Origin of the sequence: Weissella sp. MSCH1 (assembly GCF_045799135.1) — a bacterium.
Taxonomy (GTDB): domain Bacteria; phylum Bacillota; class Bacilli; order Lactobacillales; family Lactobacillaceae; genus Weissella.
In genome coordinates, this window is record NZ_JBJMBA010000045.1 from 1 (window position 1) to 57,671 (window position 57,671).

57 protein-coding genes and 1 riboswitch (1 of these 58 running past the window's edge) are annotated in these 57,671 nt (G+C 44.3%); of the genes, 19 read left to right on the forward strand and 38 right to left on the reverse strand.

Annotated elements, in window-relative coordinates:
* Window positions 1-149: 149 nt before the first annotated feature.
* Window positions 150-575, reverse strand: coding sequence for a DUF2507 domain-containing protein (locus ACJ28U_RS09555; protein WP_407619098.1), 426 nt, complete (start codon window positions 573-575; stop codon window positions 150-152).
* A 112-nt stretch (window positions 576-687) separates the two neighbouring features.
* Between ACJ28U_RS09555 and ACJ28U_RS09560 the strand changes: the two genes are divergently transcribed.
* Together ACJ28U_RS09560 and ACJ28U_RS09565 are read left to right on the forward strand one after the other, a co-directional pair.
* Entirely contained in the window at window positions 688-1,614 is a 927-nt protein-coding gene (locus ACJ28U_RS09560) for an ADP-ribosylglycohydrolase family protein (RefSeq protein ID WP_407619099.1), read from the forward strand.
* Window positions 1,615-1,676: 62 nt separating this feature from the next.
* Entirely contained in the window at window positions 1,677-2,624 is a 948-nt protein-coding gene (locus ACJ28U_RS09565; protein WP_407619100.1) for an AEC family transporter, read from the forward strand.
* Between the two features lie 45 nt (window positions 2,625-2,669).
* Here ACJ28U_RS09565 and ACJ28U_RS09570 read toward each other — a convergent pair whose 3' ends face one another.
* Window positions 2,670-4,031 (reverse strand): gluconate:H+ symporter, encoded by a 1,362-nt coding sequence (locus tag ACJ28U_RS09570; RefSeq protein ID WP_407619101.1) that lies wholly within the window; start codon window positions 4,029-4,031, stop codon window positions 2,670-2,672.
* A gap of 181 nt (window positions 4,032-4,212) precedes the next feature.
* Here ACJ28U_RS09570 and ACJ28U_RS09575 point away from each other — a divergent pair, with 181 nt between their 5' ends.
* Together ACJ28U_RS09575 and ACJ28U_RS09580 are read left to right on the forward strand one after the other, a co-directional pair.
* On the forward strand, window positions 4,213-4,845 hold the full coding sequence (locus ACJ28U_RS09575; protein ID WP_407619102.1) for a hypothetical protein: 633 nt from the start codon (window positions 4,213-4,215) through the stop codon (window positions 4,843-4,845).
* Window positions 4,845-5,324: a hypothetical protein gene (locus ACJ28U_RS09580; protein WP_407619103.1), complete on the forward strand. Its 480-nt coding sequence runs from the start codon at window positions 4,845-4,847 to the stop codon at window positions 5,322-5,324. Before ACJ28U_RS09575 ends, ACJ28U_RS09580 begins: the two co-directional genes overlap by 1 nt.
* 50 nt (window positions 5,325-5,374) lie before the next feature.
* On the opposite strand, the gene ACJ28U_RS09585 is transcribed toward ACJ28U_RS09580, so the two are convergent.
* Entirely contained in the window at window positions 5,375-5,689 is a 315-nt protein-coding gene (locus ACJ28U_RS09585) for a CHY zinc finger protein (protein WP_407619104.1), read from the reverse strand.
* Between the two features lie 268 nt (window positions 5,690-5,957).
* On the opposite strand from ACJ28U_RS09585, the gene ACJ28U_RS09590 reads away from it, so the two are divergent.
* From ACJ28U_RS09590 to ACJ28U_RS09625, 8 genes are all read left to right on the forward strand, one after another.
* Complete coding sequence (locus ACJ28U_RS09590) at window positions 5,958-7,328, forward strand: FAD-dependent oxidoreductase (protein WP_407619105.1); 1,371 nt, start codon at window positions 5,958-5,960, stop codon at window positions 7,326-7,328.
* 211 nt (window positions 7,329-7,539) lie between these two features.
* The gene (locus ACJ28U_RS09595; protein WP_407619106.1) at window positions 7,540-8,133 is read left to right on the forward strand and encodes a 5' nucleotidase, NT5C type; all 594 of its coding nucleotides are present in this window, start codon (window positions 7,540-7,542) and stop codon (window positions 8,131-8,133) included.
* A gap of 153 nt (window positions 8,134-8,286) precedes the next feature.
* On the forward strand, window positions 8,287-9,057 hold the full coding sequence (locus ACJ28U_RS09600) for a DeoR/GlpR family DNA-binding transcription regulator (protein ID WP_407619107.1): 771 nt from the start codon (window positions 8,287-8,289) through the stop codon (window positions 9,055-9,057).
* Entirely contained in the window at window positions 9,054-9,968 is a 915-nt protein-coding gene (gene pfkB, locus ACJ28U_RS09605; RefSeq protein ID WP_407619108.1) for a 1-phosphofructokinase, read from the forward strand. The genes ACJ28U_RS09600 and pfkB overlap by 4 nt, the downstream gene beginning before the upstream one ends.
* 18 nt (window positions 9,969-9,986) lie before the next feature.
* Window positions 9,987-11,924 carry a fructose-specific PTS transporter subunit EIIC gene (locus ACJ28U_RS09610; RefSeq protein WP_407619109.1) on the forward strand — a complete coding sequence of 646 codons (1,938 nt, stop codon included), beginning with the start codon at window positions 9,987-9,989 and terminating at the stop codon, window positions 11,922-11,924.
* Between the two features lie 20 nt (window positions 11,925-11,944).
* Window positions 11,945-12,895, forward strand: a complete 951-nt coding sequence (locus ACJ28U_RS09615) for a Gfo/Idh/MocA family protein (RefSeq protein ID WP_407619110.1) — start codon at window positions 11,945-11,947, stop codon at window positions 12,893-12,895.
* Window positions 12,896-12,974: 79 nt separating this feature from the next.
* The gene (locus tag ACJ28U_RS09620; RefSeq protein WP_407619111.1) at window positions 12,975-13,949 is read left to right on the forward strand and encodes a LacI family DNA-binding transcriptional regulator; all 975 of its coding nucleotides are present in this window, start codon (window positions 12,975-12,977) and stop codon (window positions 13,947-13,949) included.
* A gap of 80 nt (window positions 13,950-14,029) precedes the next feature.
* Complete coding sequence (locus ACJ28U_RS09625; RefSeq protein ID WP_407619112.1) at window positions 14,030-14,983, forward strand: NADP-dependent oxidoreductase; 954 nt, start codon at window positions 14,030-14,032, stop codon at window positions 14,981-14,983.
* A 243-nt stretch (window positions 14,984-15,226) separates the two neighbouring features.
* Here the strand turns inward: ACJ28U_RS09625 and ACJ28U_RS09630 are convergent, their stop codons facing one another.
* Window positions 15,227-16,258, reverse strand: a complete 1,032-nt coding sequence (locus tag ACJ28U_RS09630; RefSeq protein ID WP_108730390.1) for an inorganic phosphate transporter — start codon at window positions 16,256-16,258, stop codon at window positions 15,227-15,229.
* 219 nt (window positions 16,259-16,477) lie between these two features.
* Between ACJ28U_RS09630 and ACJ28U_RS09635 the strand changes: the two genes are divergently transcribed.
* Window positions 16,478-17,107, forward strand: coding sequence for a DUF4767 domain-containing protein (locus ACJ28U_RS09635; protein WP_407619113.1), 630 nt, complete (start codon window positions 16,478-16,480; stop codon window positions 17,105-17,107).
* Between the two features lie 47 nt (window positions 17,108-17,154).
* Here ACJ28U_RS09635 and ACJ28U_RS09640 read toward each other — a convergent pair whose 3' ends face one another.
* The 7 genes from ACJ28U_RS09640 to ACJ28U_RS09670 all read right to left on the reverse strand — a co-directional run bounded on the left by ACJ28U_RS09640 (window position 17,155) and on the right by ACJ28U_RS09670 (window position 24,917).
* Complete coding sequence (locus tag ACJ28U_RS09640; RefSeq protein ID WP_407619114.1) at window positions 17,155-18,096, reverse strand: hypothetical protein; 942 nt, start codon at window positions 18,094-18,096, stop codon at window positions 17,155-17,157.
* Window positions 18,097-18,336: 240 nt separating this feature from the next.
* On the reverse strand, window positions 18,337-19,800 hold the full coding sequence (locus tag ACJ28U_RS09645) for a 6-phospho-beta-glucosidase (RefSeq protein WP_407619115.1): 1,464 nt from the start codon (window positions 19,798-19,800) through the stop codon (window positions 18,337-18,339).
* A gap of 157 nt (window positions 19,801-19,957) precedes the next feature.
* Window positions 19,958-20,989 (reverse strand): phosphohydrolase, encoded by a 1,032-nt coding sequence (locus ACJ28U_RS09650; RefSeq protein WP_407619116.1) that lies wholly within the window; start codon window positions 20,987-20,989, stop codon window positions 19,958-19,960.
* A gap of 384 nt (window positions 20,990-21,373) precedes the next feature.
* Window positions 21,374-21,925, reverse strand: a complete 552-nt coding sequence (locus ACJ28U_RS09655; RefSeq protein WP_407619117.1) for a GNAT family N-acetyltransferase — start codon at window positions 21,923-21,925, stop codon at window positions 21,374-21,376.
* 67 nt (window positions 21,926-21,992) lie between these two features.
* Complete coding sequence (locus ACJ28U_RS09660; protein WP_407619118.1) at window positions 21,993-23,099, reverse strand: SLC13 family permease; 1,107 nt, start codon at window positions 23,097-23,099, stop codon at window positions 21,993-21,995.
* Between the two features lie 76 nt (window positions 23,100-23,175).
* Complete coding sequence (locus ACJ28U_RS09665; RefSeq protein ID WP_407619119.1) at window positions 23,176-24,504, reverse strand: APC family permease; 1,329 nt, start codon at window positions 24,502-24,504, stop codon at window positions 23,176-23,178.
* 143 nt (window positions 24,505-24,647) lie between these two features.
* Window positions 24,648-24,917 carry a hypothetical protein gene (locus ACJ28U_RS09670; RefSeq protein ID WP_010373576.1) on the reverse strand — a complete coding sequence of 90 codons (270 nt, stop codon included), beginning with the start codon at window positions 24,915-24,917 and terminating at the stop codon, window positions 24,648-24,650.
* A 244-nt stretch (window positions 24,918-25,161) separates the two neighbouring features.
* Here ACJ28U_RS09670 and lepA point away from each other — a divergent pair, with 244 nt between their 5' ends.
* On the forward strand, window positions 25,162-26,943 hold the full coding sequence (lepA, locus tag ACJ28U_RS09675) for a translation elongation factor 4 (protein WP_010373578.1): 1,782 nt from the start codon (window positions 25,162-25,164) through the stop codon (window positions 26,941-26,943).
* A 75-nt stretch (window positions 26,944-27,018) separates the two neighbouring features.
* On the opposite strand, the gene ACJ28U_RS09680 is transcribed toward lepA, so the two are convergent.
* Complete coding sequence (locus ACJ28U_RS09680) at window positions 27,019-28,419, reverse strand: sugar porter family MFS transporter (RefSeq protein ID WP_407619120.1); 1,401 nt, start codon at window positions 28,417-28,419, stop codon at window positions 27,019-27,021.
* Window positions 28,420-28,628: 209 nt separating this feature from the next.
* Between ACJ28U_RS09680 and ACJ28U_RS09685 the strand changes: the two genes are divergently transcribed.
* Entirely contained in the window at window positions 28,629-29,249 is a 621-nt protein-coding gene (locus tag ACJ28U_RS09685; RefSeq protein WP_407619121.1) for a helix-turn-helix domain-containing protein, read from the forward strand.
* Between the two features lie 69 nt (window positions 29,250-29,318).
* Here ACJ28U_RS09685 and ACJ28U_RS09690 read toward each other — a convergent pair whose 3' ends face one another.
* The 5 genes from ACJ28U_RS09690 to ACJ28U_RS09710 form a co-directional block, all read right to left on the reverse strand.
* Window positions 29,319-30,269: a beta-galactosidase small subunit gene (locus ACJ28U_RS09690; protein WP_407619122.1), complete on the reverse strand. Its 951-nt coding sequence runs from the start codon at window positions 30,267-30,269 to the stop codon at window positions 29,319-29,321.
* Window positions 30,250-32,145 carry a glycoside hydrolase family 2 protein gene (locus ACJ28U_RS09695; RefSeq protein ID WP_407619123.1) on the reverse strand — a complete coding sequence of 632 codons (1,896 nt, stop codon included), beginning with the start codon at window positions 32,143-32,145 and terminating at the stop codon, window positions 30,250-30,252. Before ACJ28U_RS09695 ends, ACJ28U_RS09690 begins: the two co-directional genes overlap by 20 nt.
* A 168-nt stretch (window positions 32,146-32,313) precedes the next feature.
* On the reverse strand, window positions 32,314-34,431 hold the full coding sequence (locus tag ACJ28U_RS09700) for an AAA family ATPase (protein ID WP_407619124.1): 2,118 nt from the start codon (window positions 34,429-34,431) through the stop codon (window positions 32,314-32,316).
* 281 nt (window positions 34,432-34,712) lie between these two features.
* The gene (locus ACJ28U_RS09705) at window positions 34,713-35,450 is read right to left on the reverse strand and encodes a 3-oxoacyl-ACP reductase (protein ID WP_407619125.1); all 738 of its coding nucleotides are present in this window, start codon (window positions 35,448-35,450) and stop codon (window positions 34,713-34,715) included.
* Window positions 35,451-35,948, reverse strand: a complete 498-nt coding sequence (locus ACJ28U_RS09710; RefSeq protein WP_407619126.1) for a QueT transporter family protein — start codon at window positions 35,946-35,948, stop codon at window positions 35,451-35,453.
* A gap of 5 nt (window positions 35,949-35,953) precedes the next feature.
* Window positions 35,954-35,998, reverse strand: a riboswitch (PreQ1 riboswitch).
* 115 nt (window positions 35,999-36,113) lie between these two features.
* On the opposite strand from ACJ28U_RS09710, the gene ACJ28U_RS09715 reads away from it, so the two are divergent.
* Together ACJ28U_RS09715 and ACJ28U_RS09720 are read left to right on the forward strand one after the other, a co-directional pair.
* Complete coding sequence (locus ACJ28U_RS09715) at window positions 36,114-36,581, forward strand: hypothetical protein (protein WP_043711859.1); 468 nt, start codon at window positions 36,114-36,116, stop codon at window positions 36,579-36,581.
* Window positions 36,582-36,699: 118 nt separating this feature from the next.
* Window positions 36,700-38,307, forward strand: coding sequence for an APC family permease (locus tag ACJ28U_RS09720; RefSeq protein ID WP_407619127.1), 1,608 nt, complete (start codon window positions 36,700-36,702; stop codon window positions 38,305-38,307).
* A gap of 52 nt (window positions 38,308-38,359) precedes the next feature.
* Here ACJ28U_RS09720 and ACJ28U_RS09725 read toward each other — a convergent pair whose 3' ends face one another.
* On the reverse strand, window positions 38,360-39,094 hold the full coding sequence (locus ACJ28U_RS09725; protein ID WP_407619128.1) for an SDR family NAD(P)-dependent oxidoreductase: 735 nt from the start codon (window positions 39,092-39,094) through the stop codon (window positions 38,360-38,362).
* An 81-nt stretch (window positions 39,095-39,175) separates the two neighbouring features.
* Window positions 39,176-40,054 carry a LysR family transcriptional regulator gene (locus ACJ28U_RS09730; RefSeq protein WP_407619129.1) on the reverse strand — a complete coding sequence of 293 codons (879 nt, stop codon included), beginning with the start codon at window positions 40,052-40,054 and terminating at the stop codon, window positions 39,176-39,178.
* 127 nt (window positions 40,055-40,181) lie between these two features.
* Between ACJ28U_RS09730 and ACJ28U_RS09735 the strand changes: the two genes are divergently transcribed.
* Together ACJ28U_RS09735 and ACJ28U_RS09740 are read left to right on the forward strand one after the other, a co-directional pair.
* Window positions 40,182-41,807: a malolactic enzyme gene (locus ACJ28U_RS09735; RefSeq protein WP_407619130.1), complete on the forward strand. Its 1,626-nt coding sequence runs from the start codon at window positions 40,182-40,184 to the stop codon at window positions 41,805-41,807.
* 22 nt (window positions 41,808-41,829) lie between these two features.
* Window positions 41,830-42,783, forward strand: a complete 954-nt coding sequence (locus ACJ28U_RS09740) for an AEC family transporter (RefSeq protein WP_407619131.1) — start codon at window positions 41,830-41,832, stop codon at window positions 42,781-42,783.
* Window positions 42,784-43,023: 240 nt separating this feature from the next.
* Here the strand turns inward: ACJ28U_RS09740 and ACJ28U_RS09745 are convergent, their stop codons facing one another.
* The 19 genes from ACJ28U_RS09745 to ACJ28U_RS09835 form a co-directional block, all read right to left on the reverse strand.
* Complete coding sequence (locus ACJ28U_RS09745; protein ID WP_010371616.1) at window positions 43,024-44,355, reverse strand: NAD(P)/FAD-dependent oxidoreductase; 1,332 nt, start codon at window positions 44,353-44,355, stop codon at window positions 43,024-43,026.
* 169 nt (window positions 44,356-44,524) lie between these two features.
* Entirely contained in the window at window positions 44,525-45,097 is a 573-nt protein-coding gene (locus ACJ28U_RS09750; RefSeq protein ID WP_407619132.1) for a TetR/AcrR family transcriptional regulator, read from the reverse strand.
* 31 nt (window positions 45,098-45,128) lie between these two features.
* Window positions 45,129-45,632: a VanZ family protein gene (locus tag ACJ28U_RS09755; RefSeq protein WP_407619133.1), complete on the reverse strand. Its 504-nt coding sequence runs from the start codon at window positions 45,630-45,632 to the stop codon at window positions 45,129-45,131.
* Window positions 45,633-45,681: 49 nt separating this feature from the next.
* A complete protein-coding gene (locus tag ACJ28U_RS09760; protein ID WP_407619134.1) occupies window positions 45,682-46,362 on the reverse strand; it encodes an ABC transporter ATP-binding protein in 681 nt (226 codons plus the stop codon).
* 2 nt (window positions 46,363-46,364) lie between these two features.
* Complete coding sequence (locus ACJ28U_RS09765) at window positions 46,365-47,420, reverse strand: FtsX-like permease family protein (protein WP_407619135.1); 1,056 nt, start codon at window positions 47,418-47,420, stop codon at window positions 46,365-46,367.
* A gap of 136 nt (window positions 47,421-47,556) precedes the next feature.
* The gene (locus ACJ28U_RS09770; RefSeq protein ID WP_407619136.1) at window positions 47,557-48,522 is read right to left on the reverse strand and encodes a matrixin family metalloprotease; all 966 of its coding nucleotides are present in this window, start codon (window positions 48,520-48,522) and stop codon (window positions 47,557-47,559) included.
* A gap of 159 nt (window positions 48,523-48,681) precedes the next feature.
* Entirely contained in the window at window positions 48,682-49,875 is a 1,194-nt protein-coding gene (locus ACJ28U_RS09775; RefSeq protein WP_407619137.1) for a class I SAM-dependent methyltransferase, read from the reverse strand.
* Between the two features lie 133 nt (window positions 49,876-50,008).
* Window positions 50,009-50,368: a VOC family protein gene (locus tag ACJ28U_RS09780; protein WP_407619138.1), complete on the reverse strand. Its 360-nt coding sequence runs from the start codon at window positions 50,366-50,368 to the stop codon at window positions 50,009-50,011.
* Between the two features lie 108 nt (window positions 50,369-50,476).
* Window positions 50,477-50,746, reverse strand: a complete 270-nt coding sequence (gene rpsN, locus ACJ28U_RS09785; protein WP_010371640.1) for a 30S ribosomal protein S14 — start codon at window positions 50,744-50,746, stop codon at window positions 50,477-50,479.
* Between the two features lie 2 nt (window positions 50,747-50,748).
* Window positions 50,749-50,898, reverse strand: coding sequence for a 50S ribosomal protein L33 (rpmG, locus tag ACJ28U_RS09790; protein WP_002827335.1), 150 nt, complete (start codon window positions 50,896-50,898; stop codon window positions 50,749-50,751).
* A 300-nt stretch (window positions 50,899-51,198) separates the two neighbouring features.
* Window positions 51,199-51,567, reverse strand: coding sequence for an iron-sulfur cluster biosynthesis family protein (locus tag ACJ28U_RS09795; protein WP_010371650.1), 369 nt, complete (start codon window positions 51,565-51,567; stop codon window positions 51,199-51,201).
* 142 nt (window positions 51,568-51,709) lie between these two features.
* A complete protein-coding gene (locus ACJ28U_RS09800; RefSeq protein ID WP_407619139.1) occupies window positions 51,710-52,342 on the reverse strand; it encodes a hypothetical protein in 633 nt (210 codons plus the stop codon).
* A gap of 92 nt (window positions 52,343-52,434) precedes the next feature.
* Window positions 52,435-52,614, reverse strand: a complete 180-nt coding sequence (locus ACJ28U_RS09805; RefSeq protein WP_407619140.1) for a hypothetical protein — start codon at window positions 52,612-52,614, stop codon at window positions 52,435-52,437.
* 50 nt (window positions 52,615-52,664) lie between these two features.
* Window positions 52,665-53,858 (reverse strand): acetate/propionate family kinase, encoded by a 1,194-nt coding sequence (locus ACJ28U_RS09810; RefSeq protein ID WP_010371658.1) that lies wholly within the window; start codon window positions 53,856-53,858, stop codon window positions 52,665-52,667.
* A gap of 167 nt (window positions 53,859-54,025) precedes the next feature.
* Window positions 54,026-55,258, reverse strand: a complete 1,233-nt coding sequence (gene pepT / locus ACJ28U_RS09815) for a peptidase T (RefSeq protein ID WP_407619141.1) — start codon at window positions 55,256-55,258, stop codon at window positions 54,026-54,028.
* 21 nt (window positions 55,259-55,279) lie between these two features.
* Window positions 55,280-56,077 (reverse strand): Nif3-like dinuclear metal center hexameric protein, encoded by a 798-nt coding sequence (locus ACJ28U_RS09820; protein WP_407619142.1) that lies wholly within the window; start codon window positions 56,075-56,077, stop codon window positions 55,280-55,282.
* Entirely contained in the window at window positions 56,074-56,766 is a 693-nt protein-coding gene (locus ACJ28U_RS09825) for a tRNA (adenine(22)-N(1))-methyltransferase (RefSeq protein WP_407619143.1), read from the reverse strand. Before ACJ28U_RS09825 ends, ACJ28U_RS09820 begins: the two co-directional genes overlap by 4 nt.
* A gap of 93 nt (window positions 56,767-56,859) precedes the next feature.
* Complete coding sequence (locus ACJ28U_RS09830; RefSeq protein ID WP_407619144.1) at window positions 56,860-57,279, reverse strand: Hsp20/alpha crystallin family protein; 420 nt, start codon at window positions 57,277-57,279, stop codon at window positions 56,860-56,862.
* Between the two features lie 157 nt (window positions 57,280-57,436).
* Window positions 57,437-57,671: the end of a tetratricopeptide repeat protein gene (locus tag ACJ28U_RS09835; RefSeq protein ID WP_106443900.1), read on the reverse strand. It continues 1,049 nt past the right edge of the window; the window shows 235 of its 1,284 coding nt (coding positions 1,050-1,284); its start codon lies off the right edge, out of view; its stop codon occupies window positions 57,437-57,439.

A 57,671-nucleotide genomic window follows, 5' to 3' on the forward strand; every position in this document is an offset into this window, starting at 1 on the left:
GGGATATCCTTTCGAGGGTATTTTGGGCAGACTGGTTGCAGCTGGTCTGTCCTTTTTTATTTTTACACCCAAAAACCAAAAAAGGTACCAACAACCAATCGCGTGAGCGAGTGGTCATCAGTACCAAATATTTTAGAGCCTCTTTTTTGCTAGGGTTGCAATGTGCCGGGGTTTTCCGTCATTACCGTAATCACAACAGTCTGCTTATTTGCTTCCCATTGTGCCTCGGCACCTGTGCCAAGCTGTTGCTGCGTTTGTTGGGCTAGAAAACCAGCTTCCAACGCGAAACTTGCATGATTGTTTTCATCAAAACGGGTACTGACCACAGGGCCATCTAACCGCCAGACTTGTTCCGTTGGCTTCTTTGACGTCAATGTTAAGAATCCAAATCCAGCATCCATGAAAAACGTTTCGAGTGCCATGACACCTGTTAAGTCAACATCACGGGCAAGGGCCTTACCGGCCCAATAAATAATTTCTGATTCATCGTCTTGCAACAATTCTGGTAGCAAGCGGTCACGCAATAGCGTCAATGCGAATAAATTCATTTCCGTCGTTTGTCCTGATTCCGACATAACGCACTCCTTTTATTACAGTTTCATAAACTAATTATAGTGTATTCTAGCCATATTTGCCAATAATTTACATTAGTGTTACAATAAAATTCTTGAAAGGATGGATTGTGGCATGACTTTACCTGATAATCCGTTAATAAATAGCACGTTGGGATTAATCAATGGTGACCTTTTTGCACAAAAAATCATCATGGGCGACAGTTCACAATGGAGCAGCGATTCATCGCTAACGTTAGCAACTATCGATAGCTTATCTAACGGCTACATTTTAACCGACATCATGACCCAGTTTACATACTGGTATACAACTGGCGCTTATACCGCGGATGGCGCACCCCAGCATGCTGGCGACGTCACCCGTATGGCCATTGAAAATTTCCGTCAAACCCAAGATCCATTTACGTCGGGCGGGCGAGATGAAAGTGATAACGCGAACGGTGCATTACTTCGAATTACACCCGTCGTGTTATACCTACAAGCAACGTACGGGGAAGATTTCATTAAAGATGACCCTGCTATGTTAACGTTGCACCAAGTGGGTGGCTTGACACACAACCATCCACGTTCATTAATTGCGATTGGCTTATACGCCATGTTACTAAACGGCCTATTGAGTGGTATGAGTTTACCAGCGGCCTTTGACTTCGCAATTAGTAATTCCTATGAATATTACGCAAAACATGCGGTCTTCGCAGATGAGTTGGTCGCTTTTGAAGCATTAAACACACCTGATTTTGAAAATATGCCAATCGAATCTTTGCATGCATCAGGTTATGTCGTCGACACATTGGCTGCGACAATATGGGTGTTATTGAACAGTCAAAACTACGAGGACGCGTTAACGATCGCTGCTGGTTTACCGGGTGAACCGACTCGGATTATGCCGTTAGTTGGTGCAGTTGCCGGCTTGATGTATCATCAAGCGCAATTGCCCACAACGTGGCTAAACGCACATGAATTAACGATTGTTACACGAGTGCTTGAAAAAGCAGAGCAAAGCGGTCGCTTTGCTTGCCCAGACACACACCCAGTCGAATAGGTGATTAAACCAGAGCCTGATTCAGGACTCTGGTTTTCTTGTTTAGAAAGGAACGTTTTATAATGGCAATTATGTGGCACAGTATATCCGGTGTTTTAATGATTCTTGGTTTGGTAGGTACCGGATACGCCCTACTAAAAATGCATATTTTCAACGATGATGATGAGCGCTTAAGTAAGTTTTTATCTGGATTTGTCACTAAAATTGCCATACCTGCTTATCTGATTGTTAGCATTCCGGAAGACTTTACACCGCAAACACTACTAGCAATCGGGCCAAAATTAGTCTTACCGATTGCAAGCATGTTAGCATTATTCGCTCTGTCATTTTTAATCGCGAAATTAATCAAGGTAAGTCCACACCATAAAGGATTATTCCAATCATTGTTTTTCAATTCAAATACCGTCACGGTGGGATTACCGGTTAACATGGCACTATTCGGTAAAGATAGTTTGCCATACGTCTTGGTCTACTATATGGCTAATACCATCGTCTTTTGGACATTAGGCGTTTATATGATTGAACGAGACACGGCAACCGGTCGAAAATTTAGTCTCCGTAAAACCCTGAAGGGGATTTTTACACCGCCGATGATTGCCCTAATCATCGCCGTGATTTTAGTCCTGGCACGCATTCAATTACCAACCTTTATTCGGACCGATTTAACTGATCTGGGTAATACAAACGTTCCGTTATCACTAATTTTCATTGGTTTTTCCATTGCTAAAGCTCAAAAAACCGACTTAATCCCTGATCGGGAAAATTTGACACTTGCCTTAGGACGCTTTGTCCTGGCACCTAGCGTCATGGCCTTAATGATGATGCCCTTTGAGCTCCCTAAATTGCTTAAAGCGGTCTTTATCATTCAATCCGCTATGCCAACGATGACAAATGCAGCTGTCATGGCGCGCGAATTAAACGGAGATTTTAGATTTGCGTCTATTTCAATCACACAAACAACCTTATTGATGTTAGTCGTTATTCCAATTTTAATGATTTTAGTCAGTTAAACAAAAGAAACGCCCTGTCTCAAACACGAGACGGGGCGTTTTCTGTTAGATAAACATATTTAAAATCAAGACGATAATCAAACCAACCACCGCAATCAACGATTCTAGGACCGTCCAAATTTTAAGTGTTTGCTTAACGTCGAGGTCAAAGTATTCTTTAAACATCCAGAAGCCAGCATCGTTAACGTGTGACGCTGCAAGAGAACCGGCACCAATAACCAAGACCATAAGGGCAGGATCAACACCCGCTTGATGCATCAACGGTTGGACCAAGCCAGCAGCAGTAAGCGCAGCAACCGTGGCTGAACCAAGCGCCACACGTAGGATAACCGTAATCACCCATGCTAGGATCAATGGCGAGATGTTAACGTGGGCGAAGAGGGTCGCTACTTGATCTGAAATACCACCATCAATCAAGATTTGCTTGAAAGCGGCACCACCGCCAATAATCAACAACAACATGGCAATTGACTTAACTGACTCTTCAATCGTGGCGGCCATTTCTTTAACCGTCTTATGTTGATGCCATCCCATTGACCACAGTGCAAATAGCAGGGAAATAATCATCGCACCAACTGGATTACCAATCATTGTCACAAACGCATCCAAGCCTTTAACTTTTGCAGCGTTAAAAGGTTGCCCATTATTCACGATGATCGAGTAGATGGTCGTAATTCCCATCAAAATAACTGGGAACAATGATGTTAACAACGATAGTCCAAATGAGGGAGTTTGCTTTAAATCAAACTGCTTCACTTCACCAAATGCCGTCAATTCACGCTTCACTGTGAAAGCCTCTGGTGCATAGGTTCTCGCTAATTTCGCGAAAACCGGACCGGCAATGATTGCAGCTGGAATGGCAACAACCAATCCTAGTACCAATACTTTACCCGGATTAGCACCTAAAGCGCCCGCAATGGCAGTTGGTGCTGGGTGAGGGGGTAAAAACCCGTGGGTGACTGACAAGGCAGCGGCCATCGGAATACCCAGGTACAACAACGGTACACCCAACTCAAGCGCAATGGCGAAGACGATTGGGATTAACAAAACCATACCTACTTCGAAAAAGAGGGCAATACCGATAATGAAGGCGGCAATCATTACCGCAATCTGTACACGCTTGCGACCAAACAAATTGATCAATGTGTGTGAAATGCGGTAAGCCCCACCAGCATCTTCAACCAAGCGCCCAAGCATTGCGCCAAATCCAAACACAATTGCAAGTTCGCCTAATGAGCTACCAATTCCATTTTGAATCGAAACTGGAATTTGCGCAAAATTCATGCCGAGACCAAGTCCAACAGCCACAGCCGTTAAGATCAACGCGATAAACGTGTTCATCTTAACCTTAATAATTAAAAACAATAAGAGTAGAATGCCTACAAATAATACGAGTAATGAGCTCATAATCTTAATTCTCCATATATCCCCAAATAAATATCTCAATGCGACTGCTATGTCGTACCACTATTATAAAGTTAGTTTAACTAAATGTAAACGCTTTCCTTATTGAGTTTAAATTAATGACAAAACAGTCATATTTAAAAAGCGTATAATAGTTATAGATATTTAATTTTGGGGGATTAAGATGGGATCACGGCTAATTCACGCGGCAATCGCACAAAAATTAATGACCATTCATTCTTTTTTAGATGATGGGTTTTTCCTTGGTAATGAGGCACCTGACGCTGATAAAACGTCTGATTTGACTAAAGGGGACACCCATTTTCTTGTACCAAGCAATCGTGGCACACAACGAATTGATCTCGGCCAATTTTTAACGCAATACCCTAGCAGCCTCACTGACAACTTCATGCTGGGGTACTATACGCATTTGGTTGCTGATGAACTTTGGTTACAGGACATCTTCAGCAACCATATTCCGGTAGGCCCCGTTGAAGCTCGACAACAATTGTTGACGCTGTATTATCAAGATTTCCAGCAATTGAATCGTTTCTTAATTAATCAATATGCACTGGTACCTTACAAACGGGATATCACACCTGTTGTACCCACTACGGCGAACTTGGATGCATTACGTCAGTTAATGGCCGAATACAATCATGATTTCAACCTAATCGATGCGCACCCGTTACAATTATTGCAACAATCTGAAGTGGAAAACCATATCGCCAAGGTCGTAAAAGTGATGACAGACATGATTAACAGCGGGCGACTCGTAGATCAGCTAATCATGCCACAAGACAAGGGGGATTTATAATGAAAAAATTTTGGTTAATCTTAATTAGTGTACTAGCCGTGATTGGTGTGTTAATTTTTGCGGGCATTCAAATTGAACGTCACGTGGTGGCCAATAAGGCCACCACGTTATTACCTGTTGTTAGCGGCACACACACCACCGGTGTTGATTTGAAAAATGTTGAACTCGCTCCAACCACGCCCCAAAATGTTGCCTTAAAATTAAATAATGAAGCTTTTAATCTTAAACAAAGTGCCAACGGTTGGGTAACTGATGCTTCAGCACAAGTCACTGGTGATACAGTCACCTATACCATTAAGACGGACAAACTGTCACAAACAATGCTTAATCTTGGTCTGCGTACAAATGGTGACCAAATTGATTCATTGGGTAGTAAAATTATCCAATCAATGCAAGCTAGCGGGGCAAAACATCCGAAATTGGTTATTAATGTCACCAATGACACGGGAGATTCTTTGAAATCACTAACTTACCGGTAACGTCGGTAATCAAAAAAACGGTAGACGTCAGCATGATGTCTACCATTTTTCTATTGCACATATAAGTGCTTATGCAAGGAGCAGCCAGGATTAAAGAGGGCCCCGCAATTCTCACATTGATCAATTGTTTCATAATGTGCGTAGGTCATTTGCAATCCACAGACACCGCACAACACAATCTTTTGTTGGGTTTGTGCTGCGTAACGACCGAATGGGTGGCTTTCGTCTGCCTGATGGCATTCATAACAGGCATAAAATTTGCCACAAGTCGCACAGCGATTGGCGATAACATCACGGTCACTATGCCAGTGAACACACCGGCCTGCGGTATCTAAAACATTGCCCCATATTATTGTTTTTTCCATACTATTATGGTCACATAGCTCACCAAACAATACAACTTTTCTTTTTAGGCACAGATATAAAACAAATATAGCCTTTTTTTAAGGACAATAAGTGTGTGATTTAACAAACTAAGTTGTTTTTTAAGGTTTCTTTGACAAGCATTTTTCGACAGGTATATTAAATTTTGTAAGCTCTAATGGCTTTCAAAGGGGGTGGATACATGTGAGTCGAATGAAATAGGATAGTTAATATATGCACAAAACAACATACGATTAATGGGGGATTATCATGGTTAAACAAAAAATTGCAGTCATCGGTGCATCACACGGCGGTCACGAAGTCGCACTAGAATTGTTAACGCAGTCCGATGCATACGATGTCACGGTCTTCGAGGCCGGTGACTTCATTTCATTTATGTCTTGTGGGATGGAACTCTATCTAACCGAGGCGGTCCAAAATGCTGAGCTTGTCCGAAATTTCAAGCCATCAGATCTAGAAAAATATGGTGGTCATGTACGTAATAACGCGAAAGTCACAGGTATTGACGCGACGAACCACACACTCACAATTAATAACCAGGACTTATTCACTTATGACAAAGCAGTCTTAAGTGTGGGTGTAACACCCGCACACTTAACCATCCCCGGTTCGAATTTAGCCAACATTATTCCGATGCGTGGTTACGATTGGGCCAAACGTATTAAACAATACCTCAACGATGCAACTATCAAAGACGTCACCGTTATTGGGGCTGGGTACATTGGTATTGAGGCCGTTGAAGCGCTGGTGAGAGCTGGCAAAAACGTGACCGTCCTAGACATGTTACCTCGTGTGTTAGCCGCTTACCTGGACGCCGATATGACGGACATAATCACGCAAGAATTAATTGCCCATGGCGTCAACGTAAAAGTCGGTGAGGCCATCACTGCATTCGAGGGATCGGAAAATGAGGGCGTGACAGCCGTCGTAACTGACCAGGGAACCTATGCGACCGACTTAGTCATTGAAGGCATTGGGGTAACCGCAAACACGGCACCCTTTGCAGATACGTTAGCGCTCGATAAACGAGGCTGGATTGAGACAACCCGTAATTTCGAAACCAATTTACCAGATGTCTATGCCATTGGTGACGCTGTGAAGCCTTACTATATTCCAACTGGACAGCAACAGCCGGTAGCCTTAGCTTCCACCGCACGTCGCGAAGCCCAATATGTCGCCCAACGAATTATGGGCAACAAGCATGATGTTGATTTCAAAGGGGTTGTTGGCGCCTCAGCTTTAAAAGTTTTTGATTATACATTCGCCTCAGCCGGCCTAAACAGCGTCACGGCTGAGCGGTCAAACATTAAAATTTCAGCCGTCACCTACACCGATACGCGTCAGCCAGCTTTCGTTCCCACCAGTGAAGGGAACGGGGACATTATTGTCCGCTTAGCGTTTAATCCTGATTCACGAATCATTTTAGGTGGCGCTATTATGGCGCGTGATTACGATGTTACCGGCTTTGGTAACACGTTGGCCCTAGCCATTGCACAAAAAATGACCGTGGATGATTTAGCAGAAGCCGACTTTTTCTTCCAGCCAGGATTCGACCGGCAATGGTCAGTATTAAATTTGGCCGCTCAAAAAGCTTGCCACTATGGTGAATTCACCAAATAAAAGTAGCTTATTTTAATAAAGTCGTGTTAACAGCGGTGCTGATTCTTAGTGATTCAGCACCGCTGTTAAGATGTGCCATTATAACCCTCAAAACGTTTGTATGATATTAAATGCAGTCGTGAGCCGTCGACAAGGGCTAAAATATTGTTATAATGAAGTCACCTAATCAATGTATGCGCTTTCTTTACCACAACAACTATTGGAGCATAAAATGACACAACCAAAATTATTCCTAGATATGGATAATGTTCTTGTTGATACATTATCCGTTTTAAACAAGATTGACATGCGACAACAATCTGTAGAAAAACCAGATCAAATTCCTGGCATTTTCCGGGATTTGCCACCAATGCCTGGTGCAATTGAAGCCGTGAAGCAACTAGCTGCTGAATATGACATCTATGTTTTATCAACTGCGCCTTGGCAAAATCCAAGCGCTTGGCAGGATAAATTAATTTGGCTACAACATTATTTTGGGGAAGATAACAGTAGTCCAATTTATAAACGAATCATTTTAGCCCACGATAAGGCTGTCGCACATTTTGGTGGTGGCATACTAGTGGACGACCGGCCTTATCACGGTGCAAGTGACTGGGATGACCCAGATGCTGACAGCATCTGGCTCCAATTCGGTGCCGACCCTCGGCTAACGTGGTCAAATGAGCTCGTGTCGTTTTTGCTAGATGTTTCACAAATCCAAGACGTGACGGATACGCTAAGAGAAGCAGTATCAGTCGTAGCAGAACGTGGCCATTTCTACGTGCATGGTGATAAAACCGAATTTGACAAGGCCCATTGGGAATAAATGATTCTTTTAAAAGAGACAGTCATCAACACGACTGTCTCTTTTTTTGATTGTGAATGAAAGTTTTTGAACGAAAAACATTGCAAAAGGCACCAAATAACACTATAGTTACTGGTGAAAAGGAAGCGCTTACATTTGTATAGGTGAATGATTATGATGATTTCAGAACGACAAGACAAAATATTAGCATTGATTCAAAAACGCGGTCGCATATCAATCCGCGAGCTGCAAGAACTGCTATTAGTGTCTGTATCAACAATGCGACGAGATTTGGACAAGTTAGCAGACGAAGGGCTAGTGAAACGAATTCATGGTGGGGTCGAACTGATAAGTCAACACCCCACACTACAACCCGAAATTGCCATTGCCGACAAAACCAAATTGAATCAACCAAGCAAACAACAAATTGCCCTGACCGCAATTGCCCAACTGCAAGGAGGTGAAACGCTCTACCTAGATGCAGGTACAACAACTGGGGCCATGATTGCATTACTTGGCCAAGTGACGCCAGCGCCTTTGGTCGTTACCAATTCAGTTCACCATGCATCGCAGTTAGCTGATTTAATGGTGCCGGTAGTTGTCATTGGCGGTCAAGTAAAGCTATCTACTAACGCAACTGTGGGTATGACAGCGGCTGAACAACTCGGACAACTTGCCTTTGATGTAAGTTTTATTGGTGCTGATGCGATTGACCTTACTGCAGGGATTACGACACCTGACCTAGAGGAAGCGGCCATTAAGCGTTTGGTTATCGCACATTCACGGCATGCATTCGTTTTGGCAGATGCCAGTAAGTTTAATCAACGGGCATTTGCCAAAGTAGCTGACTTGGAAGAAGTAACGATTATTACTGAACCAAATTCGGCAACACAATTGGCTTCATATCAGACAAAAACACAAATAAAGATCGGAGACCAATCATGATTTATACAGTCACCCTCAATCCATCGATTGATTACGTGATGGCAGTGCCAAATTATATCAGTGGTGCGACTAACCGGGCCCAGACCACTAATGCCTATCCTGGTGGCAAAGGGATTAACGTCAGCCGGATTTTAGAAGCTAATAAAGTTAACAATCAGGCGTGGGGGTTACTCGGGGGGTATACCGGTACTTTTATCGCAACATCTCTGCAGACTTTAGGAATTAAAACTGACTTCACACCAATTCAAGGCACAACTCGGATTAACGTGAAATTAAAGTCTCGCGAAGAAACTGAGATAAACGCATTGGGGCCTCAAATTACTGATGCAGAATGGCAGACTTTTAAACAGAAATTTTCAAAATTGCAACCAGCAGATACCGTTGTATTTTCCGGTAGTTTACCTAGTACGCTACCACACGATGCTTATCAACAATTAATTCAGCTGGTGGTTAGTAAACAAGCTAATTTTATTATTGATACGACCGGCGATGATTTAAAACAAGCATTGGCTCTGCACCCGTTATTGGTCAAACCCAATCGTGACGAAGTGCAAGCACTATTTGAACTGACAGATATCAGTTTGAACAGTTTGAAACTCGCTGGTCAACAATTAATTGCTGGCGGTGCCCAACAAGCAATTATTTCGCTCGGTGGTGATGGCGCATTATTATTTGCCAATAACCATGTGTACTTTGCTGAACCAATCGCAGGGGACTTACAAAACTCAGTTGGGGCTGGGGATTCGATGATTGGTGGTTTCTTAGCACAGTGGATAATTGAAGAAGACCCGGTGACTGCATTTAAATTGGGGGTCGCAAGCGCAACCGCAACGGCATTTAGCGAAGATATTGCCACGCAAACAAAAATTAGGTCCGTCTTGGATCACGTACACATAACTGAAATTGGTTAATTAAACGGGGGGTTAATCATGCAAATTAATGATTTGCTAGCGGCAGAGACAATGATTTTGAATCTGGCCGCCACAGACAAAATTGGGGCTTTTAAGGAAATGATTGCTGGTTTGAAACAAGCAAATCGGATTTCAAATGAGGCTGATTTCTTAGAGGGGATTTTGGCACGGGAGGCACAAACGTCAACAGGTTTAGGTGATGGGATTGGCATTCCACACGCAAAGAATGCAGCGGTGCTTCAACCAACAATTGTATTCGCCCGTTCTGAAACGGGGGTTGCGTACGATGCGCTAGACGGTCAACCAGTGCACTTACTCTTTATGATTGCTGTCCCAGACACGGCTAGTAATACACATCTGGAAGCACTAGCTAATTTGTCACGATTCTTGTTACGTGATGGATTTACAACCCAATTAATGGCCGCCAAAACGCCGGCTGAAGTGCGCCGACTATTTGATGAATCATCGCCAAATTCATTGGGAGAAGAAGGGACGATAGCTAATGAGAACGCGCCGTTGTTAGTTGCCGTGACGGCCTGTACAACCGGCATTGCGCATACCTATATGGCTGAAGAAGCATTAAAAAAGCAAGCTGCTGCAATGGGCGTGCGTATTAAAGTTGAAACGAACGGTGCCAGTGGTGTTGGGAACAAACTGAATGCGCACGATATCGCGGCAGCCGACGGCGTCATTATTGCGGCAGACAAAAAAGTTGACATGGCCCGTTTTGCGGATAAGCCCCTGATCAACGTACCCGTTGCCGAGGGGATTCGTCATCCTGAAAAACTGATTACCCAGGCCTTAGATAGTCATGCACCAATCTATCAAACAACGGAAACCGTCACGCACTCAGACGCGAATGAGAAACTGTCCCTTGGTAAGGCTTTTTACCGTCATCTCATGAGCGGTGTCTCAAGCATGCTACCATTCGTCATTGGTGGTGGGATTGCGATTGCGCTGGCTTTTTTAATCGACCAAACACTTGGCGTTCCCCAATCTGCTTTATCGCAACTCGGAACTTACCATCCCGCTGCTGCATTCTTTAAGCAAATTGGTAATACCGCTTTTAACTTCATGCTTCCAGTCCTGGCTGGATACATTGCTTATTCAATCGCTGAAAAGCCTGGGCTAGTGGCTGGTTTCGTGGCTGGTGCGCTTGCTGCAAATGGGTACAGCATTTTCAATGTTGGCTTGAACGCTTCACACCAACCAGTGCCATCAGGATTTTTAGGGGCATTGGTCGGCGGATTCTTGGCTGGTGGTGTCATGTTAATGCTTAAGCGAGCCTTCGCATTTTTGCCAAAAGCCCTAGATGGCATCAAGTCAATTCTATTTTTCCCAGTCCTGGGTGTTATCGTAACAGGCTTTTTAATGTTGCTGATCAACATTCCAATGTCGGCCATTAACAGTGGCTTGAACGGCTTTTTATCTAGCTTGAATGGTACTAACGCCATCCTACTAGGTGCACTACTCGGTGGGATGGAGGCAATCGATATGGGTGGTCCAGTTAACAAAGCCGCCTATGTCTTTGGAACCGGTACACTTGCCGCTAGTGTTGCAACCGGCGGGTCAACTGTCATGGCCGCCGTCATGGCTGGCGGGATGGTGCCACCGTTGGCGATCTTTGTCGCAACATTATTGTTCAGACATAAGTTCAGTCAAAAGAACCGCGAAGCCGGCCTAACCAACATTGTCATGGGATTAAGTTTCATCACAGAAGGGGCGATTCCATTTGCAGCGGCTGATCCAGCGCGTGCCATCCCAAGTTTTGTTGCTGGTTCAGCGTTGGCAGGTGGATTAGTAGGCCTAGCAGGGATTAAATTATTGGCACCACACGGCGGTATCTTCGTGGTTGCCTTAACAAATTCACCATTGTTATACTTGCTCTTCGTAGCCATTGGTGCAATCGTAGCGGGCGTCATCTACGGGTTACTAAAAGTACCTGACGCGGATTAAAAGAAATGGGGGACATTAGCATGTCTTTAAATTGGGGAATTATTGGTACTGGCACGATTGCCAACGAAATGGCAGCAAGTTTATTAGCGCACCAGCAACCGGCTATGGCTGTGACGGCTCGAAATCAAGCAAAACTGACAGCCTTTGCCGAACAGTATCAAATTCCAAAAACCTACGAGACAGTCGCGGATTTATTAGCCGATGAAACAATTGATGCTGTCTATATTGCAACGCCACATAATACACACTTTGACTTTATCAAACAGGCTTTGGCGCATCAAAAACACGTGTTAGCAGAAAAAGCGATAACTGTCTCTAACGAAGAGTACGCTATCGTTCGAAAGTTAGCCCAGGACGCTGGATTAGTTCTCTTAGAGGCGATGACACCAGTACACATGCCTCTTTTCAAGCGACTTCGTGAACTCATTAATCAAGGCGCATTGGGGCAGATTAAGGTGATTAACACAACCTTTGGCAGTCATAAGCCTTACGATCCAAATAATCGATTCTTTAATCCTGACTTAGCAGGCGGGGCACTACTTGATATTGGTGGTTATGCAACACAGGCCACTGTCTACTTTATGAACAGTACGCCAAGCAGAGCAAAATCGATGATGGTCCCTTTTGAAACCGGGGTTGATGAACAATCAGTGACGATTCTAGCAAATGAAAATCATGAAATGGCGACCATCACATTATCAATGCAAGCTAAGCAACCTAAGGCCATTACAATTTCCGGCACTAAAGGGTACCTACGTATCCCAGATTTTCCACGCGCTGATACAGCCATTTGGTATCACACCGATACCGGCGAGTCAGAAGAAATTGCATTAGGAAATTCTGCAGACGCTTTGTGGTATGAGATTTCAGATTTTGAGCAAGCGGTCCAAGACCATAAAGTTGCTCTTGAATTTGTCAATTTAACAGAGATGCAATTCGAAACCTTAGCTAAAATTCAACAAGAATGGTAATAATTGCATTATTTAGCGGCGTTGCGCACAACGCCGCTTTTTATTGTTAAAATGAATACGAAAGATACGGAGGGGCAAGATGAGTGAAAAAGAACGGATAACAATAAATGATATCGCCCGTCTAGCCGGCGTCGGGAAAAGCACCGTCTCACGTTATTTAAATAACGGGTCAATTAGCGCAAAAACGCGGGCTAAGCTAGATGCTGTCGTCAAAGAGTATGATTATGAGCCTAATCGATTTGCCCAAAGTTTGAAAAAAACATCCAGTGGCATGATCGGGGTTGTGGTCCCCACATTTGCCTCATTTGCTTTGACGGAGATGATGCGTGGCATGGATGATGTCAATCAAGGAGATTTTTTCTTAACCATTAACACCTATCACGATGCCAAGCGCCAAGTTGAAGCAGTTAAACAGCTTGCCCAACAAAATGTCGATGGTATTGTCGTGATGACTGGGCAAATTACTAGTGAGATGACCGCTGCACTACAACAAGTATCCGTACCAGTTGTTGTGCAGGGTCAACAGTCACGACACTTTGAAACCGTTAACGTTGATAACCAACATGCCGGTGAGTTACTCGTACCACTAATTGCCACTGTTAAACCAACGGATGTGTTGTTACTTGGTGTCGATCCAAATAGTGACTACAATGTTGGACAAACCCGTTTCAACGCGATAATTCAAGCTTTAGACAACAACATGCAACGGCTTTATACGACATTTGATCGTACTGAAACGGCTGAAATTATGCGCAACTACCTCGCAACACATACGTCGCCCAAATACATCATTGCAGCAACTGACACGATTGCGTTAGGGGCACTAGCAGCATTGCAAGAGCTGCACGTCGCCGTACCTGCAAACACCAAAATCGTCGCGTTTGACAATACCCCGGCTGCCGAAATCGTGACACCAGGTTTAAGCACGGTTAGTTTCGACTATTTTGCGTTAGGCCAATGGCTATATCGCCGTTTAAAGGATCTATCTCAAACGGAACCCGTCTTAACCGATCCCTTGCTGCGTGGCAAGTTGGTGCGTCGCAGTAGTTGGTAACGCCAAGAAATGAAAAGATATCTTAAACTTCCAATTCACTTGGGAAACACTATGTCATAATGGGTTTCTGGAGGTGTGGTATGAAAGCAGCAATTATTAACCAATATGGGGATCGAAATGAATTGTCGGTTGTTGATGATTATGTCAATCCAACCATAACTAATGATCAGGTATTGATTAAAACCTATGCAACGAGCGTGAATCCAATTGACTACAAAGCCCGTCAAGGCGCGTTGAAAAGCATGTTTAATTGGCAATTTCCCGTCGTTTTAGGCTGGGATATTGCCGGCATTGTCGTTGAAATTGGCAAGGATGTCACTGATTTTACCGTTGGTGATCGTGTATTTGCGCGTCCTGACATGGATGATGCTGGTACATTTGGGTCTTACGCAACGTTAATGGCGGTAAAAGCTGACAAACTTGCATTGATGCCTGAAACAATGTCGTTTGCGGAAGCTGCGGCGTTACCATTGGCTGGTGAAACAGCTTTGCAAATGTTAAACGAGCTACACGTGACGGCCGGTTCTAAAGTATTGATTCAGGCTGGGGCTGGTGGTGTTGGTATCGTCGCCATTCAGCTTGCAAAAGCGCTTGGTGCAACCGTTGCTACCACGGCCAGCCCTGAAAACGATGCGTTTGTACGGCACTTAGGTGCAGATATCGTCATTGATTATCACCAAAAAGCTATCACCGACGTTATTAGTCAATATGATGCGGTTCTAGACAGCATTGGTGACATTGATGCTGGACTAGCTGTTTTAGCACATGGTGGCCGAATCGTGACGATTTCAGCAAACCCAACGCCTGAACAGTTAGCAACCGCCGCAGCCAACGATCAAACATTACTGGCTGGGTGGTTACAACCAAATGGGCAGGATTTAGCTAAGCTAGCGACGCATTATCAAAACGAAGCCTTAAAGATCGTCATTGACTCAAAGTTTCCATTTACAACGGCCGGCGTACGGGCCGCGCACGAACGTATTGAATCACATCATGCACGTGGCAAAGTCGTGATTGAAATGATTGCGGAATAAACCGATTAAACACCAAGATAGGCTAGTTGTCGTATCTTGGTGTTTAATTTTGCTAGGCAATGGCATGTTACCACAAAATACAGTTATTCTAGTTTACATAATATATATTATCGTGAGTTGAACTAAAGCAGGTAAATGACCCCAAAACATGGTCGTTCTATAAGCCGCTGCAATTATCATGATTAAATTAAAAACGCTACCGGCCGCAATTTTGGCAAGTAGCGTTTTTTGATTTAAGTTATATTACATAAACAACATGCGGAAGATTTCTTCGAACATGAAACCGATCAATCCTGCGGATGGTACCGTAATAATCCATGCCATCACAATATTCTTTAACGTACTCCATTTTACGGCTCGAATATCATCAGATGCACCCGTTCCAGCAATTGCTGACGTAACCGTGTGTGTCGTTGAAATTGGCGCGTGAACAAAGTACGCAGAAATGAACAACACTGCTGATGAAACGGCTTCGGCCACGAATCCTTTTTGTGGGCTCAATACCGTAATTTTGCTACCCAACGTGTGAATAATGCGTTGTCCACCGGCCATTGTTCCAGCTGAGATGGCCAAAGATGCCATCAAGATAATTTGTAGCGGAATTTCCGTTTGTCCAGGCTGAATGCCAAAGAAACCAACCGGGGCCGCCGCCATAAACATCAATCCCATTGACTTTTGGGCGTCTTGCAAACCGTGTCCCAAAGCCAATGAAGCGGATGTGAAAATTTGAGCACTTCGGAAAAACTTATCCGTTTCCTTTAAATTAGCCTTTTTAATGATCTTATTCAAAATAACCATGATTATAAGTGCAAGACCAAATCCGACAACTGGCGACAACACCATGGGATCAATCACCTTTTCAACGACTTTGGCCAACTTAATGTGCACATCATTACCGGCAATTTGTTCAGCCAAACCTGCTCCCATCAACCCACCGATAATCGCGTGAGTTGATGACGATGGTAGACCAAACCACCACGTAATCAAGTTCCATCCAATCGCACCTAGTAAGGCAGCAATGACCAAGAATAATTGCTGTTCAGCGCTCACCTGCGTCATATCAACGATATCACGTGCAATAACTGCAGCGACGGCTGTTCCCATCAAGGCCCCAATCAAGTTCATCCCGGCAGCCATGATAATTGCTGTCCTGGCCTTCAAAGCACCTGTTGTAATAGCTGTAGCGATTGCATTCGCTGCGTCGTGGAATCCGTTAACCCCATCAAAGATTAGGGCCACGATAATCACCACAACTGCTAGTACGTAGACTTCCATATTTGTCTCCTGAAATAAATACTAGTTTTAATTTTTTGATTTGTTAAAAAAACAACAGAAATAATTATATCAGTAAATACGCGGTTTCCTGGATTTTGTAACAAAATTTACAGTGCCGGTTCTCTTCGTAATGCGTCATTAAAATATATGATTTAAGCCATATGGAAAGCATACCCAGAAATTAGACTGTATTTATAAATCATGTTAAGGAGAAACGGTATGCGTTCTAAAATACTAATAAGTACCACCCTTGTGACAACAGTCTTAGCTGCTGGCCTAATCGGTGCCAAATTTGCGCCGAATTTATTGAAAACGGAACCTGCAACAAATCATCGTACATCATCAGTGAGACAGGTAAATAATCCACCGGCGTCTTCACCAGCTACAAAGCATTCGGCAGTATCCAGCGCTTCATCCCCCTGGTCGGCTGAGAAAAGCCAACAACTGGCTAAATTTATGCTGGATTGGTCAAGTCAAATGGGGCAACACTACGAGTCATATTACCCTGGTCATGATTTTAATCTATACGGTGTCATATTCCCAACACCCCTCACGAACGGCACCATGAACATGCACCCTGCAGTAGATGATCATGCTATTGATTTGCAATGGTCCGACAACGGTACAGGTAATCATGACTATAACTTAGTTGCCGTGTATGGTGGCAATGCGAGGTCAAACGAAAACTATCCAGTGCTGACAATGTACTTATTCACCCTTCATAAGGGAAACCCTGAAGTGCTTGTCACACAACAAAATCAAGGTAATCCTGAAGGTTACTTGTATTTCAAACCAACTAACAATCAAGCACTTGCATCCGGGTTTGCATCAATCGTTAATCACAACTAAAAAGTAGTCATCGCGCAAACTGTACGATGACTACTTTTTAGTTGTATTTATTTCAAATAGTAACGCATAAAGAATGTGCCGTTATCGCCAAAATAATAACGGATGCCGTTAATAGTCTGCCACCCTTGCACAGCACGTCCTTGGTTGTCCGTGTAGTACGTGTATCCCCAGGCATGGCGCCAGCCGGCGTTTTGGCGCACACCATCAACAAACCAGTAATATGTCCCCATATAATGCTTAAAGCCGGTGTACAATTGGCCATTCTCATACCAACGATAACCGCCATTCAACGCTGAACCATCGTAAATATAACCATTCGCAGTTGCTTTGGTTTTGGTCTGAGGAGTATTGACTGGAATATCTCGCAAGTAATACGTGTTATTATCACCAAAATAATATTGCTTGCCAGATATCGTTTGCAAGCCTTGTACCGCTCGACCATTTGCATCCGTATAATAGGTCATCCCCCACGCACTTCGCCAACCGGCATTCTGACGTACACCATCGACAAACCAGTAGTATGTGCCCATGTAAAACTTGAAACCGGTATATAGTTGGCCATTGTCGTACCAACGATAGCCACCATTTGCTGCTGAGCCATCTTTCAAATAGCCAGAAACTTTACCGCGCAGGTAGAACGTCTGATCATTACCAAAGTCGTACGTGACCCCATTAATTGTCACCAGGTGGCCTTCCACACTTCGGCCATCAGCACCTAGATAATAGGTCTTGCCCCATTCAGTCGCCCACGTGTTTGTTTGTCGAACACCATTTATAAAATAATAATTTGCTCCAAAGTAATTACGGAACCCGGTGTATAACTGGCCATTCTCATACCAACGCCAATCACGATTAGCAGTAAACACATACCCTGACAGCGGTTGGTTCGTCGTCGCATCAGTTGTAACTGTGTCAGCTTTGGCCTGTCCAGCAACTAGCAAACTCATCACGACAACTACCAACCCCAAAACGCTAAACTTTAACTTCATGATGCTTCGTCCTTTGTTTTTATCTATCAACATTCTAACGCAATCCGTCAACTATCGTGATGGAGTGTTGAAAATCGGACACAATTCTTACAGTTTTCTAACGGTTGCCGTTGTAGAATGGCTAACAAAAACCACAAGTAGCAACCTACCTGTGGTTTTCTTGATGCCCATCAATTAGTGTAAGGATTTAATAATTAAAGTAGCGTAGTTGTGGTTTGTTTCGTGACGGGCATCAATCCGCTAATCGCCTAAGTCTTCACCTTGTGTCGCGATGACTTGCTTATACCAGTAGAACGAATCCTTGCGTAACCGTTCGCCAGATCCTGCACCCATATCATCCAAATCAACGTAAATATAACCATAACGCTTCTTCATCTCACCGGTACCCGCCGAAACAATGTCGATAGGTCCCCATGACAAATAACCGATTACTGGAATACCATCATTGACGATTGCTTTTTCAACTTCAGCAACGTGAGCTTTAAGATAATCAATGCGGTATGGGTCATGTACTTGACCATCAACGATTTCATCGTAAGCACCAAACCCGTTTTCAACAATCATAATTGGCAGGTATGGGTACATATCATTTAGTTCATTTAATGCGTAACGCAAACCTTGTGGATCAACTGCCCAATCCCAATCATTCACCTTTACGAAGTCATTCTTAACAACCTCAACGTCAGCCGGATGATCAATTTCAGCATCTTGGTCCGATGTTGCGCGAACAGTTGTCGAGTTATAGTACGAAATGGCCATGTAATCCACGGTACCGGCCAATAAGTCAGCCCGATCTTCATCCGTAATATCTGGTCGAATACCAGTCCGCTTAAAGAATGCCTCCAGCTCGGCTGGGTACGCACCACGAACGTGAACATCCGTAAACCAGTCACGCGCCTGACGCGCCTTTTGGAAAGCCAACATATCGGCAGGCTTTGGACTAGCTGGATATAGCGCGGCCACGTTGACCATCCCCCCAATCACGAAATCAGGATTAATCTTATGGCCAATTTGGACCGCCTTTGCCGAGGCAACCAACTCATAGTGTCCGGCCTGCATCATGGCTGCCTGCTTATCAGCCAGTGTTGCCTTGTCATCAAATTTCAGTCCCGAATTTGTCCACACCATAAATTCGAAAAATGGATTGTCTGAGACGGCGGCTTGATTTGAAATTTCATTGTGCGTCATCCAGTACGTAACCTTATCACGATAACGCTCAAAGACTACCTGGGCATAATTTACAAACAAATCAATCACCCGGCGATCTGACCAACCGCCATACTCAGTGACCAAATGATACGGCATTTCAAAGTGATTCAATGTTACGACTGGTTCAATGCCATGCTTATGCATCTCATCAAATAAATCATCATAGAATTGCAACCCTTCCTCGTTGGGTGCCGCATCATCACCATTTGGGAAAATACGTGTCCAGGCAATCGATGTTCGGAAGGCCTTAAACCCCATTTCGCCCATTAACGCCAGATCTTCTTTATAAGTATGATAGAAATCAATACCATGATGATTTGGATAATTCAATCCATCTACCACGCCGTCCGTAATCTGCCGTGGCTCAGTATGACTACCTGCTGTCAAAATATCAGCGATAGATACGCCCTTACCACCTGCTTGCCAGGCCCCTTCTGCTTGGTGGGCGGCAATTGCACCACCCCAAAGAAAGTCGTCTTGTAACTTAATTCCCATGTCATGTCCCCCGATACGTATGACTGCATTTGCTATACGTCTATTGTAAGCGCTTTCTGCAATGAAAGGGGGCGTTTTTTGACTTTAAGTATCGCTTTTTTTGCGAAATCAAAAAACGACCGGCATTTAACAACGTCGATCGTTTTCAGCAAACAGTTTAGTTTTCGGACGTCACGGCCTGTTGCAGGACGGCCGGCCAGTCAAGAAGTAATTTAGCACCGGATGCCTTGGCATGGCCACCACCATTAAAGGCGGCCGCCACAAGCGATACATCAACATCCTTGTCCTTAGCAACACGGAATGATAATGCACCATTATTAATCACTAAGCCGAAATCAACGTCTGGTAAAGCAGTCAATGCATTACCGATTTCAGACATTTGCTTTGACGCTGTCACATACGCATAGTGATAAGTGGTGTCGCCAATTATCAAATCACCAAACTCCGCAGCTTCCGCTTTTTTCAAGACATAGGCTGCATTAGCTGCCATGCGGTCATCTACCAGTCCCATGATGACCGGCGAGAAAATTTTAATCAGCAGATCACGTGGTTTCTCATTAGATGAAATCGATGCTTCCTTAGCGGCCGTAATGCGCGTACTGAAACGTTCACGACCCAAAAAGTACAACACCTCATTCAAAACTTGCGCAGTTGAGCCTGTCGCTACGTCATCATCATATGCCACATCCTGCCACAGCCAGGTATCGTATAAGTTCGTTAGTGTCACTAAGGTTTGCCAAAAAGGCAATGTCGTAAATGCCGCTCGTTGATCCTTAAATATCAACTCAGTCGCCGAAGATGTCCCTGTATCGTCAGTAACAAACCGCGCAACCGTCGTCGCTCCAGCCCACACAGGTGCATTTGAGACGTGGTGGTCATAAACAACTGGCTGGACACCCGTTACTTGGTTGAATTGCAGTAACATTTGCATTGATGGGGTATTGTCCAACAGTATCACGTGTGTCGGTTTACGCACCTTGTCTGCTACAATATCATCCAGCACTTGCTGCAGGACAGCATCAATACCGGGTGCCCCAGCCTCTGCGTACAGAATAGTAGCATCTGATTGACTAGTTTGGGCTGCCGTTAAGCCGGCCATGACCCCATCTAAATCAGTATGGGTCACAATTAAAGTCGTTGTCATCGTATCTTCCTTTCGAAGTGAAACCTTACCGTCTATTGTACGCATCTTCAGGTCGGTTATGCAAAAAGATTAGTGAACGGACGCAAAACATCATAAATTCACCATTATCTTGTCGAATTTATCGCCAGCTTTCACAACACGCCTTTCTTAGACTTGATTTTAAGGAAGACTTTACGATGAAAAATGAAATCAATTTTTGCTGGCGAACCACCTGGCTGGTGATGCTTGTTTTTTTGGGGTGTATCTTGTCGTCACGCTACCTATATCGATTAGATGCGGCTTGCTACCTACCACTACTTGCTAGTATCTGCGGTAGCTTGATTATTGGCGTATGGGTAGCTGTTGGTTTAGTCTGGCTCCTCACGAATAAATCACGACACTAAAGAACCGGGTAATGGCTATGCCAATTAACCCGGTTTTTTAGTGGTCTTACTCTGTTTTTAAGATGCTGTAAACGTTGCTATCCACGAAAGTGCCATTTGGTAATCTTTCATAGTCGCGCAAACGGCCTTCATACGTCATCCCCGCCCGTTGCATAACCCGACCAGAGGCAGCATTCGCTGGCGCGTGATAACTCTCGATACGATGAAGGCCGAGTTGCTCAAAGCCAACCCGAATAACTGCTTTTAACGCTTCCGTCATGTAGCCAGAGCCCCAATAATCGTGATTCAAAGCATACCCAGTCTCGGCGCTCGCATTCTTTTCCGTCAAACGGATATCAATACTACCAATCATTTTGCCGCTGGCTTTTTCAATCAACACATATTTTCCCAGCGGATCAGCCAAGTGATACCGTCGAATACTAAATTCAAGCGTTTCTGCCACTGACTCAGGTACCGGTACGTGAATCCAGCGTGTCACTTCCGGATCATGAAACAGTTCATACATATCAGCCGCATCCGTTTCAACCGCATGTCGCATCACTAACCGTTCTGATTCAAATTGCGTTAAGTTCGCCAATCGTGTTTTCAATTCACCCACTATAAAAACCCCCTACTAAAGCATTTGTTTTATGCTAGCAGAAGGTTTTTGAATGGTCAATTATTTTTTAATTTAATTTTAATAAAAGTAGGCCGAGCGGTATAAATATTAATAACAACAGAACGTTTATCAGCATAGAACGCGTCGGAAATGACCAAGACTGTTCGTCGGTTTGAAGTTGGTATTGGCGCCAGGCTAACAAATTAGCTAACGAGGCAATAATCGTTCCTAAGCCCCCAATAGAGACGCCTAAATATAGCGGGTAAACCAGATGTGTAAATTTTGATAACAAAATTGCACCGGGTACGTTACTGATAACTTGACTCGTCAAGACGCCTGCAAAAAACACTTTGATTGATCCGTCCGTCAAATTGGTTAACACCGATGCCAAAACCGAGACCCGACTCAGCGCCCCCACAATAACAAAAAAGCCTACAAAAAGTAACAACACCCCATAGTCAATTTTAACAAAGGTTGTTCGGTCATAACCTAACGCTAATAGCCCACTCACTATAAGTGCGACACCAATCGGCAACACGTTCAGAATAGCAGCTAGTTCAACGACCGTGGCTAGTAACACCACTACCATGTGTCGCTTATTGATCGGTTGCTTATCTAGCGCAACTGCTCCAACAGTGTCGTTGGCAAACAAGTACGTTGCTAAGAAGAGCAAACCAAGGCTTACCATGCCTAAGGGCAATGACATTTTAAAGAAGTCTAGTGCCGGCAATTGATAAAACGATGCCAAATACAAGTTCTGCGGATTACCAAACGGTGTCACCGCACTACCCAAATTAGCAAAAATGGTCATGAAGACCAACGGTAAAATCATCTTAAGTTGGATTTTACGGGCAATCGTAACAAAAATAGGGACCAACGTTAAAATTGCCACATCATTCGTGAAGAGCATTGAGCCAAAAAAAGCCATCAGGAACGTCACCCGAATAATCTGACGGGTGGTTTGAAAACGGCTGATAATCGTACTAGCGACATAGACTAGCAGACCTTCAGCTTCATAAACACTCACTAACATCATTAACGCCGCCAGGGCGATGATGGTATGTGTATTAATGTCAGACCAATGTACGTCACCAAAAGCCAAAGCTAGTAGCGCCAAAACACCAGTTAACTGCAATGTCCGATCAGCAAGTAATCGTTTCCAGATAATTTGCATAATAATTCCTAATTCTTTCTAGTTTAGATATCCAGTATATAGTAAAAAGCAGGCCTCAACGAGACCTGCTTTTTGTTTATAATTGACGCTTACGCTTTTGCATGTAGAAATATAATGGCAATCCCGCCAAAGTTAGTAGCAATCCAATCACTGCCAGCTGGAATTCTGAGATTAACGTCATCACAATGATGAACAAACCACCTAGAATACCAATAATTGGCACAACCGGATACAAAGGCACCTTATATGGACGTGGCAAATCTGGTTCTGTGATGCGCAACTTGATAACTGCGACAAAGACCAACGTATAGAATAGCCAAATCACAAAGATTAACATATCCGTCAATGTGTCAAACCCACCAACAAACATCAAAGCGATTGCCAATACCAATTGGAAGATACCCGCAACATATGGAATTTGGAAACGGTTCAATTGACGTAGTTGCTTTGAAAATGGCAATTCATTTTCCAAAGCCATTGCATATGGCAAACGCATTCCTGTCATCGTATAACCGTTCAATGTGCCATAAATGGAAACCAAGATACCGATGGTGATCAATTTACCACCAAACCCACCAAAGATATGTGAGGCAACATCCATTGAAGTATTCTCGTTCCCAGCAATTGCGCCAAATGGCAATGAATGCAAGTACACAAAATTAACCAACACATAGATGACCATAATACCCAACAAACCACCAGTGATCGCACGTGGCAAGTCACGACTTGGATTCTTCATTTCACCGGCAATATTACCAACGTGAATCCAACCATCATAGGCGTACATCGTTGCTAGCAAACCACCACCAATAGCTGTCGCCCAGCCACCAGCGTGTGCACCTGGTGTCACTGGGAATAGACTAACATCAACACCGCCTGGTTGCAGCAACCCAAAGATTACGATTAATGCTAATGGAATTAACTTAAAGAATAATGTAATCGATTGGAATTGTCCTGCCACTTTTGAGCCCAACAAGTTAATGAGGAACACAGAAGCAACGGCCAAAACCCCAGCCGGAATAATTGCATTCGTTGACAGGTGAAATAAATTAGCAACCTGCGTACCAAAGATGACACCCTTAGCAGCGACACTTGCTGGGAAGTAAACAATGATTTGTGCCCAACCAAGTAAATAACTTGGCAACTTACCGTACGCCCGCTCAATGTACACCAACATACCACCAGTTTGTGGTAATGCTGCTGCTAACTCAGCGCCAGTTAATCCAGCAGCCAAACTAATCAACCCGCCTAATATCCAGACAAAAATCGACATACTAGTTGAACCGGTTGCTGATGCAACACTAGACGCTTTAAAGAACACGCCCGCACCAATCACCGTTCCCATAACCGTTGACACGGCTGGTAGTAATGTCATGGTACGATTCAATTTGTTTTGCTCGTTCATGAGTTGCCCCTTATTCATAATTTTTTCAATATTGTATTATTTTACCAGGTTCCGCAACCGCTGTCTTTTTAAATGTCAGTAAAACTAACATCACCCTGTAACAAAAAAGCCGGCACATCATCATGGCCGGCTTTCATTTAATTTTAGCGTACTTTAGCTGAACGCAACTTACTATGTGTCGCGCTCTCAATTTGACGAAGTGTCGCAGCGTCAACGTGTAACCCACTGGCAATTTGGCCAAAAGTCCACGTTGGGTGGCGCTCACACAAGTCCAAATAATGTTCGACCAACTTTTCGTTGACCTTAGGTTGTGCAACTGTTTGTGTCCCATTCACTGCAAAGTCCTCAACCTTTGCTTTTTCGAAGCTGTAATGCAACGTGCTGGGCCCCATTTCACCTGATGAATAGTCCATATCTTTAATCCCCCGTGATTGACAATAGACTCCCTTTCTCTATATGCACAATATGATAGCATGCTTACAAATCAAAAGAAAGAAACATTTCGGCAATGTTCTATGCCTAAATTATGTAAAATTATAGCGTGTAAGCCCATACATGTCCTATATTATTTTTATCGTTCGGAAAAATGACAAATAAACCTAGAAACAGCGAAAAAATGGTAAACTAGATGGATATTATTTTTTAGAAGGAGATCTCATGTCAAACCGACAAGCACTCATTCGAAACTTTGCCATCATCGCCCACATTGACCACGGTAAGTCTACCTTGGCCGATCGCATCATGGAGATGACGAACACTGTCTCAGAACGCGAAACAGAAGCCCAGTTACTCGACGATTTAAGCGTCGAGAAGGCCCACGGTGTCACTGTAAAATCTCGCACCGTTCGTAACTACTATATTGATAACACTGGTACTGAGTACCAATACAATTTAATTGACACGCCCGGTCACGTGGATTTTAATTACGAGGTCTCTCGTAGTCTATCTGCCACTGACGGTGTGTTGCTCTTGGTCGATGCCACAAAGGGGGTTCAAGCCCAAACTGTTGCTAATTACCGTCTTGCGAAAGCCGCTAACCTGGTGATTATCCCAATAGTTAATAAAATTGATAATATGGCCGCTGAGGTCGACAAGACAATTGAAGAACTACTTGACTTAGATGACTCATTCCGCGAAGAAGACATTCTAAAGATTTCTGCTAAAAGCGGTCTTGGTGTCGACGCTGTGTTGGAAGCCATCCGCGACCGAATTCCAGCACCTGCTGGGGATGAGAGTGGTAAATTGAAAGCTCTAGTCTTTGACTCAAAGTTCGACCCCTACAAGGGTGTTATCGTGCAAGTTCGTTTGTTCGATGGTCAACTAAAGTCATCAGACAACGTGTTGTTTATGGCCAACAGCATCAAATCACAAATTAAAGAGATGGGTGTCTTCTCACCGTTGATGACCCCATTAGACACTCTCCAAGCCGGCGATGTTGGTTTCATCGTTACCGGTATCAAAGATGCCCGAGCTGTCCGTGTTGGTGATACGATTACGTTAGCAAACGATCCCGTCGCAACGCCCCTTCCCGGTTACGAAGACGTGGAGCCAATGGTTTACGCCGGACTTTACCCCCGTGGCAGCGAATTCAAGGATTTGAAGATTGGCATCGAAAAGCTTGGTCTAAATGACGCGGCCTTCCAATACGAACCTGAACAATCCGAAGCGCTCGGTATGGGTTTCCGTGGTGGTTTCCTAGGTATCTTCCACTTGCAAATTATCCGTGAGCGTTTGCAAGAAGAATTTGGCCTAGATGTCCTAACAACGATGCCCAATTCAACGTATCGCGTGACCGTTAAGAATGAAGACGAACCCTTATACGTTGAAAATCCAATTCAATTCCCAGACTACGGGCAAATCGTAAAAGTTGAAGAGCCGTTCATGCTTGCTAAAATGACCCTACCAAACGAAATGTTGAATGACATTATGCGTTTGGCTGAAGGTCGCCGAGGTGAATTAGTTGATTTGGCTACCATCGGTTCGATGCTAATGGTAACGTACCGGATGCCAATTTCAGAAATCGCCTACGACTTCTTTAACGAACTCAAGTCAGCTTCACACGGTTTCGCAACCCTCTCAACCGAGTTTGATTCTTACCAAGAATCTGACTTGGTAAGAATTGATATCGCTGTCGATTATGCAAAGGTTGATGCCCTCACATTCGTGATGCACCGTTCTAAGGTCGATCGCGTCGGTAACGAAATCGTATCAAAGCTGAAGGACTTGATTCCGCGCAAGTTGCAATCAATGCCAGTACAGGCAATCGTTGAAGGACGCGCTATCTCACGTGCCGACGTACCGCCACTACGTAAAGCGCAAGCCTCTGGTACGAAGGTGTCAAAGAAACAACAACAATTACGTCGCCAAGGCCAAAAGAAGAGCGATATCGAACTGCCCCAAGCAGTCTTTGACGCGATTTTGGACATGAATTCTAATTAAAAAACGACCGTCCCCATAGGAACAGTCGTTTAACGACACGTTAGCGTTTACGACGCTAACGTGTTTTTTATTTTATTAGCGGTTCGTAACTGGCTTACCAGATACTTCAGCTGGTGATTCACCAGCACCAAGCACTTCGATTTCTTCCAATGAACGACCGCGTGTTTCTGGAACAGCAAAGCGAATGAACGCAACACCAAGTAAGCAGATAACGCCAAAGATGGCAAAGACCGCTTCTTGTGGCATTGATGCAGTCATGATTGGGAACAACAAACCAACTGCAAATGAACCAATCCAGTTGAATGATGAGGCCAATCCTGAACCACGACCACGAATAGCCAATGGGAACAACTCACCGACCAAAACCCAAGTCAATGGGGCCCAAGTAACCGCGTAGAAGGCCACGTAAATGCACAAGAAGACAACAATCATCATTGGGTGCGCATCCATGAATGAGTTAATCAAGGCTGGGAAGATAAATGACAATCCCATCACTGTTCCACCGACCATCAACAATGTACGACGGTTAAACTTTTCAGCGATTACCAAGAACAACAATGAACCGGCCACCAAGATAATTCCTTGAATAATTGGCCACATCAACGCATCACTGGCAGCCTGGCCAGTTGCCTTCTCCACAATCAAAGGAATGTAGTAGAAGATGGCATTCGCACCTTGGAATTGTTGGAATGCAGCAACTCCGATACCGGCAATGACCAGCTTGCGGTAGCGTCCTTCTAACAAAGATCCCCAAGTTGTGTTCTTTGAAGCTTCTGACTCCACTTCTGCCATTTCTTGAATTGATGTCAATTCTTCGTCAACCTCTTCAGGCTTACGAATCCATGACAATACTTGACGAGCTTCGTCAATCTTGCCTAACTTCACTAAGAAACGTGGTGACTCAGGCAAGCGCAGCACACCCAAGAACAAAATCAAAGCCGGTACCGCCGCCAATGACAACATCAAACGCCAGGCAATGTGTTCTGGCAAGCCCTTCAACAAGAAGTCCATGACGTATGAAATCAACATACCAGACACAATCATAACTTGATTAATTCCTGACAAGCGACCACGCAATGCTGCAGGTGCCATTTCTGACATGTAGGCAGGTACCAAAGCTGAAGCAGCACCGACGGCCAACCCAAGCAACACACGCGTACCAATCAAATAACCAACAGCGTCGTGTGGTGATAATCCAGCCAAAACTGACCCGATCATAAACAAGACGGCTGATAGCAACACCATCTTACGACGACCTAGCTTGTCAGACAATTGACCAGCCAAGGCACCTCCGGCAATAGCTCCCAACATCAATGACGATGTAATCCAACCAACCACTGCGGCATCGTTCAAATTCCAATCACTTTGCAAAAATGGCAAAGCACCAGTCATAACCCCAATGTCATAACCGAATAGGATTCCCCCAAATGCGCCGAAGAAGTAAATAAATCCGCTTGGGATTTTCTTCTCAGACATGAAACAATTCCTCCAAATGTATAAAAATGATGTGTAAACGCAACAAACCAATTGTCCGTACAATTAAGCAGTAAATATAACCCCTCGGCCTATTTGTACTGACGATATTCTGTCAAAACGACTTTTCGTTAAAAGAAAACGTTTTCAAGAACATCTTTATTATACACATTGTCCGTACAAATTGTAAAATATTCTGTTAAACCGGACAAATGCCGAACGAATTGTTAGTAACGCTCCATTCGTCCGGTATTTGTTATAATAATGTCATTAATAATTTAAAAACCTACCGCGACTTTTTCCAACTTGGCGCAACCGAAGTTAGCCAAGCGTTACAAATAACTGCTGAAGAGCTTAACGACTACGAATTCGGTAAAAAACAACCGGAAATTTTGATGTGGCAACGTTTTGCTGAATATTACGCGGACAAGTTTCACGTTGACGCATTGCCGGATAACACTGAGCCGATTCATTTCCGTCTTAGCGTTGACTACTTAATGAATATCGGATTAACCATGAATGATCTCTTGGCCTTCAAATGGTATTTTGATAACACCCGGCCAGAAATTGGTGAATTTACAATCGCCTTATTGCCAGCTAACGGGCAACCTAAAACGGAACGTCGGACCACTGACTTAGCCACCGTGTTGGACGAATTTGCTGGTTACATCTTGTTGAATCACGACGGCACCATGAATCAATTTATCGATGAACGTCATGACAACAAAGTCAGCGATTGGCGAATTCTACTCTATAAAAACGAAGAATTCCGCATCGACGTCACATCTGATCTAATCTATTTTGATCAATTAGTTAACATGACAATTATGTAGACCGCATTTAAAAAGTGGCTTGTGAACGGCATTTTTGGTTCACAAGCCACTTTTTTACTGTCAAAATGATTAATCAATTGCCTCTGCGGTCAACGGCGTAATCAAAAACTGCACCTGCTGATTCTGTTCACCAGATACACGATAGGCTGGTTGCACATCTGCACCCCAGCTATCAATACCACCAACACCGCGAACGGCACCTAAAATTGACACGACACCGCGTCTTACAGGTGGCAACTCATTCAAATGCGTGGCTGCTTCAAGCTCCAACGGCGAAAAAGGCAGTACCGAGAAAGCAAACGGTTGCGCAAGTTTTTCAATTCGCAGTCCTTGTTGTGTCAAATTTTTTAAGACCACCGAATCCGTTTTAATGTGCATCCCCATTTCCTGGGGCACTAAATACGGCGTTACCGGCATTCCTACGACATCATACGTCCCGAACTCACCACCATGCCAGCGATCTGGATATGTTTCTCCCGATAGACCTGTGTAGGTGTACCCTTGCAATGGCGTCGGTGTTACAAATCGTAACCCGAACACCGGTAGTCCCGGTAATCCTTGCCGACCAGTATAGTGTGCCGTCACTTGTAGTGTTCCAGCCGGCATCACGGTATAGCTAACATCAACCGTCGTTTGCGGTACGGTCGTAGTTGTATACGTAAACACAATCGTCACTGTCGTGGCAAATTGCTGGTCATCATATTGATTATTTTGCGGCGCAACCGGCTGACCAATGGTTTGATGGTCGACTGACACGACAATATTGGTAACCGCACTGAATTGGTCAGCACCAAACCATTGTGCTGACCGGCGTGAGAAACCATTGCCCCGATCGTTATCGGTCATGGCACGCCAAAAGGCCGGCTTCGGGCCACGGTACAGCCATTCTTGTCCACCGAATCGCAACGACTCAAGGCCACCACGTTCATAACTAAATAAATAATTTGCCGCCTGATGATGCACACCAAGGACACCATCTCCGTAAACAACACGTAATGGCTTAGTTGTCAAATTGTTCATAATAATACGCTACTTCCTGTAAAGCTGGTTTTGGTTGACGGTCAGCAAAGAACAACCCATTACCGGAAAACTCGTAATCTGAATGGCGATCGTTGAAGTCGCCACCATAACTTAATACTTGTTCACCCGTTATGGCATCACGTTGCCAAAGCGCTTGATCTACATAGTCCCAGACAAATCCCCCTGCGTAAGCTGGCGACTGATTATACAGCGCCATGTATTCATCAAAGCCGCCAACTGAATTCCCCATACTATGCATGAACTCGCAATTTAAGTACGGTTTGGCCGGCTCTTGCTGGAGATACGCTAAAATGTCTGTCGGAGATGCGTACATCCGACTTTCAACGTCAGAAATCACCGCATTAAATTGGCGATTATGAAAGACACCCTCATAATGGGTCAACCGTGTCTTATCGCGCTCCTTATAGAACGCATTCATTGCGGCAATATTTTCACCCGCGTACGATTCGTTACCAAGCGACCAAAATAGAATCGAGACGTGATTTTTAAACTGCTCATAATTGCTGCGGGCACGATCTAGCACCACTTCTCGCCACGCGCTATGACTCCCCGGCACATTCACAGAAGGCTCCACGGCGCCCATTTTTTGCCAGGTACCATGAGACTCTAAATTGGTTTCCGCCATGACATAAATGCCCGCTTCATCCATCATGAAATACCAAGCCATTTGGTTTGGATAGTGCGATGTTCGCACTGCATTGATATGGAATTTTTTCAATAAGGCCACATCTTCTTCCATGTCAGGCATTGTTAATGCACGCCCACGCATTGGGTGCCACTCATGCCGGTTCACACCATTTAAGAACAAGCGCTGGCCATTCAATTGAATTTGTTGTTCAGCTGTTACTGAGAGCGTCCGAAACCCAATTCTGTACGGCACAAAGGCTAATTCGGTGCCATCAGCCGCCCGAATAGTCAGTTGCATCTCATATAGTATCGGCGACTGATGCGACCATACTTGTACCTCCGGGACTGACAACTCAAAAATGACGTCATCATTCGCAAGCGGACGTTGAATCATCGCCACCACCCGATCTTCTGGACCAACAATAGCCGCTTCAAGTCGTGCATCCGTTACCCCAGCAAGTTGCACAGCAACCGCCCCAGTTACTTTACCCACGTTACCAGTAACGGTTGGCACAAAGGACACATCTTGTATATCGACCGGTGCACTCGCTTCTAACCAGACGCTCCGGAAAATGCCCGAAAAGCGAAACATATCCTGATCCTCTAAAAATGCCGCTGTACTTAATTTATAAACGGCCACCGCTAAAAAGTTCTCGCCAGGCACTAAGTAAGTCGTAATATCAAATTCTGCCCGACTAAAACTGTCTTCTGAATACCCGACAAAATGGCCATTGACCCAAACATACATTGCCTGTTCAACACCCTCAAATTGCAGTCGCACCGTGCGATTCGCAAAATGTTCCGGCACTTCAAATGTCCGGGTATATTCACCCACCGGGTTATCGCTAGCTTCGCTAAAAATGCCGGGATAACTCGTTTCATCTTCATCAATCATTGGTGGTCGCCGATACACCTGGCCATCCCACGGATATAACGTATTAATATACTGAATTTGACCAAAACCTTGTAACTGAATATGACCCGGCACTTGAATAGATGTAAAATTTTGCCGAGCGGCCTGATTCGTTGGCTCAAAAAACGCAGGTGTCCGGTGTTGTGGTGTTTCACCATAATGAAACCCCCATGTTCCATCAAGCGACTGTCGTAATCGCTGTGACCCATTTCGATAAGCTGATGCCGACTCATATACCGTGTGGTCACTACGGGCAGGTAATTTGCCAACCCTAAAAACCGTTGGATCATCCAACCATGCTAACGATGCTTCCATAATGCCCCCAATCATTTGTAAACGCTTTCAAATTATAGTTTACACACATTCCACAAAATGACCACCCGGCGTTTTATGATGAGTCATTACTTAATAACAAAACAGCGCTCAAACTGTACCGACAAAATCGGCCGTTTGAGCGCTGTTTGTTAATCATTTGTAGTCAGCTTAGTCCGCTGTCACTTCTGAAATTTCAATTGTGTCATCGACCAAATCAGCTTGCAATGCCTTAGCATCCAAGTGAACCAAGTAGAAGTCAGTCACCTTGTCACGAATTTGCTGTTCAATTACTCGACGTAATGGGCGTGCACCCATTGCTTCATCGTAGCCTTCCTCAATTAACCAAGCCTTAGCAGCTGGCGTTACTGACAAAGTAATGTCTTTCTTAGCTAGTGTGTGGTTCACATCAGCCAACATCAAATCAACAATTTGTTGCAAATCATCCTTAGTCAAATGTGAGAATTCAACAATCGCATTAAAACGATTCAAGAATTCTGGACGGAAGTATGGTGCCAAACGGTCATTAAGCGTTTGATCAGCAGCATCGTCTCCCGTGAGTGCTTCATTACCAAAGCCCGCATTTGACGTTGCAATCACCACGGTATTCTTAAAGTTGACCGTGTTACCTTGACCATCTGTCAAGCGACCATCATCCATAACTTGTAGCAACAAAGTCAAGACTTGCGGATTTGCCTTTTCAATCTCGTCAAGTAAGACAATGGCATATGGTTGACGACGAACCCGTTCAGTCAACGTGTTACTGTTATCATCGTACCCAACATAACCAGCCGTCGCCCCAATCAACTTCGAGACTGCTGTCAAGTCAGAATACTCTGACATATCCAAGCGAATGACGTGCTCCTTAGATCCAAACATATCCAAAGCTAATTGCTTGGCTAGTTCAGTCTTACCAGTTCCCGTTGGACCAACAAACAAGAAGCTACCGATTGGACGGTTACCTTCATCGAAGCCAGCACGGTTACGACGAATTGCCCGTGATACAGCTTCGACCGCTTCATCTTGACCAATAACCTTACCACGTAGACGTTCGTTAATTCCCTTCAAACGCTCAATATCTGAAGCGCCCATTTGGGCAACAGGAACCCCTGTCAAACGTTCAACACTTTCAGCAACATCATTCACCGTTGCCGTCACGCGCTTAGCCTCACCAGCATTGTCAATCTGCTCTTGCAACTTATCGATCGTCATCTTGTGCTTAGCTGCTTGCTCATAATCTTCCTTGTCAGCCGCAGCTTGCTGTAAATCACGTTCACGCTTAATATCCGCTTCCAAAGACACAACGTCAGCCACTGGATTCTTTGCAGCCAAGTGAGCAGCCGTCATATCCAACAAATCAATCGCCTTATCTGGCAATGACCGTTGCGGAATATATTGCACTGAATAGTCGACCGCAGCCTTCAAAACATTATCTGGAATTTCAACATTGTGGTGCTCTGCATACAAATCGCGAATCCCCAACAAAATGTTGAATGTATCTTCTGAGCTTGGTGCGTTAACCGTCACCTCGTTGAAACGACGCGCCAAGGCTGCGTTCTTCAAAATCGTGTTACGGTACTCATCTTGTGTCGTGGCCCCAATGACCGTGAACTCACCACGGCTCAAAGCCGGCTTCAAAATATCAGCCAACCCCTTCGAACCAGAATCACCACCCATAGCACCGGTACCTAAGATTTGGTGAATTTCGTCAAAGAAGATGATAACGTTCCCTGCTTCTTTAACTTCCTTAATCAAATTTTGGACGTTCTCTTCAAAACTACCACGGTATTGGGTACCCGCCTCGATACTTGAAAGATCAATTGAAATAATCTCTTTGTTGCGAATTGAAGCTGGTACGTCACCAGCAATAATCGCTTGTGCTAATCCTTCAACCACGGCCGTCTTTCCGACACCCGCGTCACCAACTAACACTGGGTTGTTCTTCGTACGACGACTCAAAATTTCGGCCGTTTCCTGAATCTCCTTATTTCGGCCAATTACCGGATCTAACAAACCTTCGCGTGCCTCTTGTGTCAGATTACGGCCAAGCTTAGCCAACATACCGTCTTGCTTCATCGCACCATTCTGTGGTTCAACTTCTGGTAGGTCATTACCTTCTTGACCAGGAAGACGGCCACTTTGTCGATATGCCGCAAACTCTTCCGGCGTCACCTCACGCCCGTTGATCAAATAACGTGAGTTCTCTGAGTTCAAGCCACCCATGCGGCCCATCATGCGGTTGAAAATATCATTCATATCTGAGTTAAAAGCGTCATTGTAATTTGCCATAAGTTTAATTACGCTCCTTTTTCGTATATTTTTAGTCTACCAAGGCTGAGACCCCTCTCTCATTACCTTGTAACATTATTATATACCTGTGACAAACTGATTACAAGTATTTTTTAGCACTCTTTTGTATAGAGTGCTAAAAATAATCACAACTCTGAATAATCCTTAACAAGTGCATGAAAAAAACGGTTGAATCCGAACGAATTCAACCGGTTTTGGTTTATTTCTTGATTTATTAAATGGCATTCGCTCCCACTTACGCTTGGTATGACGATTTCATGTCATTTGATTGTCCAGCCACCGTCAATTGTAAACACTTGCCCTTGGATATACGTCGCCTCAGGGCTCGTTAGGTACAGTGTTAAATCTGCAACTTCTTGTGGATCAGCCCACCTTCCAACGGGCGTGTCGGCTGCGACTTGCGCTGCCATTGCACCATCGCCAGCAAAATCGGCCGCATTCATTGGCGTATTAATGGCACCTGGGGCAATGGCGTTGACGCGAATCCCCTTGCCAGCATAATCTAACGCCAATTGTTTCATCCAACCTACCAGCGCGTGCTTCGACATCGTGTAAGCAGCGCCACCACCACCGGCAACTTGACCGGCGATCGATGCCATAAAAATAAACGTGCCATTCTGACGCGCCACCATGTACGGTAGGACCGCCAATGATATTTGAACAGCTGCATACACATTGACCTGCATCAGTTGTTTAATGGCTGGGTAAGTGGTTGACAACGCCGGCTCAAAGGCGTCCAGTACACCGGCAGTTGAGAGAACGACATCAACCTGTTCCAATAGCTTTGCATGCATTGTTAACCAAGCGGCCAGCTGTTCTTCATCTGCCAAATCTAGTTGAAATGCTCTCAAGCGAGGATGATCAATTGAAATGACTTGTTTATCCAACGCGATGACAGTTGCACCTGCCGCCAAATAAGTCTGCATTTGCGAAAATCCAATTCCGGAAGCTGCCCCAGTCAGCAAAATCGTCCGCCGTTCATAATTTTGAGTAATCATTTATTTTTCCAAATCAACACGACGACTTAATAGGTAGAAAATAATTGCCCCAATAATCAAAGCAGCAAGTTCCCCCAACGCAGTCCAAGCAAATGTTGCCCAGAATGGTGTCTTCGCCATAAAGTATAACTCTGCAGCAACGACCCACATCATCAAGGCATCAATAATTGTACTAATCGCTAAACGTTTCACAACGCTTTTTACTTTGCGTGTCGCAAAGTATGACATCGTCGTCATTGCTAACGTTCCAGCTGTTCCAACGATCATATCAACAATGCCATACGGTGACCAAATGTTAGCGATAAATACACCAATTGTCAGCGCAATGATATAGCGCTTGTTAAAGACCACCAGGTGATTAAACCCTTCTGAAAAACGCAACTGAAATGGACCATACGATGCAAACGGTAGCGCCACCGTCGCCACGGCATAAAGCGCAGCAATAACGGCAATCAGGGATATATCACGAGTTGAAAAAGACTTCTTTTTTGTTTCCATCTTCAATTCTCCTAGTTTTTTTGAGTGGGATGGTTACGAACCACTAACTTACAGAATAGCAAAATGACATCCGACAAGCAAGCCACACTTTTCGGACAGGGTTGCTAATTTTATCCGATATATGCTACCTTAAAAGAATACTAATTATTAATATGGAGGAATTATATGAAGCGTTTTTTTGAGCGATCATTTATCGTCGGCATCGTCACGACGTTAACAATGGTCACAATTATCAGTATTTGGAATGGGACATGGGTAGCAGGCTGGCATCGACGTACCATCTTAGCTACCCTAACCATTGTCCCGTTAACGTTCATTTTAGCCACTTTGCTGAAAGAGAACGTTACATTACCACTAGTGATTAAATTACATAACATCTTACCCAAATGGTTTTCAGAACTCGTCCCTCGTCGACACTCTATGGCTATTTTCATCGTAACTGGGAATGTATCAGTCATGTCCTTCTACGGCCTGTATATGTCACATCATTACGATTCACAGCATTTGGTTCTGTCATACTTCATTCAGTGGGCCCACACCTTATTATTCGCAATTCCCTTATTATTATTTATCGTGCGACCTCTAATAACCGTCGTATTCGACTTAATTTGGCGTGAGGATGATCCTGCTTAATGTAAATACATACTAAAAGACCGGTCTAGTCCAACAAACCGGTCTTTTTAAGTCCCAAAATTAGATTTTTATGTGATTTTTTGATAAGCTAGTTCTCGTACATGTACGAGGAGGTCACATGAAAAATTCAAAAAAGACCAAAAAAATCGGCCTATTCCAACTAATCATGCTTGGATTAGGTTCATTGATCGGGTCAGGTTGGCTCTTTGGCGCCTGGGAAGCATCCCAAGTTGCCGGACCAGCCGCCATTATTTCCTGGGTAATCGGTGGTATCGTTATCGGTGCAATCGCTTATAACTACGTCGAACTGGGAACCATGTTCCCGCAATCTGGGGGGATGAGTAAATACGCACAATACACTCACGGCTCATTATTAGGGTTCATCGCTTCATGGGCTAATTGGATTTCGCTCATTACGCTAATTCCAATTGAATCAGTTGCCGCTGTGCAATATATGAGCTCGTGGCCTTGGTCCTGGGCAAAATGGACACAAAGTTTCATGGCCAATGGCACGATTACAAACGAAGGGTTATTAGCCGTCTTCTTCTTTATCGTCGTGTTCACGTTATTGAACTATTGGTCAGTCGAATTGCTCACAAACTTTACAAGTCTTATTTCTGTCTTCAAAATTGGTGTTCCGCTATTAACAATCATCATGTTAACTTTATCAGGATTCCATCCTGGTAATTACGGGTCATCACTACATGAATTTATGCCATATGGCACGGCACCAATCTTTGCTGCCACGACAGTATCTGGTATTATCTTCTCATTTAATGCGTTCCAAACCGTTATTAACATGGGAAGTGAAATCGAAAACCCCAAGCGTAATATTGGGCGCGGTATTACTTATTCACTATTGATTAGTGGTGTACTCTACATTCTGTTACAGAGTACATTTATTACCGCATTGAAGCCTGACATGATTGCAGCAAATGGTTGGCACGGCATTAACTTCGCCTCACCATTCGCTGATCTAGCTATTCTACTAGGTATTCACTGGCTGTCTGTTTTGCTATATATGGACGCCTTTGTATCACCATTTGGAACCGGCGTATCCTTCGTCGCTTCTTCAAGTCGTACGTTGGCTGCCATGGTAACCAATAACCACATTCCAAAATTCGTCGGAAAAATCAACGATAAATACGGTACACCCCGTATCGCAATGGTTGTTAATGCCATTTTGAGCATGCTGATGGTCTCAATTTTCCGTTCATGGGGAACGTTGGCCAGTGTTATTTCAACGTCAACCTTGATTGCCTACTTGACTGGACCAGTAACTGTTATCTCGTTGCGTAAAATGGCGCCCGAATTTACCCGGCCATTCCGTGGTAAAATTCTTAAGTTTATGGCACCTCTGTCATTCGTTCTTGCTTCATTAGCAACGTATTGGGCAATGTGGCCAACCACTGTGGAAGTGATTTTGGTTATCTTGCTTGGCCTACCATTCTATTTCTACTACGAATGGCGCAATGGTTTCAATAAAACGAAGCGCGCCTTTGAAGGTAGCTTCTGGATGATTGGTTACTTGATTTTCATTTCGGTTATGTCTTATATTGGGTCGAAAGAATTCAACGGCCAAAATTGGATTCATTACCCACTCGATTTCGTGGTAATTATTGTTGGTTCACTCTTGTTCTATCACTGGGGAACCGTCAGCCACGTCATGACCAAATATTTCAAGCAAGCGCAACGCGTAAACGCAAAGGTTAAATTTAAAAAATAATCAAAAAACCTGATGACTTTAAGATCATCAGGTTTTTTGTATATTATCCTCATTAGCTGCGCCATTTCGCCAAATAACTGGCAGCAGCGTCAACATCTGGCACCCGCAAACGTTCCCCAGTAACTGGCTCTGCGTTCTCAAAGTGCAAAGCACCGATCAACTCACCAACCGTCTTCGATGAAACATAACTGTCTTTGCGATAAGAACTTGGTCGCACACGTGTATTTACCGGTCCAAGGACCAACGCATTCACATTAAAACGACCTGCCATTTCAACAGCATATAACTCACTCAACATCAAAACCGCTGCACCGGCCGGTGCAACCGGCCCAGAATATTTGCTAAACGCAGCATCTTCAGCAGACACGCCACTAATAAATGTATAGTTCGAACCTTGACGTAACAACGGCATTAAAGTCTTGCTAGCTACAAAGTGGGCAGTAAGCAAGCCCTGCATCAACTCTTCCCATTCCGCCTTTGTAATGTCCGTCAAAGCAGCACCTTGCCACCATCCACCTAGTGATGATACCATGCCATCCAATTGTTCAAAGTGATCAACAATCACATCGTGCATCTTTTGTGCATCTGCTTCATCCGAAATATCGCCAAATAAGTAAAAGACATTCTCCCGGTATGGTTGGTCAACATACCCCAGCGCGTCAAGCGCTTTGTCTTCAGAGCGAGTGGGCACCAGAACGGTAGCGCCATTTTCGGCTAAGTACTTTACAATTCCTTCGCCGACCGCGCCTGTCCCGCCAGCGACCAAAATTACTTTACCTTCATACATATCATTCGCCTCTTCGTTAGTTAATACAATTATATTAACGAAACGAAGGCCAGAAGTGTTGTAAAAAGGGCATTTCAAGTCTTAACATTGCCACTCATCACGAATAACCCGCAAAATAGCTTGTGACATTGGCCCCGCTTCAGCTCGATCACGTGACAATAAATAGATATCAAAAGATGGCATATCGACGTCCAAAATATCAATCTGCTTTAACCCGGTTGCATTTTGCGTTAGTGCTAAAGCAGTAATGAAACTCATCCCCACACCATCGCGCAACACGTTTTTTAGCGTCTCAGGGTTTGACGTTTGAAATAGAATTTTCGGATGCGTGTCGCTGACTTCGGTTAAACGTTTAAAAATACGGCTATGCACAAACCCTTCATCCAGCATGACAAATTCTTCAGCCCCAATTTCATCAAAATACATACCGTCCGGTTTTGCCGTATCACCAGTCGCAAACACAAATGGAAATGAGGCAATTTTCGTTGCCGTCACCCCGCTAATATGTATCGGATCGACCGAACTAACCATGCCAAAATCTAACTGGCCTGTCTTAATTTGGGACATCAAGTCGGCGCTACCCATTTCAACCGTCTCCAAATAAGGTAACAGTTCTAACACGCCCAATTTTTTAAGTAAATCTCGAAAGTAATACATACCAATGATCGGCGGCAATCCAAAACGCAACTTCTCAATCGACTGTAATGCGACCTCTTCTTTTGTAAAAGCAATTTCGCGCCTAATTTTGACTGCCAATTCATAGACTAATTGACCGGTTTTTGTCAGGACAACCGATTTTTTAGTGGTATCTCGTACAATCAGCGCCGATTCGAACTCCTCTTCCAAACGCTTTAACGCATACGACACCGTTGGTTGTGTCACCCCAAATTGTTCAGATACAGCCGTAAACTGTTTTTGCTCTGCCAATGCCGCAAAATAAGTTAAATCTTTCAAATTCATCCGAAATCCCCTACGCTTATAAATTATTTTTATTATAGCACGGTTATTTGACTATATATTTTTATAAGGCGTAAGGTTGTCAGCGTTGAGAATTTATTATTTATTTTTTGTAGGGAGATGTTTACACATGCGTGGACAAGAAATTTTGAATAACCCCTTCCTAAATAAGGGGACTGCCTTTACCGAGGCAGAACGCGAAGAATTTGGCTTGACTGGTATGTTGCCAGCCCACGTTCAAACGATTCAAGAGCAAGCTGACCAAGCTTATGCCCAATATTTAACAAAGGTTAATGACGTTGAAAAGCGTATTTTCCTTTCAACGTTGTTCGACACGAACCGTACATTGTTCTACTACTTGGTAGATCAACACGTTGCTGAATTCATGCCCGTTGTCTACGATCCAACAATCGCCGACACAATCGAAAACTATTCAGCCTTGTTCGTGAACCCACAAAACGCGGCATTCTTGGACATCAACCACCCAGAGAACATTGAAGCAACGTTGAAGAACGCTGCTGATGGTCGCGACATTAAGTTGTTGGTTGCCACTGACGCTGAAGGTATCTTGGGAATCGGTGACTGGGGTGTTCAAGGTGTCGATATCGCCGTTGGTAAGTTGATGGTTTACACAGCTGCCGCTGGTATCGATCCTGCTTCAGTTTTGCCAGTTTCTGTCGATGCTGGTACGAACCGCAAGGAATTGTTGGCAGACCCACTATACTTGGGAAACCGCCACGAACGCGTTCGTGGTGAACAATACTTTGAGTTCATTGATAAGTTCGTTAAGACGGCCCAATCATTGTTCCCAGAGATGTACTTGCACTTTGAAGACTTCGGTCGTTCAACGGCTACGAAGATCTTGAATACGTACAAGAATGAATGGCCAACGTTTAACGACGATATTCAAGGTACAGGTATCGTTGTCACGTCAGCTGTTTTGGGTGCCTTGGCCATTACTGGCGAAGACATCAAGACACAAACATACTTGACGTACGGTGGTGGTTCAGCTGGTACAGGTATCGCTAACCGTGTCTTGGCTGAATTTATGCAACAAGGTTTGTCAGAAGAAGAAGCTCGTAAGCACTTCTACATGGTTGACCGTCAAGGATTGTTGTTTGACGATGACGAGACGTTGACACCTGAGCAAAAGCCATTCGCCCGTTCACGTTCAGAATTCGAAAACGCCGACGAGTTGACTGACTTGTTGTCAGTTGTTAAAGCTGTTAAGCCAACCGTTTTGGTGGGTACGTCAACTAACCCTGGTTCATTTACCAAGGAAGTTGTTGAAGCCATGGTTGCGAACACGGATTACCCAAAGATTTTCCCATTGTCAAACCCTACGAAGTTGCACGAAGCAATGCCAGATGACTTGATTAAGTGGTCAGACGGTAAGGCTTTGGTTGCCACTGGTGTGCCTGTTGACCCTGTAACGGCGTCAAACGGTGTCACTTACGAAATCGGACAAGCTAACAACATGTTGGTTTACCCTGGTTTGGGCTTGGGTACAATTGTTGCTAAGGCTAAGGTTTTGTCAGACGGTATGATTTCAGCTGCTGCCCACGCCTTGGGTGGTATGGTCGATGCCGCACAACCCGGCGCACCGGTATTGCCACCTGTTTCACGTTTGTCAGAAATGTCATTCCGTGTTGCAGTCGCTGTTGCTAAGCAAGCCGTTGCTGAAGGTTTGAATCAAGTTGAAATCGACGACGTTGAAGCTGCCGTTAAGGCTGCTCAATGGACGCCTGAATACTAATCGCACATAGGAGTCATTTAAGATGTCTGCATTGCTAACTTCAATCTCATCTGTTGTTGAGATTATTTTCGTGATTGCTTTGGGTTTCTTCCTCCGCAACGGCGGCAAGTTTCAAGACTCATTCAAGCACGATATTGAATTTTTGATTATGAAGGTCGCATTGCCCTTAAACATTTTCGTAGGTGTTTTGGACAACCTGACCCGCTCAAAGTTACTATCCCTTTCTGGATCACTGATTTTTGTTATTATTTCTTTTGCTTTTGGTTACTTGGTAGCTTGGCTGTTAACAAAGATTTTGAAGGTTCGCGAAGGCCGTCGTGGTACGTTTATTAACATGTTTGTTAATGCAAACACGATTTTTATCGGATTGCCTTTGAATTTGGCCTTGTTTGGTAACCATTCATTGTCATTCTTCTTGGTTTACTACCTAGCAAACACCGTTTCAACGTGGGCTATTGGTATTTTCTTCGTTTCAAACGACGGACCAAAGTCTGACATTGCGCAAAAGTTTAACTGGAAAAAGCTGTTACCTGCTCCATTGCTTGGATTTATCATTGCCTTGGTCTGGCTATTGCTTGATTTGCCATTACCAACACTTGTTGATAAGACTTTCTCAATGGTCGGTGGTGTCGTTACGCCATTGTCATTGATTTACATTGGTATCGTCTTGGCCGACGCCGGATTGAAGTCAATCCACTTTGACCGTGATACCATCGTTGCCTTACTCGGTCGTTTCGTCTTTGCGCCTGCCGTCATGATTGTTGTCATGATGATGTTCAAGCACAATATGACGATCCCGTCTGTCGAGCAAGGAACGTTAATTATCCAAGCGGCCGCCCCTGGATTAGCTGTTTTGCCAATCCTAGTAGGTGAAGCTAAGGGTGATGTTGAATATGCAACAAACGTTGTCACAACGTCAACAGTCTTATTCGTGATTGTGGTGCCAATTTTGATGGAAATCATCACCCTATTGTAAGACTGAATTCATTTATACCAAATTAACCTTTTAAACCAATCTCATAGAATAAACTTGATGCATCGTGCTATAAACAACTACACGAACTAGCAGAACACTTTTACAAAACAAATTGTTGTTTGCTGTTGCGATACACCAAGCGATTGTACCTACCATTTACAGAAATGCATGGTACTAAAAGACCCCGTTGCCTAACCAGCAACGGGGTCTTTTTTATCAGAACAAATTTTTAATTACTAATTACAATTGGCCCCATGCAGACGATGCAATTGATGGGAACAAATGTACCATACGCTCAATTTCAGCTTGACCAAATTTAAACTCAATGGCTGGCAACAAAGCATTAATGACATCATCTGCCTTATGTGACACTTCCGTTGCACCAACCAGCTTGTGTGCTTGATCAAAAATTAAAATGTTGTCACCAATCTTTTCTTGATCAACTTGGCGGTACCAATCATCTGGAATGTGATTTTGGACCATCGTGTACAATTCAGGATTAGCCTCAGCTTCAGCCACCGTTACCCCAACCTGTGCCAAACGTGGTGACGTAAAGACAACAGACGGAATTACTGGATACACGATTGGATCTGTCGTTTCACCGGCAAACGTATGCATCAGGTAAAGTGACTCAAAAATGGCCGTTGGCGTTAATTTAGGTTGTACCTTATCAATCACGTCACCTGACGCATAAATATTTGGTACCGTCGTCCGCAAGTAATCGTCAACGACAATTCCCTTTGCATTATAACTAACGCCAACTGTTTCCAAGCCAAGCTCTTCGACATTCGGAATACGGCCAGTTGCGTCTAAGACCCAATCTGTTTCAACCGCCAAATCAGCACCACGCACAACTAGGCCATCTGCGCCCTGCACAATAGCATCAACTTGCGTGTCACGATCGAATACAACGCCACGTGATGTCAAATCAGCAATGATTTGTTCCACGAACGGTTGGTGGTAAGCGCGGAGTGCCTGTGTGCCGCGCATCAAAACAGTGACTTCTGCACCAGCAGCATTTGCCATTGTTGCAAATTCCATTGCAATATAACCCGCACCAATAATTGTCACTCGGTTTGGCATGTCACTCAAATTCAAGAAATCTGAAGAATCATGCGCTAAATCTGCACCTGGGATTGTCAGACGGTTTGGACGCAATCCTGTCGCAATGACAATCTTGTCTGCCGTCTTAGCCTCACCATTAACCATCACTGTGTGGGCATCTGCCAACGTTCCACGACCAAACAACACATCAACATCAGTTGAATCCAACAAGCCTTGGATGAATGCTGGCAAACCATCAATAACATCGTGCTTGTGCGCTTGATTAGCAGGCCAATCAATCTTAACGTCACCCGTCACAACGCCGTGAACATCTTCCATGTGGCGTTGGAAAGCCACTGGTGAATCTAATACAATTTTTGCGTTGCAGCCACGATTTGGGCAGGTTCCACCAACCAAATCCTGTTCAACAACACCAACCTTCTTCCCTTTCGCTCCCAACGGAATTGCCCCGTCAAATGTACCGTGGCCACTACCGATATACAACACATCATAATCATACGTTGTCATAAAATCTTTCCTCCCGTGGAAATATGCGATTGTTTAGACATAATTGAGCTCTCAAAATCAATTACATTATCTAGTATATCGGAAAAGTAAGCGAATTCATAATATTTAACCTGATATAAAAAAACCGAGCTTGATTGATAACAATCAAGCTCGGATTTCTTAAGGTTAATCATTTGAATAGTGCCCGTGATGCTAGTGCAATCAATTCAGTTAACTCATCATCAGAAACTGTTAAGCCATTACGTAGACGTGATTGCAATAACCACTGCATCGGTTGCAATGCCTGCGCAACAATAATATCCACATTAGCCGTCATCAATAATTGTTGCTGGTAAGCGCGCTTAATAACGGCTAACATTGCCGGTCCCAGCAAGGATCCTTCCCCCTGAATCTCTGTTGGTAGGAATTCTGGATTCGCTACCAACGTTGCCATAAAGGCAACTTGCTTGGGATGCTGCTCAAATGTTTGCGCATACGCCCGCATCACGACTTCGAATTGTTCTTGTGATGTCAGATTATCATCAGGCACCGCAATACTCCCCACTAACAATGTCTGAACTTTTTCAAATAGCTGCCCCAGTAAATCTGCTTTATTTGCATAATAAATGTAAGCTGTCGCAACCGAAACGCCCGCTCGCTTAGCTAATTTATTAATACTAAAATTCGCAATACCTGCTTCTTCAACGAGGTCATATGTCGCATCTTCTAATGCTTTTATTTTATTACTGTCTCTTGTTCTCATACTCTTATATTAAGGGAGTTTCCCTTTCCGTTCAAGCGTGAATGCGACGCCAAATCGCTTGTATGACAACAGTCAAAATAACCGCCGTTAACGCGCCAGCGCTATCAAGCATCACATCCGCAAACATTGGTGACCGACCACCCGTCAAAGACTGATGGAATTCATCCAGGCCAGCATACCCGGTCGCAGCCTGCCACGCAATGAAAGCAGCAATAAACCAATTACCGAGTTGTTTATGAATAGCCATGTACCAGGCCATTCCAAGAATAAAGTAAGTGCTAAAATGCGCAAACTTACGCATAAAAAACTCAACATATTTAAAATAATTTCGCGATGCGTCTGTCACATCCCCACCGTAATGAATCGGGAACTGAGCGAAAACATCCTTTAAGGGTTCGTTTGCCAACACATGGTGCAACGTACCAATTTGACTCTGTTGGGCATAGGTTTGACTACTCGAATAAAAAAGCACCGCCATGATCAAAAAGGCGATGCCATACCAAATGGTGGTTCCTTGTAATTTTCTCATGCTCATATGTTACTAAGCTTCTCTTAGCGCCGTCAAGTGGGCAAAAGTAAGTACATTAAACCTTTTCTGATAAGCGGCCGTCGACAATTTCGTACGTCCGATCCGCAAATTCCTGCAACCGGACATCGTGCGTCACGACAACAACGGCTTTATGCTGTTGGTGCGCAATTTCAGCCAGCAGTTGACCGACCTCATCTACCCGCTCACTATCTAACGCAGCTGTCGGTTCATCAGCCAATATGATTGTTGGATTCGCATATAGTGCTCGTGCCAACGCCACTCGTTGCTTTTGACCACCTGATAATTCGTCTGGATATCGGTGAGTCATGGTCACAATACCCAGACGCCTTAAAATACGATCAAACGTTGCTTCGGTTACATTGGGCGTTTTCTTTACCTGATCAACCAACTTAAATTGATCGGCAACCGTCAAATAAGGGACCAAATTGTACGCTTGCAAAACGAAGCCAATTTTATCAAGCCGCAGTTTCTCCAAATCGCGTTGCGGTAATGCTTGTAAATCTTCGTTCATCAAGCGCACCTCACCCTCAGTCGGTGTTTGTAACCCGCCCAAAATCGTCAAGAGCGTACTCTTACCAGATCCCGAGGGACCGATAATCAACACAACTTCACTCGCACGGACTGACATCGACGCATCTTGTAACGCCACGACTTGATTTTCGCCGTGACCAAACCGTTTTGTTACATGGCGAACTGCTAACACTTCCTTTGTCATAATTACCCTCCAATCACACTTGCTGGGTCAATTTTACTAATCAACCGAATTGGTACGATGGTTCCTAACAGCCCCGTCAGCAACAGCCCTAGCGCGATTAGTCCTGTAACAGGCCAACTGATATACACCGGTACGGTAGCTGGTAAGAGGGCTAAGGTCATCACGGCCAGACCACCCCCAATAACAACCGCAGTCAGCACAATTGCCCCTGTTTCGAAGATTGTATTGCGAGTCAAAAACTGATTTGGTATGCCTTGCGCACGTAAAACCGCCAAATTAGGTAATTTTTGAATCGTCAAAATATATAAGAAAATTGTCATAATAATCATCGAAATGATAATCAAAAAGCCAATCATCAAACCAAACGTAGCTTTTTGCGCCACATACCCGGGTAGCTTATCAATAAGTTGCTTCGTTGAATAGGCAACCAATTCACGTGGTACATTTGGTGCATCCCCCCGATAAACAGCTAAACTTCCGGCATAATCATTTGAAACACCCTTGACTGAAGACCAAGCCTCTAAGTCACCGTAAACAACCGGCGCCATATTGTACTGTGCTTGGGCAACATAGCCAACAATCTTATAACGCGTTGCTGATAAACCTAATGTTACCGTCTCATGGCGAGGGTACTGCGCATGATTTAACGTCGTATCAACGGCAATTTCGTCCGCATGCTGTGGCAGCCGACCGCTAACAACTTGTAACCTATCCTTCACAAATTCATTTGCATGCAACCCAACAAACTGGACTGACTCACGATGCCCGGCACGTTTCATCGTTGTCGGCGTAATCCCTAAAATTGCTGTGCCACGCTTTTGCTGTAATGACCGCGCTTCATGCTCAGTTAACAAGGACTGACCAGCATTGCCATTTGCATCTCGTGTCATTACGGCTGATTTAATTTGCCAACTCTCGATGGCCACTGTATTTTCACGTGCAAGACCAATCGCCAATGCGCAGAGTACGAAGACGAGATAACTAATTAACATGACAACCGTGATGACTAGCCCGTATCGCATTTTCTCTTTTTTAATTTCACGCCAAGCTAAGAACATTGGAGCACCTCCTATGATTGATAGCGCTATCATATCAATGACTTGCCGCTTACGATACTATCAAACGCGCAAAAACGGCATGCCTTAGCTGACACGCCGTTTTTATTTCTTATCGACCTAATCGGTATATCAATCTTTAACGATCAATATGTTGCCGTTGAAAGCGCGCAATAGCAGCTGTCACACCCGCAACGGCCGCCACCATTACTGCGACTACTTCAACTACCGTTTGTTTTACGGCAGCCGTTGTATCTGCCACCGTTTGCCGCAATGTCGTTGTCTTGCTCTCAGAAGCCACTGTCTGCGCTGTAATGCGTTCTGGTGTCGAAATAGATGATTGACTACTTTGACTTGAACTTTCCTGAGAGACGCTTGTCGCACGACTCAATGACGTTGTTGCAGCCGATCCAACCGATTTACTTGTGTCCGTTGACTGAGCAGCGGTCGACATTGCAGATGATGCCTGTTTCTTAGCTGACGACATCTCCATGCTACTTGTTATTACTGAGGATGCAGATGCACTAACCGATGCCGATTCTGTTACGGCAGAACTTTCTGCGGCAGATGCAGACTTCGGTGCATCAAATGCTGCGTTATCAATTTCACGTCCGTGTGACGCCAAATCTACCTTTAAAGCTTCATAATCATGCGCTTGACCGCCCAACTGGCCACCCGCCGGCGCCATCAAGGTTGAATTTGGGTCATGATTCAACCCTAACGAATGCCCCATTTCATGGGTAATAACCGTTTGTAAATCAACCCCTTGCGTCGCAATTCGAGCTGGATAAACATCTGTAATCCCGTCAGGCGCATATGTTAACGCAACGTTCGGATCAGTATCCCCTGCTGTCGTCTCTTGTTTTTCAACTTTAACAGTCGCCGCAGCTGGATCATTAGTAACCTGAACAACCGTTGTGCCAGCTAAACTATTCCAATAGGCGGCCGCCTGAGCTGTTTGCGCGGGATAATCGGCAGAATAGGCCACTACCTCGCCTTGTGAATCTAAATTACTGTACTCCCACGTCACAGCGTGCACAGACTGCCCAAACGGCAGCGAAGCCACTGTCAGTGACGTTGCAAGTACAACTTTAATGAATCGCATTGTTTCTCTCTCCTTAAAAACTCAGCATCTATCATATTACTTTTGTTTTGTAAGAGGAAAGCGAATCGTTTCATGTAATCGCTTACGATATACAAGTGTAATTTTGTTACAAAAAAGACACTTAGCCTAAAGCGAAGTGTCTCTTGTTAAGTCTTATTATTAAGCTTCTCGCGCTGTCATGAATGCACGCGTCATTGGCAACCCTTGTCCTGCAGGTCCCTTTGTCATCAAGAATTGAATAACGTCAATGTTACCCGCTTCAAATGACGCCGCACTACCTTGCAAATACAAGTCCCATGCCCGAGCAAACGGTTCACCATGTTCAGCAATCGTCTCGTCATACACGTTGTGGTAATTTGCCGTCCACGCTTCCAACGTCTTTTGATAGTGGCGTCGCAATGGCTCAATATCATCCATTTGCAAACCAGCTTCCATAATGTGCGTCACATTTTCAGCAATGTTTGGAATATAACCACCTGGGAAGATATACTTTTGAATAAATGGATCGACACCAGCACCATAGTGTTGTCCCGTAATACCGTGAATCAATGCACGCCCATTAGGGACGAGGTACTCAGCAACCTTCTTAAAGTACTCACCAAGGTTCTCTTTTCCAACGTGCTCAAACATGCCGACTGATGTGATGTAGTCAAATTGCATATCCTTGATATCACGGTAATCCATCAACATGACGTGCACCTTATCTTCAAGACCCAATTCCTTAACACGCTCTTGCGTTAGGGCATATTGCTCTTCAGACAACGTAACACCATAGGCATCTAAGCCATACTCTTGGGCGGCCGTAATAATCAACGTTCCCCAACCTGAACCGATATCCAATAACTTCTTACCAGGTTCAGCGTGCAACTTATCCAAGATGTGGTGCACCTTGGCAACTTGCGCTTCTTCAAGCGTTATATCATCACGTGCCCAATAAGCAGCTGAATAGGTCATCGTCTTGTCTAGCCACTTATTGTAGAAGTCATTTCCGATATCATAGTGACTATGAATATCTTCCTTAGATGCTTGCTTATCGTGGCCATGCAACATCTTCGTCAAAGTTCCCTTAAAGCCACTTTGGTTTGTTAGAAAACTACCTGACTTACGATAAGCCGACGCAATCAATTCTTGAATACTACCTTCAATTTCAATGTCACGACTCATATAAGCCTCAGACAAAGTCAACGTTGGCATTTTAGCCAGCGTCTTCATATCCAATTTTTTATTTAACTTAATGTGGACCTTCGGCAGGCCCTCGCCATAGTTTTCAGTCTTGCCATCCCAGTATGTCACCATAACCGGCATGTCAAAGGCATTTGCTAAAAGCTTACTTAAAACAGTTTTTTCTAACATCTCTGCAATACACCTCAACTAAAATTAGATACTAACGTCATTCTACTCTTTTATTTCGGAAAACGTATTAGTAATGTATTAAATTTTACTTATTTGGCATTAATAGTTAAGGGCATAACTTATATTAGATGCCCTACACTCCAAAGTACAAGCCGTCTGGATTGGCGAAATTAAAGACTTTTTGCAGTCCCATCTCAACTAGTTCTCCTGTTTCAATCCCTAGACTTTGCATTTTTTGATACAAAGTCTCAATATCGTCAGAATGCAACATCACTGATGGCACGTTATCTGCTACCTCAGGGGAGTTTTCTTTAATAAACGCCAAATCAAAAATGTTAAACGCAAAAGCGCCATCTTCACTAGGTGCCATTTGCACCATTTCTGTTGTTCCCATATCTTGGCGATCACGCTCAACAAAACCAACAGATTGCCAGAACTTCGCCTCACGGTCCACATCCGTCACATATAACATCACTTCAACATCATTATTCATCTTTTTAGCCTACCATTCCGATTTTTCTAAATCATACCATAATGGCGTAAAAAAAAGCATCTACGCAAAACGTAGATGCTTTCTTTAAGACTTAAGGTAAAATGCAGATTACCAAGAAGCCTTCTTAACACCAGGGATCAAGCCCTTGTGTGCCAATTGACGGAAGTTCAAACGTGACATTCCGAACTCGCGCATGTAAGCGTGAGGACGTCCATCAATCTTATCACGGTTGTGCATACGTACAGGTGAGGCGTTGCGAGGCAACTTTGACAAACCTACGTAGTCACCAGCAGCCTTCAAGGCAGCGCGCTTCTCAGCGTACTTCTCGACAGTTGCTTCAATCTTCTTAGCCTTAGCGATCTTTGACTTCTTAGCCATGATTACTTAACCTCCTTGAACACAGTAACACGACGCAACTTTGGAGAGTACTTCTTCAACTCCAAGCGGTCTGGTGTGTTACGACGGTTCTTAGAAGTTAGGTAGATACGCTCACCAGTTTCGGCGGCTTCTAACAAAATGTTAATGCGCATTAACATAACTCCTTGAATTTAATTTGTGAGGTGCCCCTCACCACTAATTTGAACGACAGGATTAGCTGCATTGGGCTAATCCCCAAGCTTGCGCCGTTACAATATAGCTAGTAAATTACAAATAATTATATTACACAGTTTGTTCGCAAATATCAAGTGTTTTGGCCAAAAAAGTGACAAGTAATTTTACTTGACGCATTTTTAATCGCCCACCAAACGCAAAATCAATCCACAAGATACTTAAAAAGCCACCAATCTTCGGAGCTTTAATCGGGAAATTGGTGGCTTTTATGAGTTTAATTAATCTGTCACAGTGGCTGTTTCGTCACGAATCTCAGGCGTATCATCAATGACACCTGAATCTCCACGCAACACAACCCCGCCAAACTTCTTAACATCCAAAACCATGTTAGGAATCATGTAGTCCTTTGAGTAACCCTTAATTGGCAATGGTCCGATGTTTGAATCGATCGTTTCGTCGAACCATGGTAACAAAGGTTGGTCCTCACGAATAATGGCAAACACGAATGAAACTTGCATGGCAACCTCACCATGGTGTGAATATGGTGACACACCATCTTCATACATCATCACCAAACGGCGACCAGGCTCGGCCTTCAAAATAGGGTTAATCTTCTCCAATGCAGCATCAGTAATTGTCAAATACATGATTTCTTCCTCCTTCAGATTTTGTCTGAATTCATTTCATTTAATTGTTTCATCTCTTTCAACAATTAAAGTATAGCACCCTGAATTTTGAGCGGTTGAAAAAAGGCACACTTCTGTCGTGATACCTGATTACCATAAATCATCAGTCCGCCAAGCGCATAAAATACCAACTCATTAGGCCAAAACCAGCTGCTAAGACATCAAGCGCTAAGACGTCAAAGAATCCTGCCAATGGCCAACCTAATAGTGGCACAATAAATTGCAAGACATGGAACAGGCCAAACAGAATAGTTAGTAACTTCAAACCATTAGCTAAAGAATCCATTTCACGGCGCGCACTAGCAATCGCAACACGCCAGAGCGACCAAATAAGCACAATCACCAAGCCACCAAACACAACATCGCGAACAATCACACCACGTGCTAGCACTGCCTCTGTGAGCGAATTCAATGGCCAAACTAATTGTAAAATCACGGCAGCCAGCCAGACAATCAATAGTTGTTGCATCGCTGCAGCCAACAATTTGTCCTGCTCATACCGGGCAAAACGCCATATGGCAACCAAAGTTACTAATATTAATAACCCTGCCACTAACTCTAATCCGTGAAAGCCACTCGCATACACCGCATCCGGCGCAGTCAGCACCGCTAATGGATATTTCGCTAATTTATAAGTAGGCCAAACAAGTGTTGCAATAACACTCTCTAACATTAAAATAATCGCGCCAATTAACCCAGCACCTAAAACAAATTTCCGTTGCCACCATTGTTGCATGCCATCACCTCGTTTAAATCAATAGTTCCATTGTACAAAAAACGTTCAGATGCGCCTAGCACCTGAACGTTTTCTTGTCGTCTCATTAAGGTTTATTTCATTCTAGTTGTGCGGATTTCTTCGAACTGACCGTCAAAAACGTTTTTTCGATTAGCTGAGGTCCCCATTTTATCAAACGGCGCCACATGATCCGCTTTAACAACAATGCGCTTCAAACGGCGCTTACCGTAAAACCAAAAGCCGATTGCTGCAATTATCAAAATGGTTAGCATTTAATGTCCCCCTTATTCATATACAGAGTATACCCGGCGAACCTTAAATTTTACTTGCCCGCTTGCGCCTTAAGACGTTCGACATCACGGGCAATTTCTAGTTCTTCATTAGTTGGAACCAACAATACTGTCGCACTTGATTCAGGTGTTGAAATAATACGCTCTACACCACGAACATTGTTTGCTTCCTTATCCATTTCAATGCCAAGGAACTTTAGACGCGCAATAATATCCTCACGTACATTAGCGGCATTCTCCCCAATACCAGCTGTGAAGACAATACCATCAACACCTCCCATTTCAAACGTGTACTGACCAAGATAGCGCACCACACGGTTCAAGAACATATCAAGTGCCAACTTTGCGTGTTCATTTGTATCAGCCACTTCTTCTAAGTCGCGCATATCTGACGATAACGTCGAAACGCCAAGCAACCCTGACTTGTTGTTCAAAATACGTAACATTTCGGCGTTTGACAGACCCTCACGCTCTTGAATGTAGTAAATCAAAGACGGGTCAACATCACCTGAACGCGTCGCCATCATCAAACCAGCCAATGGCGTGAATCCCATTGAGGTATCAAATGACTTCCCATCTTTAATCGCCGTAATTGATGCTCCAGCACCCAAGTGCAACGTAATCAACTTTAACTCAGACAATGGCTTGCCCATCATATCAGCTGCACGTTCAGCGACATAGCGATGTGAAGTTCCGTGCGCCCCGTACTTACGTGCCCCATACTTCGTGTAGTACTCGTATGGCAATGGGTACAAATAGTTTTCGCGAGGCAACGTCTGGTGGAACGCCGTATCAAACACAGCGACTGAAACCGCGTCGGGCAAGAGTTCCTGGAACACTTCAATTCCCGTCGCATTCGCTGGATTATGCAATGGTGCATAATCAGCCAAACGATGAATCTTATGGAGTACCTCGTCGTCAACAATTACTGACTTGTTGAACCATTCGCCACCTGCCACAACACGGTGACCGACACCGGTAATTTCGCTCTTATCTGCGACATTTTGAGTGCGGAACTGTTCCAGCATCTCTTCGATGGCTGCTTTGTGATCGGCAATGTCGCGCACAATTTCAGTTTTTTCCCCATTAAACTTCATTGTAAAGACACTCTCAGGCAAGCCAATTCGTTCAACTTGCCCCTTCGCGATGACCGTTTCGGCCGGCATATCTAGTAGTTGAAACTTCAATGAAGAAGATCCCGCGTTAATTGCCAATGTTTTTGCCATATTTCATGTGCTCCCTGTTTGCAATGGATGTCATCCAATTTATTGGACTAATTATAACATGTAAGCGTTATCATGACTAGCCCATTTCAGAAGATGCTGAAAGATTGACAATCAAAAAAGCCAGGCAGGCCATTGATAGGCATACCCGACTTTTTAATCAACATTGATTACTTGTTATTCAATTCAATAATCTTCAAAATCGTGTCAACGGCTTGGTTCATCACCTTTGTTGATACATATTCATAACGGCCGTGCATGTTCTCGCCACCTGCAAACAAGTTTGGTGTAGGCAAGCCCAAGAACGTAATCTTTGAACCATCCGTACCACCACGAACTGGCTCAATAACCGGCTCGATATCCAATGCCTTCATAGCCGCTTCAGCCAAATCAACCGGCGTCATATCGTCCTTAAGAATTTCACCCATGTTGTAGTATTGGTCATTCATCTCAAGCTTAATACGTTCAAGACCGAATTCACCATTCATCTTTTCAACAATATCACGCAAAATTTGCTTACGTTGCTCAAAAATAACGCGATCGTGATCACGAATAATGTAAGCCATTTCAGCTTCTTCTGGCGTACCAGTCAACTTTAAGATGTGGAAGAACCCTTGGCGGCCTTCTGTCAATTCCGGACGGTCTCCGGCTGGCAAAGCTGCGTGCAAATCCATGGCAACTTGCAACGCATTGACCATTGTGTCCTTGGCTGAACCAGGGTGTACGTTACGACCTTGAATCTTGATCGTTGCCGCAGCAGCTGAGAAAGTTTCCCATTCCAACTCACCCAATGGACCACCATCGACTGTGTAGGCAAAGTCAGCACCAAATTCAGCCACGTGGAAGTTATCGGCACCAATACCAATTTCCTCGTCTGGGCCAAAGCCGAAGACCACCTTACCGTGCTTGACATCAGGGTTAGCAATCAAGTATTCGGCAGCTGACACAATTTCAGCAACCCCAGACTTATCATCCGCACCCAACAAAGTCGTCCCATCAGACGTAATCAACGTGTGACCCGCATACTTCTTCAACGATGGGAAATCAGCTGGTGACAACGTGTACTCTTCGTTCAACTTGATATCTGATTGACCATCATAGTTTTCAACGAATTGTGGGTTAACGTTTTCTGAGTTGAAGTCAGCCGTATCAACGTGAGAAATAAACCCAATCGTTGGCACGTCAGCATCTGTGTTCGCTGCTAATTCAGCAAATACATAACCGTCAGCCATCGTCCGGACGTTTTCTAGTCCCAAGTCCTTTAGTTCTGCCGCCAAATCAGCCAAAAAAGCGACTTCCTTTGGATCTGATGGCACCGTCGTTGACTCTTCGTTTGAACGCGTGTTGACCTTTGCGTAACGCACAAATCGGTCAATTAAGTTTGGATATACTGTTTCTGTCATGTCTATTACCTCTTATCTATATTAAATATATGTGTAAGGATCGGTGTTCTGCTCTGAGGCAAAGACATCGGTCAGTTGCCAATCATTTTCTGCTTGCCAAGTTTTCACCAGGTCAACTAACCGGTCCTTGGCAATGGCTTCCATGTGATGATCTGGATCAATCACGACAAAATCGTCAGCCAATACGTCGTGACCGGTATGATAATAAAAATCTGCCGTCACATAAGCGTCAGCTCCCGCAGCCAATGCAGCTGGATATTCGCTACCCCCGTCGCCACCAAGCACAGCGATTCGCTTCAACTGGCGGTTCATATCATTGGCGATAACGCGAACATGGGCTACTTGGAATAAGTCACGCACAAAGGTGGCATAATCCGTAACCGTTTGAGGTGTTGCCAATTCGCCAATTCGCCCGAGACCCGTTTGACCATCTGGATTTGGAATGAGTGGCTTTACCTGTTCCAATTGCAAGGCACTGGCCAACCAATCGTTCATGCCACCCGCTGCTGCATCTAAATTCGTATGCGCCGCATAAACGACAATGTCATGCTTAATCAAATCAGCATACATGCGATTCTGCGGTACTGATAAATCTAAATTCTTAGCCGGCCGGAAAATCATTGGATGGTGAGCAAAAATGAAATCAACGTGCTTTTCAATCGCTTCTTGCACGACTTCTGGTCGGACGTCCAATGCAGTCATCACTGTCTGAATCTCTTGCTCTGGATCACCGAGTTGCAACCCGATTGGATCACGTTCCCAAGCTAATTCACGGGGTGCATAAGCTTCAATTCGTGCGATTAATTCTTTTGCCTTCATTTCCCCAGGACCTCCGCAATATCGCGTTGCATCGCCTGATACTCTTGATAAGCAGGGGTGTCCTGTTTATTAGCATCAGCCAACTTCGCCATAATCACACCAATGCGTTCATATTCACGTTGCCACTTTGTTAGCCACGCCTCTGGGCGATTAACCAAGTTATAAGGACCAAATTGTAGGGCTTGCTTATCATAAGTTGCATGACCCGGTACCGCTACCAAAATCTCATAGAAGTGACCATCATCAGCCACAACCGTTTCGTCGGTTAGCTGGTAACCGTTATCCATCAACCATGTCCGCACCACATCAATATCAATATTGGGTTGCAGGATGAGACGCTGGTAACGTTGGACATCGGCGTGGCCAGCCGTTAGAATCTGGGCAATTAAGCGACCACCCATCCCAGCGATTGTGACCGTGTCGATCAAGTCTTCTGGTTGAACTGCCGCCAGTCCGTCAGCCAAACGCGGGACCAATACATCCCCTAACCGATGCCGATTAATTTCATGTTGCACATTATCTAACGGCCCCTGTGCGACTTCACCTGCAATCGCAAATGAAATCCGCTTGTTCAACAAGAGATTTGCCGGCAGATAAGCGTGGTCTGAGCCGATATCAGCCAGACGGGCACCATCGGGTACATACGACGCAACCGTCGCCAATCGTCGTGACAATTGCAATGCATCCATTCGCATGTCCTCGTTTCCATTAAGTTTATTACAAATATATTAGCACAAATAACGCCGGCCTGCTAACAGGTCGGCGTTTCTCATCATTTTTGTTTAATCTTCAATTTTGATGCCTGATGTTTTTGTGGTCTCGGTCTTCGGCAGCACCACGTGGAGCACGCCATTCTTATACTTGGCTGTGATGCCTTCCCGGTCTACATTTGGTAAGTAGTATGATCGGCCAACTGACCCGAAACTACGCTCAGATTGCAAAATATTACCATCCTTGTCCGAATGATCTTTAATTTCATGACGCGTGGCCGCAATATGCAACGTATCCGCTTCGTAATCCACCTTCACGTCCGCCTTATCAGCACCCGGGATATCGGCAGTGACTTCAAAGCAATCATCCTTCTCAACCACGTCCGATTTCATATCAGTACCAAAAGTTTGTGAGCGTACCAATGACGCATCCATTTTATCGAGCAACTCCCCTAGTGTTTCATGTCGTCGATGTAACAACTCATGTGCCATGTATTTAGTCCTCCATTTTTCTAACATGTTTACCCTTCATTTTTAACATGTCAGTTAACTCAGACAATAACGATAAGGCTTGACTTCACAAACTGTTTAACTTCATGGCGTTTGTGTGAATAAAAAAGCCCATACCGTAAAAGTATGAGCTTAAAAATTATAGGCCCTTTTCCTCTTTAAGTTGGTCGTAAAGTTCGGCCATCTCGTAGTCGTTTGGTGCCAATTGCGTGTAATTGAACAACGCCTCTTCAGCCAATGCCGTCTCGCCTTCTTCACGGAAGTAGTAGTAGGCTGGCTTCAAGAAGTTAATGTTATCCAAGAAGAATGGCAAAGCAGCGTTCCAGTACTTCGTAGCCATCTCGAAGTCCTCCAAAGCCGTGTAGCTTTGTGCC

Excerpts from the sequence above, each read along its gene's own strand:
- ACJ28U_RS09555 (WP_407619098.1), bottom strand. The coding sequence starts at position 575 with ATGTCGGAATCAGGACAAACGACGGAAATGAATTTATTCGCATTGACG.
- ACJ28U_RS09560 (WP_407619099.1), top strand. The coding sequence starts at position 688 with ATGACTTTACCTGATAATCCGTTAATAAATAGCACGTTGGGATTAATC.
- ACJ28U_RS09565 (WP_407619100.1), top strand. The coding sequence starts at position 1,677 with ATGGCAATTATGTGGCACAGTATATCCGGTGTTTTAATGATTCTTGGT.
- ACJ28U_RS09570 (WP_407619101.1), bottom strand. The coding sequence starts at position 4,031 with ATGAGCTCATTACTCGTATTATTTGTAGGCATTCTACTCTTATTGTTT.
- ACJ28U_RS09575 (WP_407619102.1), top strand. The coding sequence starts at position 4,213 with ATGGGATCACGGCTAATTCACGCGGCAATCGCACAAAAATTAATGACC.
- ACJ28U_RS09580 (WP_407619103.1), top strand. The coding sequence starts at position 4,845 with ATGAAAAAATTTTGGTTAATCTTAATTAGTGTACTAGCCGTGATTGGT.
- ACJ28U_RS09585 (WP_407619104.1), bottom strand. The coding sequence starts at position 5,689 with ATGGAAAAAACAATAATATGGGGCAATGTTTTAGATACCGCAGGCCGG.
- ACJ28U_RS09590 (WP_407619105.1), top strand. The coding sequence starts at position 5,958 with ATGGTTAAACAAAAAATTGCAGTCATCGGTGCATCACACGGCGGTCAC.
- ACJ28U_RS09595 (WP_407619106.1), top strand. The coding sequence starts at position 7,540 with ATGACACAACCAAAATTATTCCTAGATATGGATAATGTTCTTGTTGAT.
- ACJ28U_RS09600 (WP_407619107.1), top strand. The coding sequence starts at position 8,287 with ATGATGATTTCAGAACGACAAGACAAAATATTAGCATTGATTCAAAAA.
- pfkB (WP_407619108.1), top strand. The coding sequence starts at position 9,054 with ATGATTTATACAGTCACCCTCAATCCATCGATTGATTACGTGATGGCA.
- ACJ28U_RS09610 (WP_407619109.1), top strand. The coding sequence starts at position 9,987 with ATGCAAATTAATGATTTGCTAGCGGCAGAGACAATGATTTTGAATCTG.
- ACJ28U_RS09615 (WP_407619110.1), top strand. The coding sequence starts at position 11,945 with ATGTCTTTAAATTGGGGAATTATTGGTACTGGCACGATTGCCAACGAA.
- ACJ28U_RS09620 (WP_407619111.1), top strand. The coding sequence starts at position 12,975 with ATGAGTGAAAAAGAACGGATAACAATAAATGATATCGCCCGTCTAGCC.
- ACJ28U_RS09625 (WP_407619112.1), top strand. The coding sequence starts at position 14,030 with ATGAAAGCAGCAATTATTAACCAATATGGGGATCGAAATGAATTGTCG.
- ACJ28U_RS09630 (WP_108730390.1), bottom strand. The coding sequence starts at position 16,258 with ATGGAAGTCTACGTACTAGCAGTTGTGGTGATTATCGTGGCCCTAATC.
- ACJ28U_RS09635 (WP_407619113.1), top strand. The coding sequence starts at position 16,478 with ATGCGTTCTAAAATACTAATAAGTACCACCCTTGTGACAACAGTCTTA.
- ACJ28U_RS09640 (WP_407619114.1), bottom strand. The coding sequence starts at position 18,096 with ATGAAGTTAAAGTTTAGCGTTTTGGGGTTGGTAGTTGTCGTGATGAGT.
- ACJ28U_RS09645 (WP_407619115.1), bottom strand. The coding sequence starts at position 19,800 with ATGGGAATTAAGTTACAAGACGACTTTCTTTGGGGTGGTGCAATTGCC.
- ACJ28U_RS09650 (WP_407619116.1), bottom strand. The coding sequence starts at position 20,989 with ATGCGTACAATAGACGGTAAGGTTTCACTTCGAAAGGAAGATACGATG.
- ACJ28U_RS09660 (WP_407619118.1), bottom strand. The coding sequence starts at position 23,099 with ATGCAAATTATCTGGAAACGATTACTTGCTGATCGGACATTGCAGTTA.
- ACJ28U_RS09665 (WP_407619119.1), bottom strand. The coding sequence starts at position 24,504 with ATGAACGAGCAAAACAAATTGAATCGTACCATGACATTACTACCAGCC.
- ACJ28U_RS09670 (WP_010373576.1), bottom strand. The coding sequence starts at position 24,917 with ATGGACTATTCATCAGGTGAAATGGGGCCCAGCACGTTGCATTACAGC.
- lepA (WP_010373578.1), top strand. The coding sequence starts at position 25,162 with ATGTCAAACCGACAAGCACTCATTCGAAACTTTGCCATCATCGCCCAC.
- ACJ28U_RS09680 (WP_407619120.1), bottom strand. The coding sequence starts at position 28,419 with ATGTCTGAGAAGAAAATCCCAAGCGGATTTATTTACTTCTTCGGCGCA.
- ACJ28U_RS09685 (WP_407619121.1), top strand. The coding sequence starts at position 28,629 with ATGCCGAACGAATTGTTAGTAACGCTCCATTCGTCCGGTATTTGTTAT.
- ACJ28U_RS09690 (WP_407619122.1), bottom strand. The coding sequence starts at position 30,269 with ATGAACAATTTGACAACTAAGCCATTACGTGTTGTTTACGGAGATGGT.
- ACJ28U_RS09695 (WP_407619123.1), bottom strand. The coding sequence starts at position 32,145 with ATGGAAGCATCGTTAGCATGGTTGGATGATCCAACGGTTTTTAGGGTT.
- ACJ28U_RS09700 (WP_407619124.1), bottom strand. The coding sequence starts at position 34,431 with ATGGCAAATTACAATGACGCTTTTAACTCAGATATGAATGATATTTTC.
- ACJ28U_RS09705 (WP_407619125.1), bottom strand. The coding sequence starts at position 35,450 with ATGATTACTCAAAATTATGAACGGCGGACGATTTTGCTGACTGGGGCA.
- ACJ28U_RS09710 (WP_407619126.1), bottom strand. The coding sequence starts at position 35,948 with ATGGAAACAAAAAAGAAGTCTTTTTCAACTCGTGATATATCCCTGATT.
- ACJ28U_RS09715 (WP_043711859.1), top strand. The coding sequence starts at position 36,114 with ATGAAGCGTTTTTTTGAGCGATCATTTATCGTCGGCATCGTCACGACG.
- ACJ28U_RS09720 (WP_407619127.1), top strand. The coding sequence starts at position 36,700 with ATGAAAAATTCAAAAAAGACCAAAAAAATCGGCCTATTCCAACTAATC.
- ACJ28U_RS09725 (WP_407619128.1), bottom strand. The coding sequence starts at position 39,094 with ATGTATGAAGGTAAAGTAATTTTGGTCGCTGGCGGGACAGGCGCGGTC.
- ACJ28U_RS09730 (WP_407619129.1), bottom strand. The coding sequence starts at position 40,054 with ATGAATTTGAAAGATTTAACTTATTTTGCGGCATTGGCAGAGCAAAAA.
- ACJ28U_RS09735 (WP_407619130.1), top strand. The coding sequence starts at position 40,182 with ATGCGTGGACAAGAAATTTTGAATAACCCCTTCCTAAATAAGGGGACT.
- ACJ28U_RS09740 (WP_407619131.1), top strand. The coding sequence starts at position 41,830 with ATGTCTGCATTGCTAACTTCAATCTCATCTGTTGTTGAGATTATTTTC.
- ACJ28U_RS09745 (WP_010371616.1), bottom strand. The coding sequence starts at position 44,355 with ATGACAACGTATGATTATGATGTGTTGTATATCGGTAGTGGCCACGGT.
- ACJ28U_RS09750 (WP_407619132.1), bottom strand. The coding sequence starts at position 45,097 with ATGAGAACAAGAGACAGTAATAAAATAAAAGCATTAGAAGATGCGACA.
- ACJ28U_RS09755 (WP_407619133.1), bottom strand. The coding sequence starts at position 45,632 with ATGAGCATGAGAAAATTACAAGGAACCACCATTTGGTATGGCATCGCC.
- ACJ28U_RS09760 (WP_407619134.1), bottom strand. The coding sequence starts at position 46,362 with ATGACAAAGGAAGTGTTAGCAGTTCGCCATGTAACAAAACGGTTTGGT.
- ACJ28U_RS09765 (WP_407619135.1), bottom strand. The coding sequence starts at position 47,420 with ATGTTCTTAGCTTGGCGTGAAATTAAAAAAGAGAAAATGCGATACGGG.
- ACJ28U_RS09770 (WP_407619136.1), bottom strand. The coding sequence starts at position 48,522 with ATGCGATTCATTAAAGTTGTACTTGCAACGTCACTGACAGTGGCTTCG.
- ACJ28U_RS09775 (WP_407619137.1), bottom strand. The coding sequence starts at position 49,875 with ATGTTAGAAAAAACTGTTTTAAGTAAGCTTTTAGCAAATGCCTTTGAC.
- ACJ28U_RS09780 (WP_407619138.1), bottom strand. The coding sequence starts at position 50,368 with ATGAATAATGATGTTGAAGTGATGTTATATGTGACGGATGTGGACCGT.
- rpsN (WP_010371640.1), bottom strand. The coding sequence starts at position 50,746 with ATGGCTAAGAAGTCAAAGATCGCTAAGGCTAAGAAGATTGAAGCAACT.
- rpmG (WP_002827335.1), bottom strand. The coding sequence starts at position 50,898 with ATGCGCATTAACATTTTGTTAGAAGCCGCCGAAACTGGTGAGCGTATC.
- ACJ28U_RS09795 (WP_010371650.1), bottom strand. The coding sequence starts at position 51,567 with ATGTATTTGACAATTACTGATGCTGCATTGGAGAAGATTAACCCTATT.
- ACJ28U_RS09800 (WP_407619139.1), bottom strand. The coding sequence starts at position 52,342 with ATGCAACAATGGTGGCAACGGAAATTTGTTTTAGGTGCTGGGTTAATT.
- ACJ28U_RS09805 (WP_407619140.1), bottom strand. The coding sequence starts at position 52,614 with ATGCTAACCATTTTGATAATTGCAGCAATCGGCTTTTGGTTTTACGGT.
- ACJ28U_RS09810 (WP_010371658.1), bottom strand. The coding sequence starts at position 53,858 with ATGGCAAAAACATTGGCAATTAACGCGGGATCTTCTTCATTGAAGTTT.
- pepT (WP_407619141.1), bottom strand. The coding sequence starts at position 55,258 with ATGACAGAAACAGTATATCCAAACTTAATTGACCGATTTGTGCGTTAC.
- ACJ28U_RS09820 (WP_407619142.1), bottom strand. The coding sequence starts at position 56,077 with ATGAAGGCAAAAGAATTAATCGCACGAATTGAAGCTTATGCACCCCGT.
- ACJ28U_RS09825 (WP_407619143.1), bottom strand. The coding sequence starts at position 56,766 with ATGGATGCATTGCAATTGTCACGACGATTGGCGACGGTTGCGTCGTAT.
- ACJ28U_RS09830 (WP_407619144.1), bottom strand. The coding sequence starts at position 57,279 with ATGGCACATGAGTTGTTACATCGACGACATGAAACACTAGGGGAGTTG.